The sequence below is a fragment of the Streptomyces sp. NEAU-174 genome, assembly GCF_052665095.1.
In genome coordinates, this window is record NZ_JBQTCE010000007.1 from 57,672 (window position 1) to 113,513 (window position 55,842).

General features: G+C 72.2%; 50 protein-coding genes and 5 pseudogenes (1 of these 55 cut by a window edge). 25 read left to right on the top strand and 30 right to left on the bottom strand.

The genetic code is table 11. From position 1 onward, the window contains the following. A protein-coding gene (locus ACT2CW_RS20920) for an ABC transporter permease (RefSeq protein WP_445517775.1) crosses the window boundary here: on the top strand, positions 1-1,118 show its 3' end. 1,348 nt of this gene lie to the left of the window's left edge; 1,118 of the gene's 2,466 nt are visible here — the last part of the coding sequence; its start codon lies off the left edge, out of view; the stop codon is at positions 1,116-1,118. 45 nt (positions 1,119-1,163) lie between these two features. Here the strand turns inward: ACT2CW_RS20920 and ACT2CW_RS20925 are convergent, their stop codons facing one another. Next, positions 1,164-1,583, bottom strand: coding sequence for a YjbQ family protein (locus ACT2CW_RS20925; protein WP_086883830.1), 420 nt, complete (start codon positions 1,581-1,583; stop codon positions 1,164-1,166). Positions 1,584-1,684: 101 nt separating this feature from the next. On the opposite strand from ACT2CW_RS20925, the gene ACT2CW_RS20930 reads away from it, so the two are divergent. From ACT2CW_RS20930 to ACT2CW_RS20950, 5 genes are all read left to right on the top strand, one after another. Further along, entirely contained in the window at positions 1,685-1,768 is an 84-nt protein-coding gene (locus ACT2CW_RS20930; protein ID WP_375792224.1) for a putative leader peptide, read from the top strand. 132 nt (positions 1,769-1,900) lie between these two features. Continuing rightward, the gene (locus ACT2CW_RS20935; RefSeq protein ID WP_164424206.1) at positions 1,901-2,710 is read left to right on the top strand and encodes an ABC transporter permease; all 810 of its coding nucleotides are present in this window, start codon (positions 1,901-1,903) and stop codon (positions 2,708-2,710) included. Continuing rightward, a complete protein-coding gene (locus tag ACT2CW_RS20940; RefSeq protein WP_445517776.1) occupies positions 2,683-3,462 on the top strand; it encodes an ABC transporter ATP-binding protein in 780 nt (259 codons plus the stop codon). The genes ACT2CW_RS20935 and ACT2CW_RS20940 overlap by 28 nt, the downstream gene beginning before the upstream one ends. A gap of 111 nt (positions 3,463-3,573) precedes the next feature. After that, positions 3,574-4,608 carry an ABC transporter substrate-binding protein gene (locus ACT2CW_RS20945; RefSeq protein WP_445517777.1) on the top strand — a complete coding sequence of 345 codons (1,035 nt, stop codon included), beginning with the start codon at positions 3,574-3,576 and terminating at the stop codon, positions 4,606-4,608. An 89-nt stretch (positions 4,609-4,697) separates the two neighbouring features. After that, positions 4,698-5,162, top strand: a complete 465-nt coding sequence (locus tag ACT2CW_RS20950; protein WP_445517778.1) for an ATP-binding protein — start codon at positions 4,698-4,700, stop codon at positions 5,160-5,162. 64 nt (positions 5,163-5,226) lie between these two features. Here the strand turns inward: ACT2CW_RS20950 and ACT2CW_RS20955 are convergent, their stop codons facing one another. After that, positions 5,227-6,009, bottom strand: a complete 783-nt coding sequence (locus ACT2CW_RS20955) for a TetR/AcrR family transcriptional regulator (protein ID WP_164424198.1) — start codon at positions 6,007-6,009, stop codon at positions 5,227-5,229. 172 nt (positions 6,010-6,181) lie between these two features. Between ACT2CW_RS20955 and ACT2CW_RS20960 the strand changes: the two genes are divergently transcribed. Continuing rightward, positions 6,182-7,405, top strand: coding sequence for a DUF418 domain-containing protein (locus ACT2CW_RS20960; RefSeq protein WP_445517779.1), 1,224 nt, complete (start codon positions 6,182-6,184; stop codon positions 7,403-7,405). Between the two features lie 129 nt (positions 7,406-7,534). On the opposite strand, the gene ACT2CW_RS20965 is transcribed toward ACT2CW_RS20960, so the two are convergent. Together ACT2CW_RS20965 and ACT2CW_RS20970 are read right to left on the bottom strand one after the other, a co-directional pair. Beyond that, on the bottom strand, positions 7,535-8,053 hold the full coding sequence (locus ACT2CW_RS20965) for a lytic polysaccharide monooxygenase auxiliary activity family 9 protein (RefSeq protein ID WP_164424194.1): 519 nt from the start codon (positions 8,051-8,053) through the stop codon (positions 7,535-7,537). A gap of 274 nt (positions 8,054-8,327) precedes the next feature. Beyond that, the gene (locus tag ACT2CW_RS20970; RefSeq protein WP_445517780.1) at positions 8,328-11,105 is read right to left on the bottom strand and encodes an FAD/NAD(P)-binding protein; all 2,778 of its coding nucleotides are present in this window, start codon (positions 11,103-11,105) and stop codon (positions 8,328-8,330) included. Positions 11,106-11,325: 220 nt separating this feature from the next. Here ACT2CW_RS20970 and ACT2CW_RS20975 point away from each other — a divergent pair, with 220 nt between their 5' ends. Then, positions 11,326-11,790 carry an RrF2 family transcriptional regulator gene (locus ACT2CW_RS20975; RefSeq protein WP_164424192.1) on the top strand — a complete coding sequence of 155 codons (465 nt, stop codon included), beginning with the start codon at positions 11,326-11,328 and terminating at the stop codon, positions 11,788-11,790. Positions 11,791-11,914: 124 nt separating this feature from the next. Next, a complete protein-coding gene (locus ACT2CW_RS20980) occupies positions 11,915-12,571 on the top strand; it encodes a maleylpyruvate isomerase N-terminal domain-containing protein (protein WP_445517781.1) in 657 nt (218 codons plus the stop codon). A gap of 32 nt (positions 12,572-12,603) precedes the next feature. Here ACT2CW_RS20980 and ACT2CW_RS20985 read toward each other — a convergent pair whose 3' ends face one another. Together ACT2CW_RS20985 and ACT2CW_RS20990 are read right to left on the bottom strand one after the other, a co-directional pair. After that, on the bottom strand, positions 12,604-16,305 hold the full coding sequence (locus ACT2CW_RS20985; protein WP_445517782.1) for a CHAT domain-containing protein: 3,702 nt from the start codon (positions 16,303-16,305) through the stop codon (positions 12,604-12,606). 95 nt (positions 16,306-16,400) lie between these two features. Continuing rightward, positions 16,401-16,842 (bottom strand): annotated as a pseudogene (locus tag ACT2CW_RS20990) (PPOX class F420-dependent oxidoreductase). A gap of 120 nt (positions 16,843-16,962) precedes the next feature. Between ACT2CW_RS20990 and ACT2CW_RS20995 the strand changes: the two are divergent. Together ACT2CW_RS20995 and ACT2CW_RS21000 are read left to right on the top strand one after the other, a co-directional pair. Beyond that, positions 16,963-17,940 (top strand): MsnO8 family LLM class oxidoreductase, encoded by a 978-nt coding sequence (locus tag ACT2CW_RS20995; protein WP_445517783.1) that lies wholly within the window; start codon positions 16,963-16,965, stop codon positions 17,938-17,940. 78 nt (positions 17,941-18,018) lie between these two features. Further along, positions 18,019-19,539: a sulfatase family protein gene (locus ACT2CW_RS21000; RefSeq protein WP_445517784.1), complete on the top strand. Its 1,521-nt coding sequence runs from the start codon at positions 18,019-18,021 to the stop codon at positions 19,537-19,539. 56 nt (positions 19,540-19,595) lie between these two features. Here the strand turns inward: ACT2CW_RS21000 and ACT2CW_RS21005 are convergent, their stop codons facing one another. Together ACT2CW_RS21005 and ACT2CW_RS21010 are read right to left on the bottom strand one after the other, a co-directional pair. Continuing rightward, positions 19,596-20,168, bottom strand: a complete 573-nt coding sequence (locus ACT2CW_RS21005; protein ID WP_445517785.1) for a YceI family protein — start codon at positions 20,166-20,168, stop codon at positions 19,596-19,598. A gap of 10 nt (positions 20,169-20,178) precedes the next feature. Further along, a complete protein-coding gene (locus ACT2CW_RS21010; RefSeq protein WP_445517786.1) occupies positions 20,179-22,158 on the bottom strand; it encodes an aconitate hydratase in 1,980 nt (659 codons plus the stop codon). A gap of 128 nt (positions 22,159-22,286) precedes the next feature. On the opposite strand from ACT2CW_RS21010, the gene ACT2CW_RS21015 reads away from it, so the two are divergent. Then, a complete protein-coding gene (locus ACT2CW_RS21015) occupies positions 22,287-23,615 on the top strand; it encodes a family 43 glycosylhydrolase (RefSeq protein ID WP_445517787.1) in 1,329 nt (442 codons plus the stop codon). 70 nt (positions 23,616-23,685) lie between these two features. Here the strand turns inward: ACT2CW_RS21015 and ACT2CW_RS21020 are convergent, their stop codons facing one another. From ACT2CW_RS21020 to ACT2CW_RS21030, 3 genes are all read right to left on the bottom strand, one after another. Next, positions 23,686-24,072 carry an ATP-binding cassette domain-containing protein gene (locus ACT2CW_RS21020; RefSeq protein ID WP_445518117.1) on the bottom strand — a complete coding sequence of 129 codons (387 nt, stop codon included), beginning with the start codon at positions 24,070-24,072 and terminating at the stop codon, positions 23,686-23,688. A gap of 132 nt (positions 24,073-24,204) precedes the next feature. Continuing rightward, positions 24,205-25,149 (bottom strand): polyphosphate kinase 2, encoded by a 945-nt coding sequence (gene ppk2, locus ACT2CW_RS21025; RefSeq protein ID WP_164424179.1) that lies wholly within the window; start codon positions 25,147-25,149, stop codon positions 24,205-24,207. A gap of 20 nt (positions 25,150-25,169) precedes the next feature. Beyond that, complete coding sequence (locus ACT2CW_RS21030; RefSeq protein WP_445517788.1) at positions 25,170-25,403, bottom strand: hypothetical protein; 234 nt, start codon at positions 25,401-25,403, stop codon at positions 25,170-25,172. Positions 25,404-25,636: 233 nt separating this feature from the next. Between ACT2CW_RS21030 and ACT2CW_RS21035 the strand changes: the two genes are divergently transcribed. Continuing rightward, positions 25,637-26,647, top strand: coding sequence for an alpha/beta fold hydrolase (locus tag ACT2CW_RS21035; RefSeq protein ID WP_445517789.1), 1,011 nt, complete (start codon positions 25,637-25,639; stop codon positions 26,645-26,647). A 176-nt stretch (positions 26,648-26,823) separates the two neighbouring features. Here the strand turns inward: ACT2CW_RS21035 and ACT2CW_RS21040 are convergent, their stop codons facing one another. From ACT2CW_RS21040 to ACT2CW_RS21060, 5 genes are all read right to left on the bottom strand, one after another. Next, on the bottom strand, positions 26,824-27,429 hold the full coding sequence (locus ACT2CW_RS21040) for a response regulator transcription factor (RefSeq protein WP_138912300.1): 606 nt from the start codon (positions 27,427-27,429) through the stop codon (positions 26,824-26,826). Continuing rightward, positions 27,426-28,646 (bottom strand): sensor histidine kinase, encoded by a 1,221-nt coding sequence (locus tag ACT2CW_RS21045; protein ID WP_445517790.1) that lies wholly within the window; start codon positions 28,644-28,646, stop codon positions 27,426-27,428. The genes ACT2CW_RS21040 and ACT2CW_RS21045 overlap by 4 nt, the downstream gene beginning before the upstream one ends. 46 nt (positions 28,647-28,692) lie before the next feature. Continuing rightward, a complete protein-coding gene (locus ACT2CW_RS21050) occupies positions 28,693-29,508 on the bottom strand; it encodes an ABC transporter permease (protein ID WP_445517791.1) in 816 nt (271 codons plus the stop codon). After that, on the bottom strand, positions 29,505-30,431 hold the full coding sequence (locus ACT2CW_RS21055; RefSeq protein ID WP_445517792.1) for an ABC transporter ATP-binding protein: 927 nt from the start codon (positions 30,429-30,431) through the stop codon (positions 29,505-29,507). The genes ACT2CW_RS21050 and ACT2CW_RS21055 overlap by 4 nt, the downstream gene beginning before the upstream one ends. 114 nt (positions 30,432-30,545) lie before the next feature. Continuing rightward, positions 30,546-31,859, bottom strand: a complete 1,314-nt coding sequence (locus ACT2CW_RS21060) for an aspartate aminotransferase family protein (RefSeq protein WP_445517793.1) — start codon at positions 31,857-31,859, stop codon at positions 30,546-30,548. Positions 31,860-31,957: 98 nt separating this feature from the next. Here ACT2CW_RS21060 and ACT2CW_RS21065 point away from each other — a divergent pair, with 98 nt between their 5' ends. Further along, positions 31,958-32,917: a LysR family transcriptional regulator gene (locus ACT2CW_RS21065; RefSeq protein WP_445517794.1), complete on the top strand. Its 960-nt coding sequence runs from the start codon at positions 31,958-31,960 to the stop codon at positions 32,915-32,917. A 174-nt stretch (positions 32,918-33,091) separates the two neighbouring features. After that, positions 33,092-33,823 (top strand): dienelactone hydrolase family protein, encoded by a 732-nt coding sequence (locus ACT2CW_RS21070; protein WP_445517795.1) that lies wholly within the window; start codon positions 33,092-33,094, stop codon positions 33,821-33,823. A 29-nt stretch (positions 33,824-33,852) separates the two neighbouring features. Here the strand turns inward: ACT2CW_RS21070 and ACT2CW_RS21075 are convergent, their stop codons facing one another. Next, on the bottom strand, positions 33,853-35,208 hold the full coding sequence (locus tag ACT2CW_RS21075) for a glutamine synthetase family protein (RefSeq protein WP_445517796.1): 1,356 nt from the start codon (positions 35,206-35,208) through the stop codon (positions 33,853-33,855). A gap of 236 nt (positions 35,209-35,444) precedes the next feature. Between ACT2CW_RS21075 and ACT2CW_RS21080 the strand changes: the two genes are divergently transcribed. The 6 genes from ACT2CW_RS21080 (at position 35,445) to ACT2CW_RS21105 (ending at position 41,702) form a co-directional block, all read left to right on the top strand. Further along, the gene (locus ACT2CW_RS21080) at positions 35,445-36,020 is read left to right on the top strand and encodes a MarR family winged helix-turn-helix transcriptional regulator (protein WP_020873377.1); all 576 of its coding nucleotides are present in this window, start codon (positions 35,445-35,447) and stop codon (positions 36,018-36,020) included. Between the two features lie 86 nt (positions 36,021-36,106). Then, positions 36,107-37,618, top strand: coding sequence for an aldehyde dehydrogenase (locus ACT2CW_RS21085; RefSeq protein WP_445517797.1), 1,512 nt, complete (start codon positions 36,107-36,109; stop codon positions 37,616-37,618). Then, positions 37,611-38,540 carry a 3,4-dihydroxyphenylacetate 2,3-dioxygenase gene (locus tag ACT2CW_RS21090; protein ID WP_445517798.1) on the top strand — a complete coding sequence of 310 codons (930 nt, stop codon included), beginning with the start codon at positions 37,611-37,613 and terminating at the stop codon, positions 38,538-38,540. Before ACT2CW_RS21085 ends, ACT2CW_RS21090 begins: the two co-directional genes overlap by 8 nt. An 11-nt stretch (positions 38,541-38,551) precedes the next feature. Next, on the top strand, positions 38,552-39,400 hold the full coding sequence (locus tag ACT2CW_RS21095; protein WP_445517799.1) for a fumarylacetoacetate hydrolase family protein: 849 nt from the start codon (positions 38,552-38,554) through the stop codon (positions 39,398-39,400). Positions 39,401-39,486: 86 nt separating this feature from the next. Next, positions 39,487-40,848, top strand: a complete 1,362-nt coding sequence (locus ACT2CW_RS21100) for a pyridoxal phosphate-dependent decarboxylase family protein (protein ID WP_445517800.1) — start codon at positions 39,487-39,489, stop codon at positions 40,846-40,848. Positions 40,849-40,895: 47 nt separating this feature from the next. Beyond that, the gene (locus tag ACT2CW_RS21105; RefSeq protein ID WP_432046633.1) at positions 40,896-41,702 is read left to right on the top strand and encodes an acetoacetate decarboxylase family protein; all 807 of its coding nucleotides are present in this window, start codon (positions 40,896-40,898) and stop codon (positions 41,700-41,702) included. Between the two features lie 208 nt (positions 41,703-41,910). Here ACT2CW_RS21105 and ACT2CW_RS21110 read toward each other — a convergent pair whose 3' ends face one another. The 6 genes and pseudogenes from ACT2CW_RS21110 to ACT2CW_RS21135 all read right to left on the bottom strand — a co-directional run. After that, the gene (locus ACT2CW_RS21110) at positions 41,911-44,298 is read right to left on the bottom strand and encodes a glycoside hydrolase family 95 protein (protein ID WP_445518118.1); all 2,388 of its coding nucleotides are present in this window, start codon (positions 44,296-44,298) and stop codon (positions 41,911-41,913) included. Between the two features lie 29 nt (positions 44,299-44,327). Then, positions 44,328-45,071 (bottom strand): annotated as a pseudogene (locus ACT2CW_RS21115) (ThuA domain-containing protein); the annotation flags it as partial. A 398-nt stretch (positions 45,072-45,469) separates the two neighbouring features. Beyond that, positions 45,470-46,621, bottom strand: coding sequence for a Gfo/Idh/MocA family protein (locus ACT2CW_RS21120; RefSeq protein WP_445517801.1), 1,152 nt, complete (start codon positions 46,619-46,621; stop codon positions 45,470-45,472). A 61-nt stretch (positions 46,622-46,682) separates the two neighbouring features. After that, complete coding sequence (locus ACT2CW_RS21125; protein ID WP_445517802.1) at positions 46,683-46,889, bottom strand: hypothetical protein; 207 nt, start codon at positions 46,887-46,889, stop codon at positions 46,683-46,685. Positions 46,890-47,010: 121 nt separating this feature from the next. Beyond that, complete coding sequence (locus tag ACT2CW_RS21130; RefSeq protein WP_445517803.1) at positions 47,011-47,262, bottom strand: IclR family transcriptional regulator domain-containing protein; 252 nt, start codon at positions 47,260-47,262, stop codon at positions 47,011-47,013. A 37-nt stretch (positions 47,263-47,299) separates the two neighbouring features. Next, positions 47,300-47,503, bottom strand: a pseudogene (locus tag ACT2CW_RS21135) (helix-turn-helix domain-containing protein); the annotation flags it as partial. A 262-nt stretch (positions 47,504-47,765) separates the two neighbouring features. Between ACT2CW_RS21135 and ACT2CW_RS21140 the strand changes: the two are divergent. The 3 genes and pseudogenes from ACT2CW_RS21140 to ACT2CW_RS21150 all read left to right on the top strand — a co-directional run. After that, positions 47,766-47,912: pseudogene (locus tag ACT2CW_RS21140) on the top strand (alpha-mannosidase); the annotation flags it as partial. 68 nt (positions 47,913-47,980) lie between these two features. Next, a complete protein-coding gene (locus ACT2CW_RS21145) occupies positions 47,981-48,406 on the top strand; it encodes a hypothetical protein (RefSeq protein ID WP_445518133.1) in 426 nt (141 codons plus the stop codon). A 41-nt stretch (positions 48,407-48,447) separates the two neighbouring features. Further along, complete coding sequence (locus ACT2CW_RS21150; RefSeq protein ID WP_445517804.1) at positions 48,448-49,299, top strand: putative RNA methyltransferase; 852 nt, start codon at positions 48,448-48,450, stop codon at positions 49,297-49,299. Positions 49,300-49,332: 33 nt separating this feature from the next. Here ACT2CW_RS21150 and ACT2CW_RS21155 read toward each other — a convergent pair. Further along, positions 49,333-49,569 (bottom strand): annotated as a pseudogene (locus tag ACT2CW_RS21155) (hypothetical protein); the annotation flags it as partial. Between the two features lie 3 nt (positions 49,570-49,572). Next, entirely contained in the window at positions 49,573-50,589 is a 1,017-nt protein-coding gene (locus ACT2CW_RS21160) for an SLAC1 family transporter (protein WP_445517805.1), read from the bottom strand. Positions 50,590-50,730: 141 nt separating this feature from the next. Here ACT2CW_RS21160 and ACT2CW_RS21165 point away from each other — a divergent pair, with 141 nt between their 5' ends. Further along, positions 50,731-51,297, top strand: a complete 567-nt coding sequence (locus ACT2CW_RS21165) for a CGNR zinc finger domain-containing protein (protein ID WP_445517806.1) — start codon at positions 50,731-50,733, stop codon at positions 51,295-51,297. Positions 51,298-51,381: 84 nt separating this feature from the next. Here ACT2CW_RS21165 and ACT2CW_RS21170 read toward each other — a convergent pair whose 3' ends face one another. From ACT2CW_RS21170 to ACT2CW_RS21190, 5 genes are all read right to left on the bottom strand, one after another. Next, positions 51,382-52,197, bottom strand: coding sequence for an alpha/beta fold hydrolase (locus tag ACT2CW_RS21170; protein ID WP_164424136.1), 816 nt, complete (start codon positions 52,195-52,197; stop codon positions 51,382-51,384). A 31-nt stretch (positions 52,198-52,228) separates the two neighbouring features. Continuing rightward, a complete protein-coding gene (locus ACT2CW_RS21175; RefSeq protein ID WP_445517807.1) occupies positions 52,229-53,566 on the bottom strand; it encodes an aldehyde dehydrogenase family protein in 1,338 nt (445 codons plus the stop codon). Positions 53,567-53,751: 185 nt separating this feature from the next. Then, positions 53,752-55,269, bottom strand: a complete 1,518-nt coding sequence (locus tag ACT2CW_RS21180; protein ID WP_445517808.1) for an AfsR/SARP family transcriptional regulator — start codon at positions 55,267-55,269, stop codon at positions 53,752-53,754. Continuing rightward, positions 55,200-55,598, bottom strand: a complete 399-nt coding sequence (locus ACT2CW_RS21185) for a response regulator transcription factor (RefSeq protein WP_445517809.1) — start codon at positions 55,596-55,598, stop codon at positions 55,200-55,202. Before ACT2CW_RS21185 ends, ACT2CW_RS21180 begins: the two co-directional genes overlap by 70 nt. Beyond that, positions 55,595-55,822: a hypothetical protein gene (locus ACT2CW_RS21190; RefSeq protein WP_445517810.1), complete on the bottom strand. Its 228-nt coding sequence runs from the start codon at positions 55,820-55,822 to the stop codon at positions 55,595-55,597. Before ACT2CW_RS21190 ends, ACT2CW_RS21185 begins: the two co-directional genes overlap by 4 nt. Between the last annotated feature and the right edge of the window lie 20 nt (positions 55,823-55,842).

Below are 55,842 nucleotides of genomic sequence, written 5' to 3' on the forward strand. Positions count from 1 at the left end.
TGCCCGGTGCCGGCGGCATGCTGGTGCGGGAGAACGCCGCCGCCGGTGTGCGCCGTACGGCCGCGATCGCGGCGCCCGTACTGGTCACGGTGGCCCTCGCCGGTTCGCTCCTGGGCGCCACCGCGACGCTGAACCGGGCGCGGGCCGCCGAGACCCGTCAGCGGACGGCCGCCGACTTCGTCATCACCCCGGCCGGGGGTACGGGCTTCGACACGGCGACGCTGCGCGGGCTGCGCGAGGTGCCCGGTGTCGAGGTGTCCACGACCTCGTCGAGCGCCGTCTACGTCCTGGAGGACGGCGGGTCGCTCCTCGAGTCCGAGGCCCGCGCCGCCGACCCCGGCCCGCTCGCCGCCACGTCCCGGTTGCCGGTCGAGGCCGGGGAGGTGAGCGATCTCGACGACGGCTCGATCATCGTCAATGGTGAGTGGCAACGCCACACCGTGGGCGAGCGGGTGCGGGTGTGGCTCGGCGACGGCACGGAGAGATCGCTGCGGATCGCGGCGGTGATGGCCACCGGCACCGGCGGCAACGGCGTCTACGTCACCCCGCGCAACGCCCCGGGCGCGACCGTGGACCGGGTGGACATCGCCCTCGCGCGCGGCGCCGACGCGGACGCCGCCGCCACCCGGCTGCGTGCGGCGGTGCGCACCACCGGCGGCCACGTGTTCACCAAGGACCAGTGGGTGAGGGCGAGTCGCCCCGGGACGAACCGCACGACCCGGCTCGGCTTCCTGCTGGTCCTCGGCATCGCCCTGCTCTACACGGGCATCTCGGTGGCCAACACCATGGTGATGGCCACCTCCGACCGCGTCCGGGAACTGGCCGTGCTGCGCCTGGCCGGAGCCACCACCTGGCAGGTGCTGCGGCTGGTGGGCGCCGAGGCGCTGACGGTGGTCGCGGTCGGCACGGCCCTGGGCCTCCTGGTCACCGTGCTCAACCTGGCGGGCATGTGGAGTGCCCTGGCCCTGCTGTCGGTGCGGACCACGATCGACGTCCCCTGGACGCCCATCGGCGCGGCCGTGGCCGCGTGCGCGGTACTCGCCGTGGTGTCGTCGGTCGCCCCCGCCGCGTTCGCCCTGCGCCGCCGGGCGGTGACACTGGCGGGCCTGCGGGAGTGACCACGCCAGCCCACGTCAACCTGCGCCAGTCCACGTCACACCACGTCAGCCCAGGAAGCTCAGCCGCACCTGGCGGTCGGGGTTGTCCCGGTTGGTGTCGACCAGGCATACCGACTGCCAGGTGCCCAAGGCCAGCCTGCCGCCGATGACCGGGATGGTGGCGTGCGGGGGTACGAAGGCGGGGAGGACGTGGTCGCGGCCGTGGCCGGGGCTGCCGTGGCGGTGGCGCCAGCGGTCGTCGGCGGGGAGGAGGTCGCGGAGGGCGGCGAGCAGATCGGTGTCGCTGCCGGCGCCCGTCTCCAGGATGGCGATCCCGGCCGTGGCGTGCGGGACGAAGACGTTGAGCAGGCCGTCGCCGCCGTCCGCCACCTCGCGCAGATACGCCTCGCAGTCCGCGGTGAGGTCGGCGACGGTCTCGGTGGATCCGGTGGTGACGCTGATGGTGTGGGTACGGAATGTGCTCATGGAACCATCCTGATACGCCGTCGCGTAAAACTCCCGCAACAAAGGTCCGAGGGGCAAGACACCGTTGACCGGTTCCGGACATCCTCGCTAGCTTCGAGGGCATGTTTACGTCAGCCCTGCTCACCACGCGCGGTCATATCGACCTGCTGCGGGTGGCGTCCGCCGCGTGTCCCGGCCTCCGCTGACCTTTTCTCCCTCCCCCTTCTCGCCTCCCCCTCGCCTCGGTCCCGTTCCGCCGTACCGTGCTGATCGTCGTGTCGTACGGCGGGTACGGGCCGGTACGGGGGCGTCGAGGCGTACCCCTTTGTGGAGCCCCCATGTCCCCGGTTCTCGAACCGGTCGTGCCGCTCTCCGCGCGCCGCCGCCCCGTGCCGCGATGGCTGCGCCGTACGACCGGACCCCTTCTGCTGCTGGTGCTCTGGCAGGTGTCCAGCGCCACCGGTGTGCTGCCCTCCGACACCCTGGCCTCCCCCGGCACCATCGCCGGAACCGCCTCCGACCTGCTCGAGGACGGCACCCTCCCGCACGCCATGCTGGTGTCCGTACAGCGGGTGCTGATCGGGCTGGCGCTCGGCGGTGTCATCGGCATCTCGCTCGCGCTGGTCTCCGGGCTCTCCCGGCTCGGCGAGGACCTCGTCGACGCGAGCGTGCAGATGCTGCGCAGCATCCCCTGGGTCGGCATGATCCCGCTGTTCATCATCTGGATGGGCATCGGCGAGGCCCCGAAGATCGCGCTCATCGCGCTGGGCGTCACCTTCCATCTCTATCTGAACGTCTACGCGGGCATCCGCGGCGTGGACGCCCAGCTCATCGAGGCCGGGAACTCGCTCGGGCTCGGCCGCTGGGGGCTGATCCGCCATGTGGTGCTGCCCGGGGCGCTCCCCGGCGCGATGACCGGGCTGCGCTACTCCCTCGCCACCGCCTGGCTGGCGCTGGTCTTCGGCGAGACCATCAACGCCGACGACGGGATCGGCTTTCTGCTCAACCGCGCACGGGAGTTCTTCCAGACCGATGTGATCGTGGTCTGCCTGATCGTCTACGCCGCCCTCGGCCTGCTCGCCGATTTCATCGTCCGCACTCTGGAGAGGCTGCTGCTGCAATGGCGACCGAACTTCACCGGCAAGTGAACTCCCTGGAGAAGGGGGACGAGAGCGGCGATGCCGCGGTGCGGGTGCGCTCGCTGACCCGCTCGTTCGACGGCCGCGCGGTCATCGACAACCTCGAACTGGACGTACCGGCGGGCGAGTTCGTGGCGCTGCTCGGCCGCAGCGGCTGCGGCAAGTCCACACTGCTGCGGGTGCTCGCCGGGCTGGACCGGGAGATCGAGGGCGAGGTGCTGGTACCGCGCCGCAAGGCCGTCGCCTTCCAGGCACCCCGGCTGATGCCCTGGAAGCGGGTGTGGCGCAATGTGCTGCTCGGGCTTCCCGGCCGCCCCGGGCGGGCCGTGGCCGAGCGGGCGCTGAACGAGGTCGGTCTCGGCCATCGCGTCGATGCCTGGCCCAAGACCCTCTCCGGCGGTGAGGCCCAGCGCGCCTCGCTCGCCCGTGCGCTGGTGCGCGAGCCCGATCTGCTGCTGCTGGACGAGCCGTTCGGTGCGCTGGACGCGCTCACCCGGATCACCGCCCAGCAGCTGGTGGCCGAGCTGTGGCAGCGGCGCGGCTGCGCGGTGCTGCTGGTCACGCATGACGTGGAGGAGGCGCTGCTGCTCGCCGACCGCGTCCTGGTGATGGACGGGGGCGTCATCGCGCATCAGATCCGGGTGGACCGGGACCGGCCGCGCGATATCGCCGATCCGCTCCTCGCCGAGCTGCGCACCGAGCTGCTGGACCGGCTGGGTGTGAAGGCGCCCGAACCGGCCGCCGTCCACAAGGTCGCCTGACGGCCGCCAGGTCCCTCCCGAACCGCCAGGTTCAGCCCGAACTCCTCCAGGTCTTCCCGTACTTCCCGTACCTCCCGTACTTCCCGCATCTCCCGAACGGACCCCGCTGACATGAGACGGCGTATCGTCCCCGCCCTGTCCCTCCCCCTCGCTCTGCTGCTGTCCGCCTGCGTCAGCTCGCACGCCCAGAACAACTCCGGCTCCTCCGGCAACACCGACGGCAAGGGCGATGTGACCCTCAACGTGGGTGACCAGAAGGGCAATGACGAGGCGGTGCTGCGCGCCGCCGGGCAGCTCAAGAACCTCCCGTACAAGATCAAGTGGTCGACGTTCACCTCCGGCCCGCCGATCCTGGAGGCCGTGAGCGCCAAGGCCGTGGACATCGGCGGGGTCGGCAACACCCCGCCGGTCTTCGCCGCGGCCGCCAAGTCCCACATCAAGGTCGTGGCCGCCAAGCACGGCACGGCCGACGGTGAGGCGATCCTGGTCAAGAAGGGGTCGCCGGTGAAGAAGACGGCCGACCTCAAGGGCAAGTCGGTGGCGGTCGCACAGGGCAGCTCGGCCCATTACCAACTGGTCGCCTCGCTCGCCAAGGCCGGGCTCTCGATCAAGGACGTCAAGGTCAGCTTCCTCCAGCCCGCCGACGCCCTGGCCGCCTTCAGCCGCGGCAAGGTGGACGCCTGGGCCGCCTGGGACCCGTACACCTCGCAGGCGCTGCGCCAGTCGGACGCACGGGTCCTCACCACGGGCCGGGGCGTGGTCAACGGCCTCAACTTCCAGGTGGCCAACCCCTCCTCCCTCGAGGACAAGAAGAAGGCCAAGGTCATCAAGGACTATCTCGGACGGCTGCGCCGGGCCCAGGACTGGGTGTACAAGCACCCCGAGGAGTGGGCCAAGGTGTGGGGCAAGGAGACCGGGCTGCCGTACCAGGTGGCGCTGGACTCGGTGAAGCGGACCAACGGCACCCGGGTGTACGTCGCCGTCGACAAGCCCGCCATCGCCTCCGAGCAGGAGATCGCGGACACCTTCGCGAAGCTGAAGCTCACCCCGCGCCGCTTCTCGTTCGCCGACTATGTCGACACCCGTTTCAACGGCGGTCTGCCGCCCTCCAGCTCCGCACCGCGCACCTACGGAAAGGGATCCTGAGGACAGCCCTTTTCGGGAGCGCCGCATCGGGTAAGCGCGTGGAAACCGCCGACCACGCGACACCTACCCGATGAAAAGAGGTGAGCGTCATGCACACCGCCACGGCCCAGCGGACGGCCGCCTCGCCGTCCGCGGTGCGGGAGACCCTGGAATGCCGCCCCGAAGCGGCCGCGCACGCACGGCATCTCACCAGCACCTTTCTGGAAGGACTGCGTCCGGCGCCCGATCAGGGCGCCGCCGACGCGGTGATGCTGGTCGTCTCGGAGCTGGTCACCAATGCCGTACGGCACTCGGGCGGCCGGTTCTGCTCACTGCGCGTGTCGGCCGACCCCGACGCCATCACCGTCGCCGTCGGCGATGCCAGCCGCGTACCGCCGCGCCGACGCACTCCGGATGTCCGCGGCGAGACCGGTGGTTTCGGCTGGCAGATGATCAGCGGCATGGCCACGGCCACGACCGTCAGCGAGGAGCCGAGGGGCAAGACCGTGGCCGCGGTCATCGCCCGAAGAGGACGGGGGCCGGGACGTGCCACAGCCGCCCCGACACCGAGGTGACCCGCTCCGTGCCCTCGCGTGACGTCACCGCCCCCTGTCCCGTCCCCTTCTAGCCCGTCCCGTACTAGCCCGTCCCCGCCCGCGCACGGTCCACCGCCACAGCGATCCCGTCGAGGACGCGTTCCAGCCCGAAGACGAAGTCATGGTCGGTCGCCGGATCGTCGTACGCCCCCTCGGGCGCCGACTCGAACAGGCCCGACGAGAACAACAGCGCCACCTGCGGAAATCGGTCCGGGGTGATGAGCCGGGCCAGGGTCCTGCCGTAGGCCCGCTCGGTCTCCTCCTGACTCAGTCCCGTTTCGCTCCTGCCCTGCGCGTGTTCCTGGGACAGCAAGGAGGCGTGGCGCACATAGCCGCTGAGCAGGGTCAGACTGCCCACCTTCGCGGCCCAGTCCAGCTCCGTGCCGCTCAGCGCGCCCAGGCCCGCCTCCATCCAGGCGATCTCATGAGGCCCCATCGGCGGCCCCGCGATGGGGAGGCGGGGGAGCCAGGGCCGGTCGTGGTGGACCAGCCGCTGGGCGACGGTCCACTGCCGTAGCCCCTCGCGCCACCGGTCCGGCGCGGTCTCGACCTCGGGCGGAGAGCCGAGCGCGAGGTCCCGCATGAGGACGAGGAGCTCGTCCTTGGATCCCACATGGCGGTAGAGGGACATCGGGGAGACGCCCAGCTCCTTCGCGATCTTCGGCAGGGTCGCGCCCGTCAGCCCGTCGCGGTCCGCCAGTTCCACCCCCGTCCGTACCACGCGCTCGGTGTCGAGCGCGGCGGGCCGGCCGAGGCCCGAGGCCGGGACCGGGAGCCGCCACAGGCGGGCCAGCTCGGCGGGCGCCTCCTCCTGCTCGGCCGACATCGCGCTTCTCCTTCTCGTGCCTCGGTTGTTCACCGGGTACATCATGGCCTACCGCTACTTAGTATCTGCCATATAGATTATTGCTTATACTAAGCCCGGGCGGCGAGGGCTCGAGGGCTCGCCCCTGCCCCTTGCCCGCCGGGCCCTCACGTCAGGACGGAGAGAGATCCAGGTGACAGCCATAACGCAGTCCCACGCCCCGGGCCCCGCACGGGGCCCTGTCCGCCGGACCGAACGGGCCCTGGCCCCCGATCTGGCGCGGGGCTCCATGCTGCTGTTCATCGCGCTCGCGAACGCCGCGGTGGCCGCCTTCGGCAACCAGCCGGGCGCCGAGGCGTCGCCACACGGCTGGGAGCGCCCGTTCAACCTCTTCATGTTCGTCTTCGTGCACGCCCGCGCCTATCCGATGTTCGCCGTGATGTTCGGCTACGGGCTGGTGCAGCTCACCCGCAGGCAGGACGCGGAGGGGTCCGGACCCGGCGCGGCCCGCTCGGTGCTGCTGAAGCGCAACGCGTGGCTCATCGCCTTCGGCCTCGTCCACGCCGCGCTGCTCAACTTCGGTGATTTCCTGGGGGCTTACGGCATCGTCGGCATCGTCTTCACCCTGCTGCTCCTGCGCCGCGGCGAACGTGTGCAGCGCGTCGTGCTGTGGCTGTGGGGGTGCACGGCGGTGTACGCCGCCGCCCTGGCGGCCGTGGCCGTGTACCGCGCCACCCACAGCGGGCCGGGATCCGCCGTCGTGCCGACGGACGATGTCGACTCACTCTCGGCACCCGACTACCTCACGTCGGTGGCCGACCGGCTCGGCGAGTGGCCGATCCACACGCTGACCGTGCTGCCGTTCATCGTGATCGTCTGGCTGGGCGCGTGGGCCGCGCGCCGTGGCGTCCTGGAGGACCCGGCCCGCCACCGGCGGCTGCTGGTCCGCACCGCGGTGGTCGCACTCGGTGTCGCCTTCGCGGGCGGGGTGCCGATCGGCCTGGTCAGCGGCGGATTCGTGCATGTCGACGATGCCACCGCGGACGCGTTCCTGAGCCTGTACGAAGTGAGCGGCCAGTTCGGCGGCCCGGGATATGTGGCGCTCTTCGGACTCCTCGCCCTGCGCCTGTCGAAGGCCCGCCCCGCCTCGCGGCGGAAGCTCCCCGTGGCGGCGCTGGCGGCTCTCGGCCAGCGGTCGCTGAGCGGCTATCTGTTCCAGTCCCTGGCATGGGTGGTGCTGCTCTCCCCGTTCGCCCTCGCGCTCGGGGAGCGGACCGGCAGCCCGACGCTCGCCGCGTTTCTGAGCGCCGTCCTGGTCTGGCTCGCCACGGTGGCCGGGGCCCATCTCCTCCAGCGCCGGTCGCTTCCGGGGCCCGCAGAAAAACTGCTGCGGAGGCTCACGTACGGCCCCCGATAGCCGGGCGCCACGCGCACCGCACACGCGGCGACGCCGAAGGCCGGCCGCCTCAGGGACGACCGGCCTTCGGTGTTCAACCGCCTTTGTTCAACCGCCTGCGTTCACCCGCTCGGGGTCACCCGCTCGGGGTCAGCCGCCGATGTTCACATCGATGCAGGCGTAGAAGGCATTGGCGGTGTCCGCGATGTTCCAGACCGCGAGAACCTTCTGCTTGCCCTTCAGGCTTCCGAAGTCCACCTGGTGGGTGACGGTCTCGCCCGGCTGCGCCCCGCCGTCGTCGACCTCGGCGACCTTCTGGCCGCCGACGAAGTACTGCCAGGTGTTGGTCGCGTGACGCGCGGTCAGTTTCCAGGTGAATTCGGCCTTGGACGGGATGTTCGTGACCGCCCAGCCCTTGCCGTCGTCGTCGAGTTCGGAGAACTTCGCGTTGCCACCGCTGCAACTGGTCAGCCCCTTGGGGCCTTCGACGCTCTGCGGCTCGTACTTGATGTCGCCGCAGGACACGGTCCCGGCCGCGCACTGGGCCTGGCGACTCGGCGGAGTGGAGATGTAGCCGTGCGCGCTCGCCTCGCTCGCGGGGAGGCTCAGGGCGATCATGGGGGCTATCCCCGCGCCGACGACAACCGCCAACTTTCGTTTCATGTTCATGCCAACTCCTTCACGGCGAGGCCCCACGCCAGACGGGAAGTCCTTGCCGAAGGTGAGGATGTGGGGGGATGTGGGGGGTGGCTGCACGGAGAGCTTCACGGGCCGCAAGGGGCGGCCGTGAATCAGCGCCGCACTAGGTCTAGACCATACCCGCTGTCCGTTCACGGTCAAGACATCGGACGGAAGTGGTCTGGTCCACTGTCATCCCCGCACATGTCACCGCCCCGGCCCGGGAATCCGGGCCGGGGCGCGCACCAACCGGTATAACGGGTGGTCAGGAGGAGAGGGCCGTCAGCCATCGCCGGTCATGGGGTGAGGAACGGCGGTCCAGCCGCTCCTCCAGGCGATCCCGGGCCGCCTCACACCGGCCCGCGGACACCAGCGCGTGCAGCAGGGCCTCCTCCACGATCTCGCGCTGCGCGGCGCTGCCGCCCACACCGGGGAGCCGGGGCAGGAGGCGCTCCAATCCATGCGCCGCGTCGGTCCAGCGCTCTTCCAGGATGTCCTCGAACGCCGCGCACAGCGGCGCGATGACACTTCGCTGCACCTCATCGGCGCGCAGGGCGTGGACCCGCAGCCGCCGCAGCCCCGGCAGGTCGTCCGCGGCGGTGAGGGCGATGGCGGCGTGCAGCGCGACGAACGCGGTGGCCGGACGCTCCAGGGCGTCGGTGGGCGCCGTGTCCAGGACGTCGCCGATCGGGAGCGGGCCCTGCCACGCACCCGCCAGCCGGGCGCGCCACAACAGGGAGCCGGAGTCGACCAGGGCGCGGACCCCGTACACCTTCCCGGGCGACAGCTGCTCCGCCCACCGGCGGCGCACCGCCGCCGTGTCCTCGAGGGCGAGTTCGTGCAGGGCGGCGTGCCAGGAGAAGTGGGCGCGGTGTGCTCCGCCGCGGCCCTGGTGGGCCAGCCATCGCTGAAGCCGCTCACGGCCCGTCCGGTGGTCGCCGGACTCGTAGTGCACATGGGCGAGGGCGTGCATGGCGTGGCCGGAGGCGGGTTCGGCGGCCAGGGCCCGCTCGGCCAGGGCTCCGGCCTCGTCGTAACGCCCCTGCTCCTGGCGCATGAAGGCGAGCAGGGAGGTGTGGAACCAGCCTTCCCCGTGTGCCGGGGCGGTGCGCTCGACCACGCGGAGCGCGGTGGTGCCGTCGAGGTCGCGCAGACCCGAGAAGGCGATGGTGGGCACGGCGACGGCGAGCGCCAGCGCGTCGCCCGGGTACTCCTCCAGGTGGCGCAGGAGGGCGGCGTCGCCGTCCGCGGGGGTGCGCAGGACGCGGCGGGAGACGACGTCCACGAGGGAGCGTTCGTACTCGTCGGCGCGCTCGCGCACCGCGCGCCGGGCGTCGGCCAGGGCGCGCGGGACGTCCACGTCGGCCCCGCACTCATGGCCGATGAGCGCGAGCGCGGCGTGGCCGAGGGCGAATCCGGGGTCGAGCGCCACGGAGCGGCGGAGCGCCTGCGCGGCCCCGGTACGGACCTTCAGCAGCCGGTCCACGCCGAGGCGGTAGGCGGTGGCGGCGGCAGCGTGGGTGCTGAGGGGGAAACCCGAGGTGTCCGTGGGCCGACGCGTCCTGCGCCGGGCCGGGCCGCCGGTGGCGGGGAGCGCGGGTGCCGTCCAGGGGTCGAGGACGGCCTCGGCGATGGTGGCGGCCTGTGCCCGGATCTCCGGGATGGCGGTGGTTTCCCACAACTCGCCACGGCGGGGCGCGCCGAGGGTCCACAGGGGGCGTGTGGTGCCGCCGTCGGCGCCACGCAGCCGTCCGTGGTCGGTGGCGACGCCCATGCTGAGCGGGCCGGGCATCGCGGCGCCCTGGTCGAGCAGGCTCCGCCACAGCGGGTCGGCCGTGTCGGAGAGCCGCAGGCCCGGCCCCGTACAGTCCACCACCCAGCCCACCGGCAGCGTGCGCGGGCCGTCGGCCGTGGTGAGGGACACGGTCAGGGAGCCGTCGGGCCGGGCCGAGGCGGAGTCGAGCCGCCCCTGGTACGTCCGCATCCGCCGGGTGCGGCGCATGCGCCCGACCGCCTCGGCGGTGGCCGGGGGCATGCGGTGGCGGTGGGTGTTCCACAACGAGCCGTCCTGCTCCACGAACTCGGCTCGTTCCGCGGTGGACATCGATGCCCAGATCTCGGCCGTGACCGGGCGCAGTCCGTCCACCGCGGGCCGCCAGTCGCCGTGGGTGCGCATGACGCGGCCGATGTGCTGACGTACCGCGGCCCGCAGCGCCGCCAGGGACAGACCGTGCAGGGGCGTCGCACACGTGGCGGCGGGCAGCGGGTCCACCGCATGCGCCTGCGGCAGCCGTCCGCCACGGGACACGCCGTGCACCGTGCGGCCGGGGCGGTCGAGCGTCATGGCGATGTCCACCGCGGTCAGCCCGGTGCCGACGAGGAGCACATCCTCCTTCCGCCCGTCCTGGAGGGCGGCGTCGAGTGCGCCCGGCGCCCAGGGGTCGGCGATGAAGCGGTCACTGCCACGCAGCTCCTCGGGGGCCCAGGCGGCGGTGGCGCGGGACGGCCCGGTGGCCAGCACCACGCGGTGCGCCTCGACGGTACGGCCGTCGGCGAGCTCCAGCCGGGCCCGCGGGTCCTCGCCGGGGAGCGTGGTCCAGTGGCAGCCGGTGGCCCGGGTGCGCAGCCGGCGGACGGTGACCACGCCCTGCGCCGCCATGATGGCCCGGCCGAGGGTGTCGGCGAGGTAGGCGCCGTAGCGGTAGCGCTCCGCGAAGTCGCCGCTCCGCACGCCCGGTTCGCCGTGGTGGCAGAGCCACCGCACGAAGTGTCCGGGATCGTCGGGGTAGCAGCTCATCCTGCCCGCCACCACATTGAGGCGGTGGCGCCGGTCGAGGGTGGAGTAGGCGATGCCACGGCCGGCCTCCGGGGCCGGGTCGATCAGCAGGAGTTCGAACGGGACACGGCGGCGTGCCGCGGTCTCGCAGAGCTGGATCGCCACCAGCGCGCCGGCGGCCCCCGCCCCCACGACGGCGACGGTCCTCGTACACGGCTCTGGTGTGTTCCACGGCTCTGATGTGCTCCACGGCTCTGGCGATGCCATGTGATACCTCCTGCTTCCCCGGAACCGGCGGCGGAGCAGGAAAGGATCAATGCCCCGCTCACGCAACCGGTACCGTAGCCATCTAAGTTCACCAATTCAATGAACTTGGTGAACTCATGGCGGAACAACGCGGCGACCTTGACCGCCACCAGGGTGGATGCCCAAGCCGGTGGTATGGGGACCGACCCCATGAAACGGACGTGCGTGATAACTTTCCCTGGTGCGGATCACAGCCAAGTCGGACTATGCCGTCCGGGCGATGGCCGAACTGGCGGCCGCGGAGGGCTCACCCCTGACCGCCGAGCAGGTGGCGACCCGGCAGGACATCCCCCTGCGTTTCCTCTTCGGCATCCTGCGCGAGCTGCGCCTGGCCCATCTGGTGCGCAGCGTGCGGGGCCCGGAAGGCGGATATCTGCTGGCGCGCCCGGCGCGGGAGATCACCCTCGCCGACGCGATCCGCGCCATCGACGGCCCGCTGGCCAACGTACGGGACGTCGGCCTCAGCGGTCTGGAGTACCCCGGAGCGGCGGCGGTGCTGCCGGATGTGTGGCGCGCGGTGCGGGCGAGTCTGCGGCAGGTGCTGGAGAAGACCACCTTCGCGGATCTGGCCGCCGGGAAGCTGCCCCCGCTGGTCCAGGAGCGGGCGCGCGAATACCTCGACGACGTACGCCACTACGACACATGACGGGCCGGGGCCGATCGCCTCGGCTTTCCACCAATTCTCCGCTCTCCGGCCCGAGTTGGGCGTTCGCACGGGCGTGGGAAGAAATCGGTCGCGGGCGCGGGCGGCGCGCTGCTAGCTTGCGGCCGTGGATCTCTTCTCACGCTCGTGGACGGCGTTGCGCACGGCGGTCGCCGAGCTCCCGGACGAGGACTTCGCACGGCCCTCCGGCTGTGCCGGCTGGCTCGTCCGGGATCTGGTGTGCCATCTGGTCATCGACGCCCAGGACGTCCTGATCACCCTGGCGACCCCCACCGACGCGGAGCCCACGCGCGACGCGGTGACCTACTGGGAAGTGGCCGACACGCCGCCGACCGGCGACGACCCGCTCGACGCGCTGATCGTCCGGCTGGCCGCCGCGTACGAGGACCCGTTCCTGCTGAAGTTCCACCTCGACGACGTGGGCTCCGCCGCCGGGCGCGCGGCCGGGCTCGCCGACCCGGCCCTCCGGGTCGGCACCCGCGATGTGGTGCTCACCGCGGGCGACTACCTCTCCGCGTACGTCATGGAGTGGACCCTGCACCATCTCGACCTGATCGCCCACCTCCCGGGCGCGGCGGACCCGCCCGCCGAGAGCCTCGCCGGGGCGCGCGGGATGCTGGAGAGCATCGCCGGGGCGGCGTTCCCCGCGTCGTGGTCCGACAAGGACACGCTGCTGGTCGGCACCGGGCGACGGGCCCCGACCGCAGAGGAGCGGGCCGACCTGGGCGACCTGGCCGCGAAGCTCCCGCTCGTCCTCGGCTAGCGCCCGGACGGCGCGGGGGCGCGGAGCCGGGATCAGTGTGCGTGCCGGGCCGCCGGGTTGCCCTGGTGGGTGAAGGCGGCCCAGAAGTGGATGTGGTCGAGGTCGGTGCGGGTGGCCTCGCCGCGGAGTTCACCGCGGAGGGTGGGCGGGGGCTCGCGGCGCGGGTCGAGCATCCAGAGCTGGGCCGCGCGCAGGGCGTCCACCGGGGCCAGGCCGTGCGTGGTGACGAAGTCGTGGAAGACGGCCATCATCAGGGCCGTCGGGGCGTCGTTCACGGCCCAGCGCGAGCCGATGACATCGGCCGCGCCCCGGGCGACCAGGGCGGTGGACAGGGTCAGGGCCTCGTCGTGGTCGCGGGTGCTCAGGTCCGTCTCGCAGGCGCTGAGCACCACCAACGGGCCTGCGGCGCGCGGCTGTCCGGTGGCGGCGCCGTCCAGGATGCGGGCCACGGTCAGGCGTCCGGCGTCCTCGGGTCCGGTGGGCGGGGCGGCGAGCCAGAGCGCCGAGCGCGTGGGGTCAGGACCGGCCAGGGCATGGCAGCAGATGTGCAGAACGGCCACCGGTGAGCCGCCACCGGGCAGCGCGGCGAGGATGTCCTCGGGCGTCCCCGGCGCGTCGCTGACGTCGGCCGTGGGGAACTCGCCGTAGCGGAGGCCGTCCGGATAGCAGGCCGTGTGCAGCGCCTCCGCCTCGATCTCGGCCCATACGAGGCTGAGTTCGGGGTCGGCGACCAGGACCTGCCCGGCGGTGGTGGGCAGCCGGTCCCGGGGCGCGGCCCGCAGGAACTCGGCGCCGGAGGGGGCGTAGCTGAGCACCGCCTCCTCGCAGGCGTACCGGTACTCGCGCCCGCCGGTCCCGTACGGGGTGCGGGCCGCGTGCCAGGCGACCGCGCCGAGTGGCCCGCACGGCACCAGCACGATCCTGGGCGGCTGGTGGAGCGGGCCCACGGCGGCCAGGACGGGGCCCATCGCGGCGGGCCAGGCCCAGTCGCACAGGTCGCGCAGCGCCGCTTCCCAACTCCCGTCCCACTCCGTCCGACGGCCCGGATCGGCCGTGGCATCGGCGGCTGCCCCGGTACGCCGGGCGGTGACGTCGAGGTAGCGCTCCAGCGGCGGGCTGCCGGGGGTCAGCAATGGCAGCTTCAGGACGGCGTCGCCGGTGCCGGAGCGCAGGATCAGGGCGAAGCCGGGCATGCCGGGGTGTTGCCCGGGGACGAGATAGACGAGCGCGTCGGTGCCGGAGGCGGTGAGCCCGGCCCTCAGCGTCGGCACGTCCGGGGTGTCGAGCAGCTTCCCGGCGTCCGCGCCGCTGCCCGCGCCCAGCGCGTCGAGTGCCCTGGCTCGCAGGGTGCCCGGGATCGGTTGCCCGGCGGCCTGGTCCGGCGGCCCGGCAGCGGTGTCGGGCTGGGGCACGTCCGCGGTGACCTCGGCGCGCCACTGCCGAGCCAGGTCCGGGTGTCCCCGGGCTTCGAGGAGTTCGGGAATGTCGCGGGACGCGGCGGCGGCCCGCAGCACCAGGGCCCGGCCCAGTTCCAGCGCGTCCACCGCCTTGGCCGGGCGGTCGCACACCGTAGTCCAGTAGGCCAGCCACAGCGCCTGTGCCGACCCGAAGCGGGCCACGGACAGACCGTGTTCGGAGCCGAGTTGGAGGAGAACGTCGGCGGACAGCCTGACCAGCGCCTCGCTTCTGGTGGCCAGGGCGGCCTCCCGGTCCTCGCCGACGCTCGGACCGCCGCGTTGACGGCGCAGCCAGTGGGCATCGGACAGTTGGGTCAGGGCGTCGGCGGAGTGCGGCAAGCCGTGTCCCCGGGCGATCTTCTCGCGGACCTGGGACAGCTCGGTGATGCACACGTCGAGCAGGTCCGGGTCATCGAGGTGACGGGCCGCGTGCAGCAGGGCCCGGCCGAGCTGATACCGCAGCCGGAGTTCCTCGCGGGGGGTGGGCTGCGGTCCGTCGAGGATCCGGTGGACCTCCGCGATGGCCTCATCGGCGGCGTCCCGACTGGGCTCGATCGTGATCAGTCGGATCAGCGAGGAGGCGCGCAGGGCAGGGAAGTACGGTCTGAGCATGGGGGCGATCCGCCGGGAGTCGGTCTCCACGACCTCCCTCAGGTACCAGGCCGCGGCGCGGAGTTCCTCCGGATCCTTGGTGCGGGCGGCCTGTTCCTGATGCACCTCGGCCAGGGTGCTGGCGAGGCCGAAGCGGTTCTCCTGGTCGGGCGGCAGGGTGGCGTACAGGCCGGTCAGCTCCTCGACCAGGCGCGGCAGCACGGTGGGATCCCCGCTGCGGCGGGCCAGAGCCAGCTCGTTCTGGGCGGCGAACACCACCAAGGTGAGCTTGTTCGTCAGTCTCAGTGAGCCATCGCCCTCGTAAGCGGAGCGCAGTTCCCTGCCCATCGTCCGGGCGGCGTCGGCGGCCCGAAGGCTGCCCCCGAGTGTCGCCGCCTCGTGGAGGAGCCCGGCCAGGCCGGTGGCCAGGGTACGACGGGTGGCCGTGGCCCTCTCACCGTCCCCTGGCGAGGTGTCCATCATCTCCCGAATCCGGGCGGCGCTGGTCTCCAGGTGTGCCAGATCCCCGGTCTGGGAGACCCGTACGCCATCGACCAGAGTGGCCAGCTGCTGCTCCAGGCCGAAATACCCCGGTCCGCTGGGACGGTCGTCAGGATCCGGCCCGGGCTCCGACAGGGCCTCGTCCACCTCGTCGAAGTCCATCGTGCCGGGCACCAGGAGGTTGGCCCACACCAGCAGGGCGGCGTGCAGCCTGGCGATGCGGGCCCGTTCAGGCGTGTGCGCCGACAGCTCCCGCAGCGCCCGCCGGGCGACGTCCGCGCCGCGCCGGACCTCCTGGGCCAGCTCCCGGGGGTCGCCCCCGCCCGACCCGAGCCCGGTCAGCAGCTCGCGCAGCGGCGCGAAGGCCGGTCGGTCCAGGCCAAGGGCCGCCACTTCCGCGTCGGCCGCCTCGGGGGAGGTCGCGGGGTTGTTCACGACCCTGCACAGCCACACCAGGAGCCCTGTGAACCGCGGTATGTCGTCCGTGGCCCAGCGCAGCACGCCCTGGACGGCGTCGGCCAGCGGGTCCTCGGCACGTTTCCCGGTCTCCGGTTCCCCGATCTCCGACGCGAGGAATCCGAGGATCCCACTCATGTCCGGATCCTCCGGACCGGCGGCGAGGCGCTTCAGAACCTCCCTGGCCTCCGTCAGGTCCTCCCGCGGGGACGCGGTCGTCGGCCGCGGACCCGAAGACCGGAGCGGACCCGAGGCCCGGAGTGGCGGCTTCCGGCGGGGGCCGTGGCGCCACGCGCGCATGGCCCGTGCGCAGTGCTCCGGGACGAGCAGCTGGAGCAGGGCGCTCCGGGCCTTCACCGCGAACGGGTCGGTGAGCGGCCTGGTGCGGTCGGCCCAGCGCAGATGGCGCAGGGCGTGCTCCCGTTCGAGCCGGGCGTCCTCGGACGTGTCGTCCGCCCCACGGCCGACGAACCGCATGCACACCATGACGCCCAGCAAGGGCACGAAGCGGTCCCGGAGCGGATCGTCCGCGGGCAACAGCCGCTCGATGGCGGCAAGATGCTCGATCGCCCGGGACAGCGCGACGGGCCGCGCCGGGTCGTCCGCCGCGCGACGCAACACGTCCTGAGCCTGGCGGGCCGCTACGGTGGCCCACACGCGCAGCGCCCGCGCACCGTCGTCGCCGTCGGCACCGTCCTCGCCGTCGTCGCGGCGCCGCTCCTCGTCCACTCCGCACTCCCCCGATGTCCGGATACGTCCCCTGTCGACCAGCATCCCACGGAGAGGAAGCGAGGGTCCCCGCTCGAACGGCCGCCGGGACGTTCTCAGGCGTCCGGCAGCACCCCCGGCCGGAACTTCTCGACACCCACGACGCGGTGGACATGGTGCGGCTCGATGTAGACCGCCACCCGCACCTCGCCGGGGGCCAGCCAGGGGAACGTCTCCGTGCCCAGGTTACTTCCGCGCGAGACGGTCCATCACCCGTACGGCCGGATCGCCCTCGACGAAGCGGACGGCGCTGCCCCGGATCTCCACCCGGTGATACGGGTCCTCGGTGTCCATGCAGCACAGCGACACGCGGGGATCACGCCGGAGGTTCTCCTCCTTGACCCGGCCCGCCGAGGTGTTGATCACCACCAGGCCGTCCTCCAGATCGGCCCACATCGGCGTCAGCTGCGGCGAACCGTCCGGGTTCAACGTGGCCACCTGCCAGAACCGGGGTTCCCGGAGCCAGGTGCGGGTGATGTCGTCCAGCGTGGCAGCCATGCGGTCTCGCTCCTCTTTCGTAGGCCAAACCGTCAACGCATACCCTGACCACCGGGGTTCCGCACACCCGGGGTCGGGGAACCGCTGCCGCACACCGCCGGCACTCCGTATGCTCACAGCATGATCGATGTGCCGCTCTCCGCGCTGGAAGTCGCCATGGTCCAAGCTGGTACCCGAGCCGTGGACACGCTGCGTGACACCACCGCCTTCGCCCAGCGTCTCGACGCCCTCGGCTACCGCCGACTCTGGTACGCCGAGCACCACCACTCCCCCGCCATCGGCGCCTTCCCGCCCGTGGTCCTGACCGCCCACGCGGCCGCGTCGACCTCGGCCATCCGGCTGGGTTCCGGAGGTGTACTGGCCCCCAACCACGCCCCCATCATGCTGGCGGAGCAGTTCGGCACCCTCGCCGCGCTGCACCCCGACCGGATCGACCTGGGCATCGGCCGCGGCCCCGGCACCTTCGACGAGGCCACGGCCCGGGCGCTGCGGCGTGGCGCCGGTGCGACGACGGACGACGAGTACCGGGACGATGTGGCGGCGACGCTGCGGTTCCTGGTCGAGGAGGTCGCCCTCGGCACGCTCCCGGAGCCGTGGCTGCTGGCCTCCAGCGAGGCCGGTGCGGCGCTCGCCGCGCGGCTCGGCCTGCCCATGGCCTTCGCCCATCACATCCGCCCCGACAACACCCTCGCCGCGCTCGACCACTACCGTGCCCACTTCGCCCCCTCCCCGTGGTGCGAGAGCCCCCGGGTGCTGGTGTGCGTGGAGACCGTGTGCGCCGAGACCGAGGACGAGGCCAGGTGGCTCGCGGGCCCGATGAACGTCGTCAAGGCCGGGCTCCTCAAGGGCCACAGCGAGACCCCGTTCCCCTCGCCCGAAGAGGCGTCGGCGCACCCCTTCACCGCGGAGGAGCGGGCGGGGGTCGCGGCGTTCGGGGCCCATCAGGCGTACGGCACGCCCGAGACGGTCCTGCGGCGGCTGGCGGAGGTGGCGAAGGCGACCGGCGCGGAGGAGCTGATGCTGGTCACACCGGTCTACGCGCTGGACGCCCGGCTCCGCAGTTACGAACTCGTCAAACAGCACGCCGCCACGCCGTAGGCGACTCACAAGAATCACACAAGACCGCCTCCTACGGTTCCCGGCGACGAAGACGCACAACTCGTAGGAGGTTGCGCCATGTTCGGCAGTCGCCGTCCACGTGTCCTCGCCGCCCTGTGTGCGGCCCTGGCCGTCGCGATGTTGGCCTCGTGCAACAACAGAATGGGGAACACGGCCGAAGGTGCTACCTCTGACACCGACGCCTCGGCTTCCGGCAAGAAGCCCAACATCGTGTACGTCCTCACCGACGACCTGTCATGGAATCTTGTGAAGTACATGCCGCATGTACAGGAGATGCAGAAGAAGGGGATGACATTCAGTAACTTCTTCGCCACCGACTCGCTGTGCTGCCCGTCGCGTACCTCCATTCTCACCGGTCAATTCCCGCACAACACCGGTGTCTTCACCAACAGCGGCGACGACGGAGGCTACCGCGCCTTTCTGAAGAACGGCAACGAAAAGAAGACCTTCGGGCCCGCGATGCAACGCGCCGGCTATCGCACCGGATTCATGGGCAAGTACCTCAACGGATACCAGCCGGGCGACAAGAACGGCACCGACAAGCCCTATGTCCCCTCCGGCTGGGACGAGTGGGACGTCGCCGGGGACGGCTACAAGGAGTACAACTACGAGCTGAACGAGAACGGCAAGGTCGTGCCCTATGGCAAGGACCCTCAGGACTATCTGACGGACGTCCTGTCGAAGAAGGCGACCTCGTTCATCGGCTCCTCGGCGGAAGAGAAGAAGCCGTTCATGCTGGAGGTGGCCACGTTCGCACCGCACGGCCCCTACACACCCGCGCCGCGCCACAAGGGCAAGTTCCCGGGGCTCAAGAATCCGCAGACCGATTCCTATGACAAGGCGACCGTTAACGCGCCGGAATGGCAGCGCTCATTGTCACCGCTGACGTCGAAGGAAAAGCAAAGGATGGACCAGAGTTTCGCCAAGCGAGCGCGCTCGGTCCAGGCGGTCGACGAAATGATCGGTCAGCTGGAGAAGACACTCGAGGACAAGGGCCTGGCGGACAACACCTATATCGTGTTCGGGTCGGACAACGGCTTCCACATGGGCGAACACCGGCTCCGCACCGGAAAGCAGACCGCCTACGACACCGATATCAACGTGCCGCTGATGGTCACCGGACCCGATGTTCCGGCGGGTAAGAAGGTGTCCCAGCTCGCCGAGAACGTGGACCTCAACCCGACCTTCCAGGACCTCGCGGGCGTGGATTCGCCGTCGGGCGTGGACGGGCGCAGCCTGGGCGACCTGATGCACGGCCGGACCGAGGACGAGTGGCGCGATGCCGTCCTGGTCGAGCACCATAAGGCGGCGTCCAAGAAGGGCGATCCCGACGCGGCGCCCAAGAACGCGGGCGATCCGCCGACCTACGCGGCGATGCGCACCGATGACTCCCTCTACGTCGAATACGCCGACGGGGAGCGGGAGTTCTACGCGCTGGACTCCGACCCCGAGCAGCTGAACAACCGGGCGGCGTCCCTGTCGGCCGAGCAACGGGCCGCCCTGCACCGCACCCTCACCGCGCTCCAGCGGTGCAAGGGCGCGGAGAGCTGCCAGGACGCGTCCCGAACCGACGGCTAGCGGCATTCCCCGGGCGAACCCCCGGCGTGGGGGGGGGTCAACCACCCCCCCCCCCCTCACCCCTCGCCCCCCCCCCCCCCCACGCCGGGGCATATGAACTCCACCCGGACCTCGTCGGCCAGCTTCAACGCGCCCAGGAACGCGGTGTACGGCTTGATGCCCCACGTGGACTGGGTGAAGGACGCCGAGCCGCGCAGCGTCCCGTCCGGATCGGCGCTCCCGCGCACCGTCACCGGGTGGGTCCGGCCCTTGATGGTGAGGTCACCCGTGATCTCGAAGGACTGCGGCGTACCGGTGACGCGGGTGGAGCGGAAGGTGATCGTGGGGTGCTCCGCGGTGTGCAGTTGCCCCTTGCCCTCCAGCGTCCGCTTGATGTCGGCCCGGTCGCCGTCGGTGAGTGGCTTCAGACCGCCGGTCCCCTCCCGTACGTCCAGCGAGTCCGTCTCGACCGTCACGCTCACCGACGACCGCTCGGGGGCGTCGGTGGCAACCGCCACCTCCCCGGACCAGCGGGTGGCCTCGAGCGTCAGATCGTGGCCCGCCCGCCGGCCGAGCCCGGTACGGCTGGTCCTGATCAGCAGCCGGGCGTCCGGCGGGCCTATCCGATACGTTCCGTCGCTCAGTGTCATAGCACTCACCTCAGGGTGCGAGAGCCGGGATGATACCGCCCGCGAGCACCGCTTCCCGCTGCCGGGGCGAGAGGCGGTGGCGGACGGTGTACTCCTCGTCCCGGGTCGCGTTGCGGACGCGGAGGGCCGGTTCGCCGCCCGGGGCGAGGGCCTCGTGCAGACCGGACACATGCAGCCGGTCGTCGGGGCCGATGCGGTCGTAGTCGGCGGGATCCTCGAATTCGAGCGGCAGCACACCGAAGTTGACCAGGTTCTGCCAGTGGATGCGGGCGTAGGACTTGGCGATGACGGCCCGCAGGCCGAGGTAGCGCGGGGCGATGGCGGCGTGTTCGCGGGACGAGCCCTGGCCGTAGTTCGCACCGGCGACGATGAGATGCCCGGTGTCCTCCCGGACCGCCTCGGCGCGCCGCGGATAGTCGGGGTCCAGCCGGACGAGGGTGAATTCCGCCAGCTTGGGGATGTTGGAGCGGTAGGGCAGGGCGGCCGCCCCGGCCGGGGAGATCTCGTCGGTCGAGACATCGTCACCGGCCTTGAGGAGCACCGGGCCGTGAATGCTGTCCGGCAGCGGATCCAGCTCCGGCAGTGCGGAGATGTTGGGGCCGCGTACCAGCCGGACGCTGGCCGCCTCCGCCGGTGGCAGCGGTGGTTCCAGCATGGCGTCGTTGTTCGCGGGCGGGTCGGGGGCGTCCGGCCTGGGCGGGGCCGCCACCGAGACGCGGTCGGCCCAGTCGCGCGGATCCACGATGGCGCCGGTCAGCGCGGAGGCCGTGGCGGTCTCCGGTGAGCACAGCCACACCGCGTCGTCCGCGGTACCGGAGCGACCGGGGAAGTTGCGCGGGAAGGTGCGCAGGGAGTTGCTTCCCGAGGCCGGGGCCTGCCCCATGCCGATGCAGCCCAGACAGCCCGACTGGTGGATGCGGGCGCCGGCGGCGATCAGGTCGAACGTCGCACCGCAGCGCGTCAGGTCCTGGAGGATCTCGCGGGATGTCGGGTTGATGTCGAGGCTCACCCCGGCCGGGACCTGGCGCCCGGCCACCATGGCGGCCGGGACGGCGAAGTCGCGGAATCCGGGGTTGGCGGAGGAGCCGATGACGGCCTGGGCGATGGGCTCCCCGGCGGCCTCCCTGACCGGTACGACGTTGCCCGGGGAGGTGGGCCGTGCGATGAGCGGCTCCAGTGACGACAGGTCGATCTCCTCGTCGAGGTCGTACGACGCGTCCTCCGCCGCGGTGATCTCGACGAAGTCATCGCCGCGCCCCACCCCGTCGAGGAAGCCGCGCACCGCCCCGTCCGAGGGGAAGACGGTGGTGGTGGCGCCGAGTTCCGCCCCCATGTTGGCGATGACGTGGCGGTCCATCGCGGTGAGGGAGGCCAGCCCGGGGCCGTGGTACTCCAGGACACGGTGGACGCCTCCCTGCACCCCGTGCCGCCGCAGCAGCTCCAGGATCACGTCCTTGGCGCTGACCCACGGGGGCAGCTCCCCGGTCAGCCGGATGCCCCAGACCTTCGGCATGGTGAGGTGGAGCGGCCGTCCGGCCATGGCGAGCGCCACTTCCAGGCCGCCGGTGCCGATCGCCAGCATGCCCAGGGAACCGGCGGCGCAGGTGTGCGAGTCGGAACCGGCCAGGGTTTTGCCGGGGGCGCCGAAGTGGTGCATATGGGTGGGGTGGGAGACGCCGTTGCCGGGTTTGGAGAACCACAGGCCGAAGCGGCGGGCGGCCGAGCGCAGGAAGAGGTGGTCCTCGGCGTTGCGCTCGTCGGCCTGGAGGATGTTGTGGTCGACGTACTGGACGCTGACCTCGGTGCGGACCCGGTCCAGGGCCAGCGCCTCCAGCTCCTGCATCACCAGCGTGCCGGTGGCGTCCTGCGTCAGCGTCTGGTCCACCCGCAGCGCGATCTCCTCCCCCGGCGCCATCCGGCCGGACAACAGATGATCATCAATGAGCCGCTGGGTCACGGTGCCGTGCGCACGGGCACGGGGCGGATTCATGTGCCACCGCCTTTCGGGGCGGAGCGTCCGGACCCTCCGGGCGCCCCCCATCGGGTACCCGATCCGCGCCGCGTCATCTTTTTTCCTGGCTCTTGACGAAAATCAGCGGGCGTCCGCATGCTGTGCCCATGCCAACCAGCTCCGAGAACAGGTCGCCCATCCACAGACGCACATTGTTGGCCGGAGTCGCGGGTTCCCTGGGCGTGGCGGCGGGACTGCCCGGCGCCGCCCAGGCATCACCCCGGGAGGCCGCCGCGCTGCGGCGCTACCCGTCGAACTGGCCCGAGCTCACCCCCTACGGTCTCGCGGACACCCGCCCGGACCTGTGGCCGCGCAAGGACAACTCCTTCGTCCTCCCGCTCGAACCGCGCCCCCGCGACCGGGAGCGCGGCATGGTCTGGATGCGGGACACCTACGTCAACTGCTTCGTCGTGGACGGCCGTCCGGTCTACGTGGCCACGGGCACCACCCGCGTGCCGGGGCTCACCGCCGCCGGCCCGTGGAACGACGGCGTCTTCGTATGGGTGGCCCCGTCCCTGCGGGGCCCCTGGAAGCTGGTCGACACGACCGGCATCCGGCCCGGCGCCGAGCGGGGCAAGGTGTGGTCGCCCGAGTTCACCGGCGAGAACCGGCCCGGACGCACCGTCGTCGCCCCGTGGCAGGAGTACTGGTACGACGAGTGGTTCGGCAAGCGCGGCGAGGTCTGGGCCCCGGAGCTGCACTACTTCCGCGGCACCTGGTACATCGTCGCGTGCATGGGCGACCACTCCCGGAAGGTCGGCTCGTTCCTGCTGGTGAGCGAGGGCGGCATCGAGGGCCCGTACCGGCTCGTCGAGGGCAATCACGACAAGCCCTTCGGCGACCCGTTCATCGGGGGGCCGGATTTCATCGAGCCCGGCGCGTACCACCACATCGACGGCAGCCTCTTCACCGAGGGCGACGACGCGTGGCTCGTGCTGCACAACAACCTGTACGCGAGATTCCGGGACGACATGGAGGACATCGTCCCGACGACCGGCCTCCCGGCGTTCCGGCAGCGGCCCTACTCCCCCGAGCCGTATCTCGAGGGTGCTTATGTGTTCAAGCACGGGGGCGCGTACTACCTCCTCCAGGCCGCGTGGAACCGGACGTCGGCCAATCCCGACGGCACCACCCGCTACGCCTACGACCCGCCTGGTCCAGGCCGGGTCCAGTACCACTACGACGCCGTCATCGCCGTCTCGGACCGCTTCGAGGGGCCGTACTCCAAGCGGTGGACCGCGGGTGTCGGCGCCGGCCACAACAACGTCTTCGCGGACCACGGCGGCCGCCTGTGGGCCACGTTCTTCCGCAATCCGAACTTCGGCTACTGGTCCGATCCGTCGCGCATCGCCGACGCCGCCGTGCCCGGTGTCGTACGGATGGAGTGGACCGGCCCGGAGGGCCGTCGGCTGTACGTCCAGCGCCGCCGGCGGTGACCGGCGGGCCCGTCGCCCGGGTGGAGGGGCGGGGCGACGGGCCGGGCGGTCGGGGGTGGCGGCCGAGCGGTCAGGGGGTGGCAGCCGGGCCGTCCAGTTCGACGATGATCCGGATGCTGTCCGGGCGGGACCAGCTGAAGCTGCACATCACCGCACGGCCGGAGGCCGCGTCCCGGCTCAGGTCTCCACCAGCCACACCGGCCGGTTGTGCGCGGTCTCCAGCCCCTCCGTGCAGCTCCGGCAGCATGTCGACCGGGATCCACTCCTGGGCCACGCGCGCCAGCAGCCGCATGACCTGGGCCGAGGACTCGGGGTCGAGGGAGGCCACCGGCTCGTCGGCCAGCAGCAGGCCGGGTTCCCGCATCAGGGCGCGGGCCACCACGACGCGCCGCTGCTGGCCGCCGGACAGGGTCAGGTGTGCACACCCCGCGCCGTCGGTTACGGCTGGCTGAACGATGCGGGAGACAACGGGCGGCTTGACCGGACAACCCGGGGCGGTCCGACGCGCCGCCGGACGCCGGGGCCGGGCCCGGGTGTGCGGGCCCGGCCCCGGCGTCCGGCGTCCGTGTGCTCGTCCTCGGTGTGCCCGTCAGCGCCTGTCGGCGTCGTCGGTTTCGCTCGTGGTGCCGTCGGCAGCGTCGTCGGTGTCGTCCTCGCCCTCCTCCAGCAGGCCCGCCGCCGCGCCCACGATGCGCGGGTCGGGGGTGCCGACGACCTCCTCGTCCTTGTCGGAGTAGTCGAAGCGGGCGAGCACGCTGCGCATGGCCTCCACCCGCGCCCGCTTCTTGTCGTTGCTCTTGACCACCGTCCAGGGCGCGTACTCCGTGTCCGTCTCATGGAACATCGCGACCTTCGCGGCGGTGTAGTCGTCCCAGCGGGCCAGCGAGGCGAGGTCCATCGGGCTGAGCTTCCACTGCCGTACCGGGTCCACCTGGCGGATCGTGAAGCGGGTGCGCTGTTCGCTCTGGGACACCGAGAACCAGAACTTCACCAGGTCCACGCCGTCGTCCACGAGCATCCGCTCGAAGAGCGGCGCCTGGCGCATGAAGCGCCGGTACTCGTCCTGCGAGCAGAAGCCCATGACCCGCTCGACACCGGCCCGGTTGTACCAGGACCGGTCGAAGAGCACGATCTCCCCCGCGGTCGGCAGATGCTCCACATACCGCTGGAAGTACCACTGGCCGCGTTCGCGCTCGGTCGGCTTCTCCAGCGCCACGACCCGCGCGCCACGCGGGTTGAGGTGCTCGGTGAAGCGCTTGATGGTGCCGCCCTTGCCGGCCGCGTCCCTACCCTCGAAGACGATGACGAGCCGGCGTCCGGTCTCCTTGATCCAGCTCTGGAGCTTCAGCAGTTCTATCTGCTGGAGCCGCTTGTGCCACTCGTACTCCTTGCGCTCCATGCGCTGCGCGTAGGGATAGTTCTCCCGCCAGGTGTCGACCGGGCTGCCGTCCGGCCGGATGAGCACGGGGTCGTCGTGGTCGCTGTAGTCGACCGTCAGGTCGGCCAGCTCGGACAGCAAGGGCGGCCTTGTCATGCGGACCTTCCTTTCCGTTCTCAGTGGAACTGCGGCACGATCAGGTAGATCCCGTAGGCCACCACCGCCGCGCACGCCACGAAGCACAGTCCGGCCTGGGTGAGGCCCAGGGTCGAGCCGGTGCCGTTCTCCTCACGGGCCGCCTCCACGCGGGCGACGCCCAGGACGTCGAGGGCGAAGACGGTGACCACGGCAATGGTGACGCCGATGCTCACCGCGGTGACCTGGCCGAGTGCGGTCCAGTCGAGATGCATCGTTTTAACTCTCCGAAAATCGAGGACTTATGCGGCCGTGCCGACGACCGCCGCACCGAGAAGGTGATGTGGTCCATTCCTGTAGGCAAACAAGCTCAGGCCAATGCTCGGCGAACTCGAGGCAAAGGCAGTACTTCACCCGGTCGGACCCCGCCGTGCGGCCACGCGCCGCGGGTCCGGTCAACGTTGAGGAGCGACAACTCCAGCGACATCCCAAGGAAAACGAGGACACCATGGCGGCGTCTCCGGCTCTCGGCCCCGGACGGACCCGGGCACGCGGACGGACCCGGGCACGCGTCGCGGCGGCCGGATGCGCCGTGGCGGTGTGCGCGGCGCTGGCGGCCCCGGCCACCGCGGAGGACGACGCGGCGGGCCGTAAACCCACGGTGGTCCTGATCCACGGCGCGTTCGCGGACGGCTCCAGCTGGAACGGTGTCATCCAACGGCTGGAGCGCCGCGGTTACCCCGTCATCGCCCCCGCCAACCCGCTGCGCGGCCTCACCACCGACTCCGCCTACATCGCCTCCGTCCTGCACAGCGTCAAGGGCCCGATCGTGCTGGTGGGCCACTCCTACGGCGGCGCGGTCATCAGCGTGGCCGCGGCGGGGAACTCCCGGGTGAAGTCGCTGGTGTACGTGTCCGCCCAGGCGCTCGACAAGGGGGAGAGCGGGCAGTCGCTGGCCGCCCGGTACCCCAGCGAGCTCGCCACCGCCATCAAGGCGGTCCCGTACCGGGCCGGTGGCGGGGTGCGGGGCACGGATCTGTACCTCAAGCGGGACAAGCTCCACCGGGTCTTCGCCGCCGACCTGCCCGCCGGTACGGCGAAGTTGCTGGCGGCGACCCAACGGCCCGCCAGTACGGCCGCGTTCTCGGAGAAGGCCAAGGTGGCGGCGTGGCGGCAGATCCCGTCGTGGTTCCTCGTCGCCCGGCAGGACAAGACCATCAACCCCCGGCAGGAGCGCTTCGAGGCCAAGCGCGCCCACGCGCACACCGTGGAGATCAACTCCTCCCACGTGGCCATGATCGCCCACCCCCAGGCGGTCACCGACCTCATCGTCAAGGCCGCCACGGCCAAAGGTTCGGCCCGGCCGTCGCCCGCGGCCAGCCCCTCCGACTCCCGCGCGCGAGCGGAGTCCCGGCCCGCCGACACGGCCGCCGCGTGGGTGACCGCGGGCGCGGCGGCGCTGCTCCTGGGCGGTGGCGCCCTCCTCATCGGCCGCCGCCGACGCCGGCGCCCGCGCTGACGGCCACGGGCAGACCCCCACCCGCCTAAGCGCTCCGCTGGAAGTGTCGCGATGCGTCGTCGGCCGACTGCGGCGCCATCGTGGCTGGTCGCGCCCGCGCGGCGGAGCCGCACATCGACACAGCCCCGCGCCCCTTCGGGGCGCAACCGAACCGCACCGGGCTTCAGCGAGGCCGCTTAGAGCCATCCGCGCTCGCGGGCGATCCGCGCCGCCACATGGCGGTTCTCCGCGCCGAGTTTGGCCGCGGCGGCGGACAGGTAGTTGCGCACCGTCCCGGGCGACAGCGCGGCGCGGGACGCGATCTCCGCCACCGGTGCCCCGTCCGCGGCCAGGGACAGCATTTCCGCCTCGCGGGGAGTGAGGGGCGACTCGCCCGCGGCGATCGCGTCCGCCGCCAGTTCGTGGTCCACGTAGCGGCCGTCCGTGTGCACCGTACGGATGATCTCGGCCAGCCGCCGCGCGGACACCGTCTTGGGCACGAAACCGCGCACACCCGCTGCCAGCGCCTGCTTCAGCGCCCCGGCCCCGGCGTGGCTGGTGACGATCATCGAGGCGCACTCCGGCAGCTCCTCGCGCAGCCGCGCCGCCACCGACACCCCGTCGCGGCCGGGCATCCGCATGTCCAGGACGGCCACGTCGGGGCGGTGTGCCCGGGCCATGGCCAGCGCCTCGTCGCCCGATCCGGCCTCCGCCACCACGGTGATGTCGTCCTCCAGCGCGAGGAGGGAGGCGAGCGCGCCCCGGATGAGGTGTTCGTCGTCCGCCAGCAGAACCCTGATCATTCCCCCGCCTCCCACGGAATCCTCGCGGTCAGGCGGAAGATCCCGTCCGGGCGCCGTTCGGTGGCGAGCGTGCCGTCCACCTCGGCCAGGCGCTCGCACAGCCCCGGCAGACCGCTGCCGGTGCCCGGTCGGGGGTCCGCGTCCGCCCCGTCGTTCTCCATCAGCAGTGCCACCGAGCCCGCGACCGTGGCGCGCACCGAGACCTCGCAGCGGGACGCGCCCTGCGCGTGGCGGAGCACATTCGTCGTTCCCTCGCGGACCACCCAGCCGAGCGCCACCTGCGTCCGCGCGGGCAGCCGCGCCGCCGGGCCGTTCTCGATCCGGCAGTCGATCCCGGCCGCTTCGAGTACGGACCGGGCCCCGGCCAGTTCGGCGTGCAGATCGGCGGTGCGGTAGCCGCGTACCACCGCGCGGATCTCCCGCTGTGACTCCTGCGCGATCCGCTGCACCTCTTCCATCTGGGCCACCGCCTCCTCCCGGCCCCGCCGGGCCAGCTCCGCCGCGAGCTCGCTCTTCAGCGCCACCACCGCGAGGTTGCGGCCCAGCACATCGTGCAGATCGCGGCCGAAGCGCAGCCGCTCCTCCGCCACGGCCAGCCGTGCCTGCGTGGCCCGTGCCCTGGCCAGCTCCTCGATCAGCCGCACGCTCCACCCGGAGACCCGTATCGCGGCGGCCATGAACGGAACCATGAGCAGGCTGGCGCCGATCGCGAGGGCCAGCGGCTCGCCCGACAGCCCGCTCGCCGCCGCCGCACCGAGCGCCACCGCCGGCACCGCCGCGACCAGCGCTGCCCCGGCGCGCCGCGGCAGCGCCAGCATCGGCGGGCCGGCGTAGTACATCAGCAGCCAGACCAGATACGCCGCCAGGTTCCCTCCGTGGATGTCTCCGGCGGCCAGCAGCGCACACCCCAGGGCGGCCATGGCCACGGTGACGGCGGCGTACAGCGCGACCAGCCAGACCGGGCGCGGTCCGGCGCCGAGGTAGTGGAGCAGGGCGGCGCGGGAGAGCAGCCCCTGGACGCCGACGTGCACCGTGCCCACCGCCGCCACCAGGGCCAAGCCGAGCGTGCCGGCCTCCGAGGTGGCGATCCAGAACACCCACAGCCCCGCCTCGGTGACGGCGAGGAAGGCGACGGTGGCGAGAGTGTAGCGGCGGTAGCGCTCGGGCCCGTCCGGGCCCCCGAACCGCTCCACCCAGTGCTCCACGCTCAAGCTCATCGTCCCGCCCATGCTCCTCATCCCATCACCTCGGGCTCCGCCGTCCTCAACCCCGCGGTCCCCAGCGGAACCACCGACGCACACCGAGCACCGCCAGGCCCGTCCAGGCCACTGCGAGGAGCGCCGTCCGGAGCTGGTCCACACCGCCGAGGTCGCCCGTCCAGCCGCCCCTCAGCAGGTCCATCACCGGCGAGAACGGCAGCCAGGCGGCGATGTCGGCCATCGTGTCCGGCATCACCTCACGCGGCGCGTAGACGCCGGAGGCGGCCATGGTCACCAGCAGGAAGGGCAGGAACGTCAGCTGTGCGCTCTCCGCGGTCCGGGTGAACGCCGCCGTCAGCGCTCCCGCGGCCACCAGCATCGCCACCCCGACGAGCAGGCCGAACACCGCCAGCTGCGGGGCGGCCGGCGCGTCCGCGTCCAGGAACGCGGTCATCCCGATCGCCAGCAGCACGGACTGGACGACCGCCAGCAGGAACGCCGGGAGGGCGTTGCCGACGAGGATCTCCCAGTCGCGCACCTCGCCGGTGCGCAGCCGCTTCAGTACGAGGGTCTCGCGGCGCAGCACATACACGCCGACGAGGTTCGTGTAGACGGAGAAGAACATCGCCATCGCCAGCGCGGCGGGCAGCATGACGGTGGCCACCGACAGGCCGGTGCCGCCCAGGTCCAGCTCCTTGACCACACCGCGCATCGCGAAGGCCATGACGCTCGGCAGGATCACCGCGGTGACCAGGGACGCCTTGCTGCGCACCAGCAGCGTCAGCTCGGCGCGGCCGAGGGCGGCCAGGCGGTCGATGGCGGTGACCCGGGTGGGCGCGGCCGCGTGCGTCGCTCCCGTACGGGCTGCTGACGTGGTCATCGTGCCCCCTCGCTCTCCAGGCCCTTCGCGATCTCCATGAACGCCTCCTCCAGCGTGGCCGACCGGGCGTCGAACCCGCGCAGTGCCACGTCCTTGTCCCGGGCCCACAGCAGCAGCGCCGTCGCCGTGCGCTGGAGGTCGGCGGTCTCCAGCCTGACCGTCCGCCCGGCGTTCTCCTGCCTGGTCACCCCCAGCGGTGCCAGCGGTGGCAGATCGCCGAGGAAGTAGTCCGGGGGCAGCTCGAAGCTCATCCGCGAGGGCCGCTCGGCCACCACGTCGGCCACCCGCCCCGAGGTGGCGATCCGCCCGGCGTGCATGATCGCCAGCCGGTCGGCCAGCTGCTCCGCCTCCTCCAGGTAGTGGGTGGTGAGCAGCACGGTCGTGCCCTGCTCCTTGAGCTCGCGGATCAGCTCCCAGGTCTCGTGGCGGGACTGCGCGTCCAGGCCGGTCGTCGGCTCGTCCAGGAAGAGCACCTCCGGCCGCCCCAGCAGGGCCAGGGCGAGATCGAGGCGGCGGCGCTCACCGCCGGAGAGCTGTTTGACCCGCACCGCCCGCCGCTGGGTCAGCCGGGTCAGCTCCAGGGCCTCGGCCACGGGGCGGGCGCCGCTGGTGCACCCCGCCCACATGCGCGCGGTCTCCGTGACGGTGAGCTCGGTCGGGAAGCCGCCCTCCTGGAGCATCACCCCGATCCGGGGGCGTACGGCGGCGCGGTCGCGGTACGGGTCGCCGCCCAGCACTCGAACCGTCCCGGAAGTGGGCGTGGCCTGCCCCTCCAGGACCTCGAGGGTGGAGGTCTTACCGGCGCCGTTGGTCCCCAGGAGCGCGAAGAGCTCACCACGGGCGACCGTGAGATCGACGCCGCGCACGGCCTCGAAGCCCTTGTAGTGCCGCCGCAGATCGGCAGTTTCGATGACGGTGTCCATGCCTTCCAGGTTTCCGGCACGGCGGGGCCGGGAGCAGTGCGGTGTGTCATGAGTCCGCATGACAGATGTCATGCGGACTCATGACACGGCGTCGGGTGGGCTCATGGCAGGGCGTCAGAGGCCGCGGACGGCGTCGGTGAGCGCCTGGTCGAGGATGGATACGCCGCGGGCGATCTCGTCGTCGCTCGCGGTCAGTGGCGGCGCGATCCGGAAGGTGCCGCCCATACCGGGCAGCTGGACGATGTTCATGTGCAGCCCGAGCTCGAAGCAGCGGCGGGTGACGGCCGCGCCGAGCCGGTCGGCGCCACCGGCGCCCAGCACCTGGTCACCGACCAGCTCCATGCCCAGCAGCAGCCCGCGGCCGCGGACGTCCCCGACGACGTCATGGCGGGTGGTGAGTTCGTCGAGCTGCCCGCGCAGTGCCGTGCCGAGGTCGCGGGCGCGCTTGTCGAGGTGGTCGCGGACCAGCACGTCGAGGACGGTGTTGCCGACGGCGGCCGGGAGCGGGTCGCTGGCATGGGTGGTGAAGAACAGGAACCCGCGGTCGTACGCCCGCTGCTCGATCTCCGGGCTGGTCAGCACGGCGGCCAGCGGCAGCCCCGCGCCGAGCGTCTTGGAGAGTGTGAGGATGTCCGGGACGACGCCCTCGTGTCCGAAGGCGTACCAGTCCCCGGTGCGGCACAGCCCGGTCTGGGCCTCGTCGAGGATCAGCAGCATGTCCCGCTCCCGGCACTTCTGGGCCAGGGCGGCGAGATAGCCCGGCGGGAGCTCGATGACGCCGCCGGAGCTGAGGATCGGCTCGACCAGGCAGGCGGCGAGGCTGCCGACCGACTGGGCGTCGATGAGGTCGAAGCCCAGGTCGAGCTGGCGGCGCCAGTCGAGCACGCCCTCGGCGTCGACGATGTCGGGGTGGAAGCGGTCCGGTACGGGCAGCGCGAAGTTGCCCGGCGCGGCGGGTCCGTAGCCCTTGCGCCCGGCGCTGTAGGTGGCGTTCGCGGCGGCCTGCGTCATGCCGTGCCAGGACCGGGCGAACGAGACGATCTCATGGCGGCCGGTGACGAGTTTCGCCATCCGCACCGCGGCCTCGTTCGCCTCCGCCCCGGTGGTCAGGAGCAGCGCCTTCTCGAGGGGGTCGGGCAGGGTCTCGGCGAGCCGCCGGGTGAGGTCGATGACCGGGCGGCTGAGCATTCCGCTGTGCAGATGATCGAGGTGGGCGACCTGCTCGCGCACCGTGGCGACGATCTCCGGATGGGAGTGGCCGAGAATCGCGCTCATCTGGCCGGAGGTGAAGTCGAGCAGCTCGCGGCCGCTCTCGGTGAACACCGAGGTGCCCGCGGCGCGGGTGATCACCTCGGGGGTGAACGCGGCTCGGCCGGAATAGCGGATGAGGTGGCGCTCCACGGCGCCACCGGCTGTCTCGGGATCCATACCAACGACGTTAGGGATGCGCCACTGCGCGCGTCCATCGCACAGATCCGACCGTTCTGTTCGGCAGAACCGGACAGCGCGCCCGTAGAATCGCGTCCATGCTCAACTCGGGTCGGCTACGGCTGCTCAGCCTGCTGGAAACCCTGGGCACCGTGCGCGCGGTCGCCGAGACGCTGCATCTGAGCGCGTCGACGGTGTCCCAGCAACTGGCGGTCCTGGAGACCGAAACCCGGTGCCGGCTGATCGAGCGGACCGGGCGGAAGGTGCGGCTGACCCCGGCCGGGCTGCTGCTGGCCCGCCGGGGCCGGGAGATCCTGGACCAGATGGCGGAGGCCGAGGCCGAGCTGCACGCCCTGAACGACGAGCCCATCGGCACCGTACGGCTCGGGGCGTTCCAGAGCGCGATCTACACCCTCGCGGTCCCGGCGGCGACCCGCCTGGCCACCACCCACCCACGGCTGCACCTGGAACTGCTCGAGCTGGAGCCTCACGAGGGTGGACCGGCCCTCCGCTCGGGCGAGGCGGACGTCATCGTCACCACCACCGACTACGTCGGCCTCTCGTGGGGCGCGGACCTCGAGATCATCCCGCTGGGAACCGACCCGATCGTGCTGGTGCTGCCGCGCGACCACCCGCTCACCAGCCGTACGACGGTGAACCTCGCGGCGTGCGCGGAGGAGACCTGGGCGTGTGACCGACCGCAGTCGTACATGGCGGATCTGACCGTACGGCTGTGCCGGGAGTCGGGGTTCGAACCCCGGGTGGCCTGCCGGTTCAGCAACTATCTGATGCTGCTGCGCCATGTCGAGTCGGGCCGGTCGATCACCCTGCTGCCCGCCCTCGCCATCACCCCGGAACACGACGTCGCCACCCGCGAGCTCAGCACACCGGTGCACCGCAACATCACCATCGCGGTGCGGCGCGGCACGACGCAGCGCGCCGCGGTGAACGCGGTCGTGGCGGCCCTGCGCGACCACCCCGAGATCCCGGCCCTGTCCGCCCCGGACCACCCGCCCGCCCCGGACCAGCGGAACCAGCACCCCGCCCGGGACCGCTGACGGCGGGGGGCGGGGCGCCGTGGCGCTACTGGCCTTCGTGGTACTTTCAGGGCCGCCGTGCGCTGCCGCGAACCGAGGAGGTGAGACCGATCAACGCTGTGACAGATCGGGCCTCCTTCTCCCGCATGGCCTAGGGAGTGCCCGTGGAAGGCATCCCGAAAGGCTTGCGACGCAATGCGCTTCATCTCTGAAACGTCGTCCGACGGTGTCCGCGAACAGCTCTTCACCCTCGGTGAGATTCCCGGCGTGCTCTGGACGCCGGAGGGCGCCACCAGTGCCCGTCCCCTGATTCTGCTGGGGCACGGCGGTGGTCAGCACAAGAAGGCCCCGGACATCCTGGCCCGTGCACACCGCTTCGTGGCCGAGTGCGGTTTCGCGGCGGTGGCGGTCGATGTGCCCGGACACGGCGACCGGCCACCGCACGAGGAGTACGGCCGGATCGCCACCGAGAACCAGGCGCGTGTGGAGGCCGGAGCGGAACTGGCCCCACTCATCGCCGAGTTCCAGGCGCTCGTGGCCCGCCAGACCGTCCCGGAATGGCGGGCGGTCCTGGACGCGGTGCGGCAACTCGACCACGTCGGCAACGGTCCGGTGGGCTACTGGGGGATCTCGCTGGGCTGCGGCCTCGGCGTTCCGTTCGTCGCCGCCGAACCCCGGGTCCGCGCGGCGGTGCTGGGCCTGGGCGGGGCCTCGGCCTCGGCCGAGGAAGCCGCCCGGATCACCGTCCCGGTGGAGTTCCTGGTGCAGTGGGACGATGAGCGGGTGCCGCGCGACCAGAGCCTGGCGCTGTTCGACGCCCTGGCCTCGGCCGAGAAGACGCTGAACGCCAGCCCCGGCGCACATGCGGAGATCCCGGCCTTCGAGCTGGACAGCACGCTGAGTTTCTTCGCCCGGCATCTCGCCTGAGACCTCCGGCGCCTTGGGGAGGGCCGGCCTCAGATGAGCCGGGCGTACTCGCGGAACTCCCAGTCGGTGACGTACCGCTGGAACCGGGCGAGCTCATCGCGCTTGAAGGTGAGGTAGGCGTCGACGAAGGGCTTGCCGAGCGCGTCGGTGAGCTCGTCGTCGCCCTCCAGGGCGTCGAGGGCCCGGCCGAGGTCGGTCGGCAGCAGGGTGGCGGTGCCCCTGTCGCGGCCCTCGCCGGTCATCGGCGCCGGGGGCTCCTCGGCGGCGGCGATGCCCAGCTGGGCCGCGGCGAGCAGACCGGCGATGGCGAGGTAGGGATTGGCGGTGGCGTCGCCGAGGCGTGCCTCCAGCCGGGTGGCGCCGCCGCGCTCGGGCGGGACGCGCACCAGGGCGTTGCGGTTGTCCAGGCCCCAGTTGACCAGCCAGGGGGCCGTGGTGTCCGGGCCGAAGCGCTTGTACGAGTTGACGGTGGGGTTGAGCAGCGCGGAGAGCGCGGGGGCGTGGGCGAGCACGCCCGCCAGGGCGTGGCGCGCCGGGGCGGACAGCCCGTACGGCTCCCGGGGCGCGTCGAAGACGTTGCGGCCGTCCGCGTCCACGAGGGACAGATGGACATGGAACCCCGAGCCGCCTCCGTCGTTGAACGGCTTGGCCATGAACGTGGCCAGCCTGCCCTCCCCATGGGCGAGTTCCTTGACCGCGGCCTTGAAGCGAAAGGCCCGGTCCGCGGCGTCCAGCGCCTCGGAGTGGCTGAGGTTGATCTCGAACTGACCGCTGTCGAACTCCCGGTTGCCGCCGCTGACGTCGAGCCCGAGCGCGTGCAGCGCCCGGAGGGTGCGCAGGAGGTGTCCGTCCGGGTCGCCCTTGCGGCCGGTCGTGTAGACATGGCCCGGGGCGGGGGCGTAGCGCCGCCAGCCGACGGGCGAGTCCGGGTCGGGGTCGAGCAGGACGTACTCCAGCTCCGGCCCCACGACCGCGGTCAGATCCGCGTCGAGCAGCCGGCCGATGATCTGACGCAGCAGGTCACGGGGCGATTCGGGCACGGGCAGCCCGGTGTCCGGGTCCCGGACGTCGCCGATGCACCAGGCCACGCCCGGTTCCCACGGCACGGCGACGAGCGTGGTCAGGTCGGGGCGGACGAGGAAGTCCGGCATACCGGCTTCGAGGCCGCCGGGGATGGAGGAGTGATCGCCCAGCGCCGCGGTGTGGTAGACGGCCCGGCTGAAGGCGAGCCCGTGGCCGACCGCATGGGGCAGATGGTGCAGCAGGATGTCCCGGCTCCGGTCGGAGCCCATCATGTCGGGATAGGCGACCCGTACGACGTCGATGCCCTCGGCCGCGAGCGCCTCGGTCCTCCGGTGGACCCGGTCGGCTGTCTCGGCGCTCAATGGTCACTCCCTGGAAGCGGGCCGGAGGGGTGTGCTCCGTTCCGGCCCCGTGCTCTGTTCCGGCCCCGGGGGTACCGGAATTATTTGATGCCAAACGAGGGAGGCCACACGATACGAGGCGGCCGGGCCGTCCACAAGGGCTGCCGTCGCCCGGCATCTGGCGCGCCCGGGGCTACATTTGAGCGCGAACGCATCACCCGGCGGCGCAGGCCGCCCGAAGCCGAGGAGGATCCACCGTGCCCGGGCGCCGCCGATCCATCGCCGAGACCGAACAGGCCGTCCAGGAACGACTCGGCGGTTTCGAGTTGCAGCGGGAACAGATGGCCGCCGTCGCGAACATCCACCGCGCCGCCGCGGCCGTCCGCCAGCACCTGGAGAACTCCGCGCTGCGCCCGCACGATCTGACCTGGACCGGCTTCGTGGTGCTGTGGGTGCTGTGGATCTGGGGCGAGGCGGAGACCTGGTCGGTCGCGGAAGAGGCGGGCATCTCCAAGGGGACGCTGACCGGGATCGCGCGCACCCTGGAGTCGCGCCACCTGGTGGCCCGCGCGTCCCACCCCGAGGACGGGCGGCGCGTGCTGCTCTCGCTCACCCCCGAGGGCGAGGAGCTCATGGAGCGCCTCTTCCCCGCGTTCAACGCCGAAGAGGCGTTCGTCGCCACGCCGCTGAGCGCCGAGGAGTGCCTGCGGCTGGCCAACGGACTGCGTGCCATCGTGGCGCAGTTGGAGGAGCACGGCGAGGAGCGCCGGCGGCAGCTGCTCGACGGAAGGGATCTCGCGCCGCGACGTTCGGGCCGCCGCTCGCGCCAGTGACCGCGCCCCGGGCACCGGGGCGACCTTGACCCGGCTCCGTGGCACGTTTAGCTTGTTTGGGGTCAAACAAAATGGAGGACCGGGACATGCCCCAACGGCCGGACACAGCTGCGAGCGAGGCTCTGATCGCCGGTGTCGCCGTCGACACCCGGCACTGGATCGACGGCCGGCGCGTGGCGTCCGCCGACACCTTCCCCGATCTCTCACCCATCGACGGCAGCACTCTCGCCCGGATCGCCCGCGGCGGCTCCGACGAGGCCGAGGCCGCCGTGGCCGCCGCCAAGGCCGCCTTCCCCGGCTGGGCCGCCACTCCCCCGGCCGAGCGCGCCCGCGTCCTGCACGCCATCGCCGACGGCGTGGAGGAGCGCCTGGAGGAGCTGGCGATCGTCGAGACCACCGACAACGGCGCGCTGCTGCGCTCGCACCGCCGGGGTGTCATACCGCGCGCCGCCCGCAACTTCCGCTTCTTCGCGGACTGGCTGCTCACCCTGGGCCACGAGGACTTCACGACGCACACCGGCGGTCCCACCGGCCCCGGCCACAGCAATCACATCAGCTGGGACCCGGCGGGTCCCTGTGTGCTGATCACGCCGTGGAACGCCCCGCTGATGCTGGCCACCTGGAAGGTCGCCCCGGCCCTGGCCGCCGGGAACACGGTCGTGCTCAAGCCCGCGGAGTGGTCCCCGCTGACCGCCTCGCTGCTCGCGGACATCGCCGCCGAGGCGGGGCTGCCGCCCGGTGTCCTCAACGTGGTCCAGGGCCATGGCTCCGAGATCGGCGACGACCTCACCTCCCACCCGGACGTCCGCCGGATCAGTTTCACCGGCTCGGTCCCGACCGCCCGGCGCATCGCCGCCTCGGCCGCCCGGAACCTCACCCCGCTCAGCCTCGAACTCGGCGGCAAGTCACCGCTGTTGGTCTTCGCGGACGCGGATCTGGAGCTGGCCGCCGACCTGGCCGTGGAGCAGTTCGACAACGCCGGGCAGGTGTGTCTGGCCGCCACCCGCCTCCTCGTCGAAGAGGCGGTCGCGGACGAGTTCACCGACCGCCTCCTGCGCAAGGCCGCCCGGCTGACACAGGGCGATCCGCGCGAGGAGGCCACCGACATCGGGCCCACCATCCACCCCCGCCAGCTCGAGAAGGTCGACGGCTTCGTACGGCGGGCGATCGCGGCCGGGGCCCGCGTGGTCTTCGGCGGCGGCTCCCACACCCGGCTCGGCGGTCTGTACTACCGGCCCACCCTCCTCACCGACGTCGCCCAGGACTCGGAGATCGTGCAGGAGGAGGTCTTCGGCCCGGTGCTGACGCTACAGACCTTCGCGGACGAGGCGGAGGCGATCCACCTCGCCAACGACACCCGCTACGGGCTGGCCGCCACCGTGGCCACCGGCGACCACCGGCGCGCCGACCGCGTCACCGCCCAACTGGTGGCGGGCACGGTCTGGGTCAACTGCTTCTTCGTACGCGATCTGCGGGCACCCTTCGGCGGCTCCCGGCTCTCCGGCGTCGGCCGCGAGGGCGGCACCTGGAGCTTCGAATTCTACTGCGATCTGAAGAACCGCGTGACCGCCGGAGAGGGATTCAGCGACCATGGGTGAGATCGTCGGGGCGGGTCTGCTCGCCCACGTCCCCACCATCGTGCTCCCCGCGGAAACCCGGCGCGAGCTCAACGAGGGCAAGGAGATCACCCTGGTCACCGGCCTCCGGCAGCTCCGCGAGGACGTCTTCGGACGCGATGACTACGACACCGTGGTGGTCCTGGACTCCCACTGGGCCACCACGGTCGAGTTCGTCGTGACGGCCCACTCGCGGCGCGCGGGGCTGTTCACCTCCGACGAGCTGCCGCGGGGCATGTGCCGGATGCCGTACGACTTCCCGGGCGACCCCGAACTCGCCCACGCCGTCGCCCGGTTCGCCGAGCCACACGGCACCTTCATCACCCCGATCGACGACCCCTTCCTGCCGATCCACTACGCCACCGTCAACCTCTGGAAGTTCCTGGGCGAGGGGCTGCCCGGCAAGCGGTGGATGTCGATCGGGGTGTGCCAGACCGGCGACATGGAGGACCACTTCCGGCTGGGCCGGGCGCTGGCCGACGGCATCGCCGCAACCCCCGGCCGCCGTGTGCTCCTGATCGCCTCCGGCGCCCTCTCGCACACCTTCTGGCCCCTGCGCGAGATCCGGGACCACGAGGCCGGCGACCCGCGCCATGTCTTCACCCCCCAGGCGAGGGCGGCCGACGAGGAGCGCATCGCCTGGCTCAAGGAGGGCCGCCACGCCAAGGTCCTCGACACCATGGACGAATTCTGGACGTACCAGCCCGAGGCGAGGTTCTTCCACTATCTGATGATGGCCGGCGCCCTGGGCGAGCGGGGGTGCGTGGCCCCGGCCCGCCAGTACGGCGCGTACGAGAACTCCGTCGGCACAGGCCAGGCCCACCTCTGGTTCGACCGCCCGGCCGACGGCTGGACCGGCACCGGCCCGGCCACGTCCGCCACCACCCCGTCCAGCCCCGCCTGAGGAGAGCCGACATGCCCGAGTACCGCCGCATCCTCCTCGACGGCGCGGTCGTGGAGACCGTCCGCGAGGGCGATGAACTCCGCACCGGCGACGGCCGCCGCGTCGCGATCCACGAGGCACACCACCTGCCTCCCGTGGTCCCCTCCAAGGTGATCGCGGTCCACCTCAACCACCGCAGCCGCGTCGCCGAGTTCCAGGTCCGGCTCCCCGCCGCCCCCACCTACTTCCACAAGCCGACCTCGGCCCTCAACTCCCACCGGGGCGCCGTCGTCCGCCCCGAGGGCTGCAAGTGGCTCAACTACGAGGGCGAGGTGGCCATCGTCATCGGGAAGACCACGCGGAACATCGCGCCCCAGCAGGCGGCGGAACACATCGCCGGGTACACCATCGCCAACGACTACGGGCTGCATGACTTCCGGGACACCGATGCCGGTTCGATGCTCCGGGTGAAGGGGTCCGACACCCTGTGCCCGCTGGGGCCGGGGCTGGTCACCGACTGGGACTTCCGCGGCAAGTACCTGCGCACCTACGTCAACGGCCGCCTGGCGCAGGACGGGTCCACCGACGAGATGGAGTGGGACATGCACTATCTCGTCGCCGACATCGCCCGCACCATCACCCTCCACCCCGGTGACGTCCTGCTCTCCGGCACCCCGGCCAACTCCCGCCCCGTACACCCCGGCGATGTGGTCGAGGTGGAGGTGGAGGGCCTGGGGCGGCTCACCAACCACATCGTCACCGGCCCGATCCCGATCCGCGGCGATGTCGGAGCGCAGCCCACCGAGTCGGAGGAGGTCCTGTCCACCGCCCTCGGCGGAGACTGGGAGTTCCGCGGCATCCGCCCGCCCGAGCGGCCCTGAGCACACCAGTTGCCCTGAGCGCACGAGCGGCCCTGAACAGAACCTCCGGCCCGACCGCCCGACCGCCCGACCAAGGAGTGGACCACATGGATCTGAATGCCTGGCTCGCCACGGCCGTGGCGTCGAACGCCGACTGGGCGAAGGGCTTCGGCCCCTTCCAGGCCCATCCGGCGCTGGCGGTCGACGACGACCGGTTCGCCGCCGCGTTCGAGGTCTTCACCGAGCGGCTCAAGGACAACTACCCCTTCTTCCACCCCCGTTACGCGGGTCAGATGCTCAAGCCACCGCATCCTGCGGCCGTCGTGGGCTACCTCACGGCGATGCTGATCAATCCCAACAACCACGCCCTGGACGGCGGCCCGGCCACCGCCGAGATGGAACGGGAGGCCGTCCAGCAGCTCGCCACGATGTTCGGCTACGACACCCACCTCGGCCACCTGACCACCAGCGGCACCATCGCCAACCTCGAGGCGCTCTTCGTGGCCCGCGAACTGCACCCCGGCAAGGGCGTCGCCTACAGCACCGAGGCCCACTACACCCACGGCCGGATGTGCGGTGTCCTCGGGGTGGAGGGCCATCCGGTCCCGGTGGACGACCTCGGCCGGATCGATCTCGACGCGCTGGAGCGGGTCCTGCGGACCGGGCGCGTCGGCACCGTCGTGCTCACCGCGGGCACCACCGGGCTCGGCGCCGTCGAGCCGATCCACGAGGCGCTGGCGCTGCGCGAGCGCTACGGCGTGCGCATCCACGTCGACGCCGCCTACGGCGGCTTCTTCACCCTGCTGGCCGGGGCGCCGGGCCCGGAGGGCCTGCCCGAGGAGCCGTGGCGGGCCATCGCCGAGGCGGATTCCATCGTCGTGGACCCGCACAAGCACGGCCTCCAGCCGTACGGCTGCGGCGCCGTGCTGTTCCGCGACCCCTCGGTGGGCCGGTTCTATCTGCACGACTCGCCGTACACGTACTTCACCTCAGAGGAGCTGCACCTCGGCGAGATCAGCCTGGAGTGTTCCCGCGCGGGCGCGGCGGCCGCCGCGCTGTGGCTCACCTTCCAGCTGATACCGCCCACGCGGGAGGGGCTGGGGCAGTCGCTCGAGGCGGGCCGGCGGGCGGCGCTGCGCTGGGCCGAACTGATCGAGAGTTCGGCGCACCTGGAGCTGTACCAGGCCCCGGAGCTGGACATCGTCAGCTACTTCCCGGTGACCGAGGCCGCCACGCTGTCGCAGATCGACGCGGCCAGCAGCCGCGTCCTCCAGGAGGGGATGACGGACGGCGATCCCGTCTTCGTGAGCACGCTCCGCGTCGGCGCCGATCGGCTCACGGCCCTGCATCCGAAGCTCGTCCGGGACGCCGACGGGGCCCGCGTCCTGCGGAGTGTGCTGATGAAGCCGGAGTCCGAGGGCTATGTCGACCAGCTCCACGAGCGTCTGGAGCGGCTCGCGCGCACGTGATGCCCCCATTGAACCCCTCAGCCCATCCGCGTCAGGAGCGTGACGGCATGACCAGCGTCCGAGGCTACTTCCCGCCCATGACCGCCACCGGCGCCGCGTCCCTCATCCCCGCCCCGCCGTGGCACTACTCCGGCGATCTGCTCACCATCGAGTACCGCACCGACCCCGCGCGGGTGCGTGAACTCCTGCCGGATCCGCTGGAGCCCGCCGAGGAGGACCCGGGGGCGGTCGCGCTGATCTGGGCCGACTGGCAGTCCTGCGCGGCCGGTGGACGGGAGCTGCTGGATCCGGTGCTCTCCCAGTACAAGGAGACCTTCGCGGTCGTCCGCTGTACGTACCGGGGCCGGACGTACTCCCGCTGCGTCTACATCTGGGTCGACAAGGACTTCGCGATCGCCCGTGGCCTGCACCAGGGCTATCCGAAGAAGCTCGGCTCCATCCACCAGACCCGCCCCCATCCGTACGGGCCCGCCCCGCGCGTCGAGCCCGGCGCCCGGTTCGGCGCGACCCTCGCCGCGGCCGACCGGCGCCTCGCCCAGGCCGTGGTGACCCTGCGCGAGCCCTCCGGGACCGGTGGCTTCGTCAACGGCCACCCGATGGCCCACCACCGCCGGCTGCCGTCGATCGAGAACGGCAAGGGCCTCGCCCTCGACGAGCTGATCGAGTCCGGCGCCGCCTCCTTCGAGGGCGGGCAGCCGTGGGTCGGCGACGCCGAGCTGGAGCTGTTCGACTCCCCCACCGAGGAGCTGGCCCGGCTGGAGGTCCGCGAGCCGATCGCCGCGTACTACCGCCAGGTCGGTGTGGTCTGGAACGGCGGCCGGCTGCTGGAGTCCGGCGCCCCGGGGGCCCGGTAGCGGCACCGGGCGGAACGGGGCCGACGGCGGCCACCGCCCGTGGCCCGCGCCCCGGTCTGCGACGATCTCCGCGTGGACTACCCGAACGACCAGGCCCGAGCGGTTCGAGGTCGCGCCGCCGAGACCGGTTGCGATGCTCACCCAGGACGCCATCCTGGACGCGCTCGGCCGGCGCGGTCCGGTGCCGCTCACTGCTGCGGGGAGGCGGTCAGGCGGGACGGACCACATAGGCGGCGCCCGCGTCCGCGGTGAAGGCCGTGACCCCCGGCTCCGGCCGGGTGGTGGCGACGGGTGCGTCCCCGGAGGTCACCCGCACCGCCTTCGCCGTGCGCAGCCGCGTCGGGCCTCCGGCCCCGGCCCTCAGCCGCGCCTCGCTCAGCGCGCCGCCCCGCCAGCTGACGTCCACGTCGAAACCGCCCCGCGCCAGCAGGCCCCGCACACTCCCGTCCGGCAGGTTCGGCGGGAGGGCGGGCAGCAGGTGCAGTTCGTCGTGCTGGCTCTGCAACAACCATTCGGTCACTCCGGCGCAGGCGCCGAAGTTGCCGTCGATCTGGAACGGCGGATGCAGATCGAAGAGGTTGGGGGCGGTGCGCTCGGGGGTGAGCAGATCGGCGAGCAGCTTGTAGGAGCGGTCCCCCTCCTGGAGCCGCGCCCAGAAGTTGATCTTCCAGGCGAGCGACCACCCGGTCCCCGCGTCACCGCGCTGTACGAGGGTGGTGCGGGCGGCGGCGAACAGCTCCGGGGTGCGCGTCCGGCTGATCTGGTTGCTCGGATGCAGCCCGTACAGATGGGAGACATGGCGGTGCTGCTGCTCGGGGGCGCCCGCGTCCCAGTCCTGCTGCCACTCCTGGAGCTGGCCCCGCGCGCCAACCTTCATCGGGGCGAGCCGTCCGCGCGCGGCGAGCACCTGGTCCCGGAAGGCGGCGTCGGTGCCGAGGAGGTCGGCGGCCGAGGCCACCGCGCCGAACAGGTCGCGCAGCAGCTGCATGTCCATCGTCGGCCCGGCGCACAGCGAGCCGCCGCCCCCGCCGTGGTGGGCGTTCTCCGGGGAGACGGAGGGGCAGGTGACCAGCGCGCCCGTGGTCGGGTCGGTCACCAGCGCGTCGAGGAAGAACTGGGCGGCGCCCTTGAGGACGGGGTAGCGCGCCCGCAGCTTCGCCGTGTCGCGGGTGTAGCGATAGTGCTCCCAGATGGCCATGGACAGCCAGGCGCCGCCCATCGGCCACATGCCCCAGAACGCGCCGTCCACGGGCGCCGTGCCGCGCCAGGCGTCGGTGTTGTGGTGGGTGACCCAGCCGTTCGCGCCGTACTGGGTGCGCGCCGTCGACTGCCCGGCCACGGCGAGCTCGTCGAGCAGCGCGAAGACCGGCTCCCAGCACTCCAGGAGGTTGGCGGGGGCAGCCGGCCAGTAGTTCATCTCCGTATTGATGTTGATGGTGTACTTCGAGCCCCAGGGCGGGCTCGTCAGGTCGTTCCAGATGCCCTGGAGATTGGCCGGCTGGGTGCCGGGGCGGGACGCGGCGATGAGCAGATAGCGGCCGTACTGGAAGTGCAGCTCGATCAGTTGCGGGTCGCCGCCGGAGGCGAAGCGGGCGACGCGCTCGTCGGTGGGCAGGGCCGCCGCGTCGCTGGTGCCCACGTCCAGCGAGGTACGGCGGAACAGCGCGCGGTGGTCCTCGACATGGCGGCCGCGCAGCTGTCCGTACGGGCGGTTCGCCGCCGGGTTGAGGTCCGCCGCCGCCCGGCCCACCGCGTCGCCATGGGCGTTCTCCCAGTTCACATAGGTGGTGCCGATGGCCACCAGAACGGTGGCCGCGTCGGCGCCCCGGACGGTGACGGTCCCGCCCGCGCTGGTGGTGGTGCCGCCCTCGGCGAGCACCCGCACCAGCGCGCGGAACCCCACCGCGCCGTCCACGCCGCCCGTGGCGTCGCCGGTCCCGTCGAGCGCGGCGGTGAGCGGGTCGGGCGAGGACAGGGAGGTGTGCAGCGGGCTGTCGAACGTGGCGCCGAAGGACAGGGCGCCCTTCTTCGACGCGGACAGCCGGACGACGATGACGCGGTCGGGAGCGCTGGCGAACGCCTCGCGGGTGTAGGTCACACCGTCGCGGGTGTACGTGGTGGTGGCGATCGCCGAGTCCAGGTCCAGCTCCCGCCGGTAGCCGGACACCGTGCCGCCCGTCGGCAGCGTCAGGAGCAGATTGCCGACGGTCTGGTACTGGGCCTGGCCGCCGGGCACACCGAGGAAGTCGGAGTTGATCAGCGTCTCGGCCTCGGGCCACTTGCCGTCGAAGACGAGCTGCCGGATGCGGGGCAGGGCGGCAAGTCCCTTGTGGTTGTCGTAATTCCGCGGCCCGCCCGCCCAGACGGTGTCCGCGTTGAGCTGGAGCCGCTCGGTCTCGGTGCCCCCGAACACCATCGCGCCGAGCCGTCCGTTGCCCAGCGGCAGTGCGCTCAGCCAGTCGGCGGCGGGCGCGCGGTACCACAGCGCGAGCGGCCGGTCCGCCGCCTGGTGGCCGCCGTGCCGAGCGGCGTGGGCGGACCCGGCGGCCAGGCCAGTGGCGGCGAGGCCCGTGGTGGTCGTGGCGGCGAGGGCCATGAACCGCCGGCGCGGGACGTCGGGGGTCACTTGGCCACGCCCATGGCGTAGGTGATGCCACCGAGGAGGTGCTGCCGGAAGGCGGGCTCGGCGTAGGACTCCTTGGTGTGCCCGAGGCCGGTGTAGAAGGCCCGGCCGCCCTTGTACGCCTGGTACCAGCTGATGGGGTGGTCGCCGTTCATGGTGCCGCCGCTGTACGAGGACTCGTCCAGCGCCGCGAGCACGTGCACGGTGGCCGTACCGCGCGGATTGGTGCGGTAGTTGTACCACTCGTCGGTGCGCACCCAGGTGTTTCCGAGGTGGGCCGTCGCCGGGTGGGCGTGGTCCTCGACTTTCACCGTGGCCTGCTGGATCGCCGGGTGGGACTGGAACCAGGCACCGCACAGGCCGCCGTAGAACGGCCAGTCGTACTCGGTGTCGGCGGCGGCGTGCACCCCCGCGTAGCCACCGCCCGCCGCGATATAGCCCTCGAAGGCCGTCTGCCGAGCCGCGTCGAGGACGTCGCCGGTCGTGGACAGGAAGACCACGGCGGCGTAGCGGGCAAGGTTGCCGGGGGTGAAGGCGGCGGCGTCCTCGGTGGCGTCGACGGCGAACCCGGCCTGGGTGCCCAGTTGCCGGATGGCGGCGATGCCGTCGGGGATGGAGTCGTGCCGGAAGCCCGCCGTCTTGGAGAACACCAGCACCCGGCCCGCCTTCGGGCGCCTGCGGACGGGCGCGGCCCACGCGGGCGCGTTCGCCGCGGTGATCAGGACGGCACCGGCCGCGGCCTTCATCACGGAGCGGCGCGGGGCGGGGCCGGGGACGGGCGGGTCGGGACGTTTCCTGTGCACGGGGAACCTCCGGGGAGAAGTGTGATTCTCAAAGGGGGTTGGGCACAGCGCGCGCCGTCGCGCCTGGGGCGCCGCACGGATGCGAGCCTCGGTGAGGGGGGATGGACCGCGTCCGTTGAGCGTAAGGGGACCGTACCGAGTCGGCCCCACTTTGCAAAGCCCGTTGACAAAATCCTGTGCCCAGTCATCATCGCTCCCCTGCCGATGGCTGCGGCGACATGGCGCACGGCCTTCTCGGCCACCTGGTCACCGCGTGAAGGTGCAGTCGTCCAGATCGAAGAGGTTGCCCTGGCCGGGGGAAGCACCGATATGCGGCTCCGCCGCGTGGCCCGCCGCGGGCGTCACGATCTGTCGGACACCCCCTGGCCATGGCCCGCCGACATGAAAAGCTCGTCGGCGAAGGGCACGGGCTCGGGACGGGAACATGTGGTGCCGACCGGCAGCGAGACCCGCTCCCGGACGGCGTCGAGCAGGGTGAGCATCACGTCCAGGACATGCCGGGCGAGCTCGGCGGAGGTCCGGTGCGGACGGCCCTCCGCCAGCGCCCGGGCCATGTCGGCGAGGCCGTAGCCCCGGGCGGAGCCCAGGTATCCGGCCGACGGCGCCAGCGGCTCCCAGGTGCCACCGCGCCAGAGCTCCACCGGGCCGTCGAAGGTGTTGGGGTCGGGCACCGACAGCGAGCCCTCACTGCCGTGGACTTCGATGCGCGGCAGCCGGGCCGCGTGCACATCGAAGCTCATCAGCAGTGTGGTGAGCGCGCCGCCTCGATGCTCCAGAACCCCCGTGACATGGGTGTCCACCTCCACCGCGAAGCGTCCGCCCGCGCGCGGCCCGCTGCCGATACTCCGCTGCGCGCGCGGCCGGGAGGCCGCCCCGGTGACCCGGACCACCGGGCCCAGCAGGTGTACCAGGGCGGACAGATAGTACGGGCCCATATCCAGCAGCGGCCCGCCGCCGGGCCGGTAGTAGAACTCCGGGTCCGGATGCCACACCTCGGGTCCGGCGGTGGCCATGAAGGCGGTGGCCGCGACCGGTGTGCCGATGAGCCCGTCGTCCACGGCCCTGCGCGCGGTCTGGGTGCCCGGGCCGAGCACGGTGTCCGGCGCGCAGCCGACCCGTAGCCCCGCTCGCCCGGCCGCGCCCAGGATGGCGTCGGCCTCCTCGCGGGTGCCGGACAGCGGCTTCTCGCCGTACACATGCCGGCCCGCGGCGAGCGCGGCCAGCGCCACCTCGGCGTGCGCCGCCGGGATGGTCAGGTTGAGTACGGCGTCGACGTCCTCGCGTGCCATCAGCTCGCCGGCCGACGCGGCGACGGCCACGCCCTTCGCGGTCTCGGAGGACGCCTCGGCGGTTTTGGCCGCGGCTTCGGCGCGGGCCCGGTTGAGGTCGGTCACGGCGGTCAGGCGCAGTCCCGGCAGCCGCGCCAACGTGTCCAGATAGGCCCCGCTGATCTTCCCCGCCCCGACCAGCCCTATCCTCAGCGGCTCGCCCACAGTGGTCCCCTCCCGGTCAGCCCCCGTGCCTGCGGCGCCCATCTGCTCGTCTCGTTCGTCGTCACGGCCTCTGCACGCTCCCGGTTGAGGGGGCCAGACGGTGCAGGTCCTCGATGTCGCCGGGGTCGCGGCCGCGCAGCAGCGGGGCGAGGCAGCCCTGAGACGCCGTCAGGAAGGTGCGTACGGTAGTGATGCGGAGCTGGTCGCCGCGCTCCTCCGCCCGGGGGGCCTGGGCCAGTGGGAGGTGCGGCTCGCGAGGTGCGGACATACGCTCCCATTCCCATAGCCGAATGGCGATCGTCCATTTGAACGTAAGGAGGGTTCAGGGGCGGTGTCAATGACCGTACCGGGATCCGGCCGGACCCGGGCGCCCGGCGGTGTGCGGAGGCTCAGTGCTCCCCGAGGCGCTTCAGCAGCGTCCGCAACGAGTGGGCCGCCTCGGTGACATGGGCGGCGATCTCGCTCAGCCGGGCGTCGTCCATGCGGCTGCGCGGCGCCGAGCAGCTGATCGCGTCGCCGCCGCCGCACCCGGTGCCGAGCGGGACCGCCACACAGCGGATGTCCACCGAGCTCTCGCCCTCGTCCGCCGCCCAGCCGCGCTTGCGGGCATCGGCGAGCGCGCTTGGCCAGGTAGACAACATCCGTGTGGTCCAGCCGCCCGAGGTGGACGGCCTCGCCCGTCTCCTCGGCCAGCAGGTCGAGCACGGGCCCGGCGATCCCGGCCAGGTCGTCGCTCTCCAGATAGGCGGTGCCGGTCAGCAGCGCCTTGAGGCCGAGGCTGTAACGCGTTCCGGACGGGTCGGTCTCCACCCAGCGGCGGGACTCCATGGTGCGCAGCACCGCGTGCAGGCTGCTCTTGGGCACGGACAGGGTGCTCGCCATGTCGGCGAGCGAGAGCCGGGCGCCCTCGGTCACGGCAAGCCTATGTTCCGTTACTCCAACGCCATTCGGCCTTCTGAACGCTTCGCATCGGGCGGGGGCTCCCCACGGAAGGAACGTGAGATGGCGCAGAGCCCCGGCACCTCGCGCCGGACCTTTCTGACCCGCACGGCCGCGTGCGTCGCCCTGGGCGCCGGGGCCCTCGCCTCGGCGTCAGGCCGGGCGGCCTCACCCGCCCGACCGGATCGGCTCCGACTTCTACCCGGTGGCCGGTGCGTACGACTCCGGCGACCGCGCCGTGGTCGACCGCCACATGGGGTGGCTGGCCCAGGCCCGTACCGGTGTGCTCGTCACCAGCTGGTGGGGACGGGGCGGCTACGAGGACCAGCGGGTGCCGCTGCTCCTGGACGCGGCGGCCGCACACGGGCTCGAGGTGGCCTGGCACCTCGAGCCGTACGCCGGACGCACCAGACCACGGACGTGTCAAAGGTGGCGCACTTCGGCGGCATGTACACCTACGACGCCATCGCCGCGGGCGACAATCCGCAGTGGGCCGGTCCGGCCGCGTACTGCCGCGACCGCGGCATGGTCTGGGCGCCGTCCATCGGCCCCGGCTACATCGACGACCGCGCGGTGCCCGGCAACACCACGCCCACCCTGGAGCGCGCGGACGGCGCCGGCGCTGAGCTACCGGACCTACGACGGGGCGTACGGGCGGACGGGCCGCGCGGCCGAGACGGCCTATCTCGACCGCACCGCGTACTGGGTGGGCCGCTTCGAGTCCGCCGCCCGCCGCCGCTGAGGCCGCCGGGCGGACGCGCCGGGCGGACTGGCCGCGAAGGAACGAGCGCGCCCGCCGGCCGAGGCACGGGGCGGGTGTGCGGCACCCCCGGATCATCCGCATAGGCTGGGACCCTGTCAGGACAACAGCGGCAACGGGGGACACGATGCGGAAAGAGGCGGTTCGGTACCTCCACTGCCCGTACTGCTCCGGCGCCATGACGATGACCGACGGCACGCTGCGGTGCTCGCAGGGGCACAGCTTCGACGTGGCGAAGCAGGGGTACGTCAATCTGCTGCGTGGCGCCGCCAAGTTCAGCGCGGACACCGCCGCCATGGTGGCGGCCCGCGCGGAGTTCCTGGCCGCCGGTCACTACGCGCCGATCGCCGGGGCGCTGGCCGCGCTGGCGCGCGAGACGGCACCGGAGGCCACGGGCGGGGACCCCGGCTGTGTCGTGGACATCGGCGGCGGCACGGGCTATCACCTCGCCCGGGTGATGTCGGAGTTCCCGGACTCCGAGGGGATCCTGCTCGACATCTCCAAGTTCGCCGCCCGCCGGGCCGCGCGGGCGCACCCCCGGATCAGCGCGGTGGTGGCCGACGCCTGGGACGGGCTGCCGCTCGCCGACGGGGCCGCGTCGGTGGTCCTCAATGTCTTCGCACCGCGCAATCCGGCCGAGCTGCGGCGGATTCTGCGCCCTGAGGGTGTGCTGCTGGTGGTGACGCCCCGGCCGGATCATCTACGGGAGCTGGTGGCGGCGCTGGGGCTGCTGCGGGTGGGCGAGCAGAAGGACGAGCGGCTGGCGGACCGGCTCTCGGCGCATTTCACCGAGGTGGCCCGCGAGCGGTCGCGGAGCACCATGACCCTGGACCACAAGGCCCTGCCGCAGCTGGTGGGGATGGGCCCCAACGCCTGGCATCAGCAGAGCGAGCGGCTGGAGGAGCGCATCGCGCGGCTGCCCGAGCCCTGCGATGTGACGCTGTCCGTCACGCTCACGGCGTACCGCCCGCTGAGCTGACGCCCGGTCGCCACCGGACTCCACAAGGGGCCCTCACGTCCAGACGGTGTATCCGCCGTCCACGCGGATCGCCTCGATACCGCTGATGTACCGGGCGCCGCAGCGGTCCTGGGGCAGGACGAGCTGGGGCCCGCGCGGTCGAGCGGAGTGTCGTCGATGGTGACCGCGAGCAGGACCGGGGCACGGCCGAAGTCCGGGTCGATCGGCCCAGGACAGCAGCGCACGGTGGCCGTCCGCCCCGTGTACGGCGATCAGGAGGCGCAGCCGGTCCGCTCATCGAGGGCTCGGTTGACGACCGGACCGCAGGCGCCAGAGCCGACCGCCATGGACGAGCGTCGCGGCACCCAGGAGGAGGAACGCGCCGCTCGCCACCGCCAGCAGCGCCCAGACCACGGCCTCCCGGTGCGGTACGTCCGCCGCGTACGACCAGCGCACCAGGAAGTTCGTGGTGGCGGCCACCGGAAAGATGTAGACCCACAGCCCGGTGTGGAAGGACCGCTCGCGGAGGGTCGGCAGCAGGAACGCGACCAGGGCGAGGGTGAAGAAGAGGATGCCGGAGAACCCGTAGCCGACCCCGTCCAGGCGGCCCCCGTGCGCGGCGAGCCAGGCGCTGCCGCCGACGGCGGGCGGGATGATCAGGACGGTGAGGGTGGGCCGGGCCGGTGGCGGCAGCGGACTGCTGGTGACCAGACTGCCGAGGATGACCGTCCCGAAGGCCAGCCAGTACAGAACCCCCACGGCGAAGGCCGCCGCCGCCACCTCGGGAAGGCGCAGCGCCGACGCGGTGATGCTCGCGATGAACGGCCCGGAGGAGACCGGCAGCAGATAGCCGGGGTGCAGGACGGTCTCGCTGAGGGTGCCGGTGAGCCAGTGGGCGAGCAGACGGGCGGCCACCAGCGCGGCCGCCACGAGGAAGACGGCGTAGGCCCAGCGGGCCCCGTCCTGGCCGAAGCGCGAGAAGTGGCCGGTGATGAGCATGCCGATGATGGGGACGTACGCGAGGGCGAACCCCTGGCCCGGGTGGCGCAGATCCTCGCGCAGATTCCGCCACCGGGCCCCGCCGTGGCGTACGTACGCGGCCAGCAGCACGACCCAGATCAGCCCGCTGACCGCGTACAGCGCATCGCTGATCTGGATCCACGCCGACACCGCGGAGGCCGCCGCCTGCCAGGCCCCGCCGAGGCCCGCCGAGCCCAGCGAGATCGCCAGCAGACTGATGCTCGCGCTTCGCGGATCACGGGAGGCGGGGGGTGTGCGGGGCGGGGATTCGATCGAAGTGGCGGAGGCCATGAGTGGTCCCAGGAGTTGACGGAGTCACGGAGTTGATGGCGTGACGTAATGGTCTAAATTTTTAGACGCTTACGTTATAGCATGCACAGCCACCGAGGTGTAAGTCTCATTCACCAATAGACCATGTGCTACGATGGCTGGGTGGCCAGAGAAGAATCGGACTCCGGGCGGCGCGTCCCCGCGACCGCCGAGGCGATCGTGGACCTGCTCAACTCCCGGCCGCACGGCCCCGCGTTCCCGGAGACGCTCCAGGACCCCGAGACGGCGAGCGCCGTCCTGCGGCCGTTCGGCCAGCCCGCCGCGGAGAGACCATCACCGCAGCGCATGGCCAGGATCCGCGGTCTGCGCACGACCCTCATGGACATCATCACCGCGCCTGACGACGCGGAGGCGGCACCCGGCTGGGCACAGCTGGCCGAGCGCGCGTCTCCCGTCACGCTGCGGCAGGACTTCTCCGAGCCCGGGAAGGTGCGGCTGCGACAGGTGGGTGGCGATCCCGTGCTCGGTGGCATCACCCTCGCGGTGGCGGAGCTCATCTCCGACGGCACCTGGCCACGCATCCGCATCTGCGCCAATGACCGCTGCGACCACGCGTTCTACGACACCACGCGCAGCCGCACCCAGCGCTGGCACGCGTACGACACCTGTGGCAACAAGAGCAACGTGGCCGCGTACCGGGCCCGGAAGAAGGCCCGGCCCGGCGGCTGACGGCGAAACCGCGTTGCGGCTGACCGCGAAACCGCCCGGCGGCCGTCCCGAGAGCCGCCGGGCGGAGCAGACCGCGGGGAAGGGTCAGTTCGCCTGCCACCAGCCGGTGACGGCCTTGGCGTAGTCGTCCGCGCCTTCCTCCCAGACGAAGTGACCCACATCGATGATGTCGAGCCTGCTGTTCGGCAGGCGTTCGTGCAGATACTCGGCGTTCGCGAGCGGCACCACCGGGTCGTGGCGGCCCGCGATCACCTGGACCGGCGTCTCGATGCCGGGCAGCAGCCCGCTCAGCACCGGCAGTTCGTCGGGGTACGCGCGGACGTACGGCATCTGGTCGACGAACCGCTGGCCCGTATAGGCCGCGAGGTAGTCCTCGCGCACCACCTCCGGCAGCTCATAGCCCTCGATGTTGGCAATCGCGGCCGTCATGATGTCCTTGGGGCCCAGGGCCCGGTACGGGGCCAGGTCCTCGGCGTGCACCCACTCGTCCAGCACCCCGCCCAGTTGCAGCGGGACCGCCGCGCCACCGGTGCCCACGACCGCGCTGCGGAACCGGTCCGGGTGCTGGGCCGCGGCGAACAGCACCGCGCTGGTGCCGATGTCCGGGCCCACGACATGCGGTTTCGCCAGCCCGAACGCATCGGCCAGCCGCACGATGAACTCGCCCATCGCCTTCGGCGACAGCAGGTCCTCGCGGAGTTCGGAGTGCCCGAACCCCGGCAGGTCCACCGCGATCAAGTGGGCGTGTTCGGCCAGCCGCGACCAGCCGGCGTCGTAGGCGTACAGGCTCTCCGGCCAGGGGCTCAGCAGCAGCGCCTCGTGCTCATGGGGCTTGTCGCTCTCGGCGTACCGGATGGACAGTCCGTCGACCGTCCGGAACCGGGTCTTGATCTCGCTCATGTCCTTGTCCTTTCGTGATCCATGGGGTGTTTCAGCTGAGCGGGACGTCCAGGACCGCCTTGCGGTGGCTGAACGTCTCCAGTGAGTAGCGGCCGTGGTAGCTGCCCATGCCGCTCTCCCCGACACCGCCGAACGGCAGGGTCGGCAGGGTCAGATGGAAGACCGGGAAGCCGAAGTTGACGGCGCCCGAGGAGGTTTCGGCGATCAGCCGGGCCCGGGTGGTGTCGTTCTCGGTGAAGGCGTAGAGCGCGAGCGGCTTGTCGCGGTCGTTGATGAAGGCGATGGCCTCGGAGAGGTCGGCGACGGTCAGGATGGGCAGGATGGGGCCGAAGATCTCCTCCTGCATCACCGGCTCGTCCGGCTTGACGTCCAGCAGCACGGTCGGGGCGATGTACTTCTCGGCGCGGTCGCTCTGCCCGCCGACCACGGTGCGGCCGGAGCCGAGCAGCGCGGTCAGCCGGTCGAAGTGGCGCTCGTTGACGATGCGTCCGAAGTTCCCGGCGGCCCGCGGATCGGCCCCGTACAGCCGCTCGATCGCCTGGGCCAGGGCGGGCACCAGCGCCTGGGCCGTGTCCGGGTCGGTGAGGACGTAGTCGGGGGCGACACAGATCTGCCCGGCGTTGGAGAACTTGGTGGCCGCGATGCGTTCGGCGACCGTGGCGAGGTCGGCGTCGCGGTCGACGAAGACCGGGGACTTGCCGCCGAGTTCCAGGGTGACGGGGGTCAGATGCTCGGCCGCCGCGCGCATCACGATCCGGCCCACGGTGCCGTTGCCGGTGTAGAAGACGTGGTCGAAGCGCTGGGCCAGCAGCGATGTCGTCTGTGCGACACCGCCCTCGACCACGGCGGTGGCCTCGGTGTCGAGATGGGCCGGAAGGAGCCGGGCCAGCAGTGCGGAGGTCCGCTCGGCGAGTTCGGAGGGCTTGATGACCACCGCGTTGCCGGCCGCCAGCGCGGCGGCGACGGGGGTCAGCAGCAGATAGATCGGATAGTTCCAGGCCGAGAGGACCAGGGCGACGCCGAGGGGGTCGAACTCGGTGCGGGCCGTGGTCCCCTCCGGCAGATGGGAGACGGTGACCTCCGCGGGCTGCGGGGCGAGCCACTCCTCCAGGTGCTCGAGGTAGTCGTCGATCTCGCGAACCGTGATGTCGATCTCCGACTGGTCGACCTCGGCGCGGTTCTTGCGCAGATCGGCCCAGAGGGCGTCGGCGATGGCGTCGCGGTTCTCGGTCAGCAGCGCGCGCAGCCGGGTGAGCTGCTCGCGGCGCCAGGCGAGGGGTTTGGTGCGGCCACCGCGGTGGGTCTCGCGCAGCCGCGCCACGAGCGCGGCGGCGTCGGCCTCGGTGAAGGCGGGGTGGGTGAGGGTCATGGGGCGTCCGTTCTCCGGCGCCCGGCCACGGCGGGCGCGGGTGCTCGACGTAAGCGTCTTTCTGATTTAGACGCTTACGTTGTAGCACACGCAACCGCGGGCTTGTAATCCTCTTCAGTTGATAGACCATGTTCCGAGGCGCTCGCCGACCAGGCGGCGCCCCGGCGCTCACCGCACCCCGGCCGTCACAGCGCGGCGTGGGCGGGGACCTGACGGACCTCCGTGCCGTGTCCTTGCCTGCGGACCCGGACGGCCTCCCAGCCATCGGGGGGCTCCGGGCCGACGCGGTACGCGATGACCGGCTCACTGGCGCGCCGGGTCACCTCGCACACCCGCACCTGCCCCCGCGGGGCGAGCGCCAGCAACCGGAAACATCGGTCGGCCGCCTCCCCCATCACCCTCGGGGCGGCATCGGTCTCCCCCGGCCGGAACAGCAGATAGGCGTCTCCCGTGACCACGGCGACATGGAGACACGCGGGGCCGGGACCCCTGAGCGCGGGACCGGCGGGACCCATGCCGCGGCCCGCGAAGCGGTCGCGCATCGCGAACGCCGCCCGTACCGCCCGGGCCGCGTCGTCCTCGCTCGTCTCGGGGTGGCCGAACAGCGCAGAGAAGACCGGCCCGGCCGCATGGGCCATGGTCCCGCCGAACCGTGCGACCTCCTCGCGGACCACCCGCTCGGCCTCCCGCAGCGCGTCCTGGACGCTCGACGGATCGTGGCCCTGGCCCTCCAGCGCGTGCCGCACCCACACCAGGCTGATCCGCTTGTGCTCCACGGTGAACTCGCTCAGCCGCCGTGGCCGGGTGGTACGCCCGCCCACTGCGGCGAGACCCGCCCTGCCCTGGGCCGGGGCGGCCGGGGCCTCGCGCGCCGCATCGGGCCTGGGCAGGGGCGTCACATCGCCCAGCCCGGCGCCGTCGACCGGCGCGGGAGGGGACGGAGGGTCGAGCTCCGGGTCATGGGCGAGGATCGCCCGCTCCAGCTTCTGCATCTCGCGGGTGGGTTCGAGGCCGTACCGCTCGACCAGTTCCACGCGGCGGTGGCGGTAGGCGGCGAGCGCCTCGGTCTGCCGTCCGCAGCGGTACAGCGCCAGCATGAGCTGACAGCTCAGGCGCTCCCGCGTCGGCTCGGCGGCGGCCACCGCCTGGAGCTCCCCCAGGACCGCGTGGTGACGGCCGCACGCCAGCTCGGCCTCGAAGAGGTCCTCCTGGGCGTTGAGCCGGCTGTTCTCCCACGCGGTCAACTCGGGCCAGACGAGGCCGTCCTCGACGAGGTCCGCGAGCGCGGGCCCCCGCCACAGCCCCAGGGCCTCCCGCAGCACCCGCGCGGCCGACTCATAGGAGCCGGCGGCCACCTCGGCCCGGCCGCGCTCCACCGCGCGCCGGAAGCGGAGCAGATCGACGGCGTCGGGGTCCACCCGCAGCCGGTACCCCGGGGCGTCGGTCACCAGCGTGGCCCGCCCCTCGGAGCCGGGTTCGCAGGACAGGGTCCGGCGCAGGTCACGGACCGCGTTCTGGAGCATCTTCCGGGCGGTGAGCGGGGTGTCGCCGGGCCACAGGGCGGCCAGTAACCTGCTCGTGGCCACCACGCTGTTGGCGTGGATGAGCAGATGGGCGAGCGCCCCACGCTTGATCACTCCGCCCAGCGGCACCGGCACTCCGTCATCGAGCACCTCGAGGGGGCCGAGCAAGTGGAAGTCCACGGAACCTCACCTTCTGTCTGGATGCGCGTGTCCCCGTGTGTCCCCCGTGTGCTTTGCGTTCCCCGCGTTTCTCGCGCCCCCGCGTTCCCTGTGGCCCCCGAGCCCGTCTCCAGGGCGTCGGCCATCGCGAGCCGCAGCAGTTGCAGGCGATGGGTGGCCCCCGTCTTCGCACGGATGCGTCGCATATACGTGTCGACGGTGTGCGGGCTGAGGCCCAGAGCGCGCGCCACGGAGGGGTAGGTGTGCCCCTCCAGAACGCGGTCCAGCACCTCGCGTTCGCGGTCGCTGAGTAAGTCCAGCGGTTGACGGGCGGGCCGTCCGGCCCTCATCGGCCCGACGGCAGAGCCTTGCCGTGCAGGCCCCAGCCGGTGTCGTCCTCGCCGGGCGACTTGGCGCCGGCCGCCGCCAGGGGCGCGGCGTCCATGGCGACGGCGAGCGGGCGAGGGCCACGGGTGCCGGTGCCGGCTCGGTCGTGTGCGGCCGTACTCAGGAAGAGCGAGAGGGCCGGTGCGGCGATCGCGGTCATGACGGCGGTGAGGAGCAACGTACGCATTCTGGCCTCCGGTGGAAGAG

Coding starts and splice junctions, on each gene's coding strand:
- ACT2CW_RS20925 (WP_086883830.1), bottom strand. CDS start 1,583: ATGAGCACATTCCGTACCCACACCATCAGCGTCACCACCGGATCCACC.
- ACT2CW_RS20930 (WP_375792224.1), top strand. CDS start 1,685: ATGTTTACGTCAGCCCTGCTCACCACGCGCGGTCATATCGACCTGCTG.
- ACT2CW_RS20935 (WP_164424206.1), top strand. CDS start 1,901: ATGTCCCCGGTTCTCGAACCGGTCGTGCCGCTCTCCGCGCGCCGCCGC.
- ACT2CW_RS20940 (WP_445517776.1), top strand. CDS start 2,683: ATGGCGACCGAACTTCACCGGCAAGTGAACTCCCTGGAGAAGGGGGAC.
- ACT2CW_RS20945 (WP_445517777.1), top strand. CDS start 3,574: ATGAGACGGCGTATCGTCCCCGCCCTGTCCCTCCCCCTCGCTCTGCTG.
- ACT2CW_RS20950 (WP_445517778.1), top strand. CDS start 4,698: ATGCACACCGCCACGGCCCAGCGGACGGCCGCCTCGCCGTCCGCGGTG.
- ACT2CW_RS20955 (WP_164424198.1), bottom strand. CDS start 6,009: ATGTCGGCCGAGCAGGAGGAGGCGCCCGCCGAGCTGGCCCGCCTGTGG.
- ACT2CW_RS20965 (WP_164424194.1), bottom strand. CDS start 8,053: ATGAACATGAAACGAAAGTTGGCGGTTGTCGTCGGCGCGGGGATAGCC.
- ACT2CW_RS20970 (WP_445517780.1), bottom strand. CDS start 11,105: ATGGCATCGCCAGAGCCGTGGAGCACATCAGAGCCGTGGAACACACCA.
- ACT2CW_RS20995 (WP_445517783.1), top strand. CDS start 16,963: ATGATCGATGTGCCGCTCTCCGCGCTGGAAGTCGCCATGGTCCAAGCT.
- ACT2CW_RS21000 (WP_445517784.1), top strand. CDS start 18,019: ATGTTCGGCAGTCGCCGTCCACGTGTCCTCGCCGCCCTGTGTGCGGCC.
- ACT2CW_RS21005 (WP_445517785.1), bottom strand. CDS start 20,168: ATGACACTGAGCGACGGAACGTATCGGATAGGCCCGCCGGACGCCCGG.
- ACT2CW_RS21010 (WP_445517786.1), bottom strand. CDS start 22,158: ATGAATCCGCCCCGTGCCCGTGCGCACGGCACCGTGACCCAGCGGCTC.
- ACT2CW_RS21015 (WP_445517787.1), top strand. CDS start 22,287: ATGCCAACCAGCTCCGAGAACAGGTCGCCCATCCACAGACGCACATTG.
- ppk2 (WP_164424179.1), bottom strand. CDS start 25,149: ATGACAAGGCCGCCCTTGCTGTCCGAGCTGGCCGACCTGACGGTCGAC.
- ACT2CW_RS21030 (WP_445517788.1), bottom strand. CDS start 25,403: ATGCATCTCGACTGGACCGCACTCGGCCAGGTCACCGCGGTGAGCATC.
- ACT2CW_RS21035 (WP_445517789.1), top strand. CDS start 25,637: ATGGCGGCGTCTCCGGCTCTCGGCCCCGGACGGACCCGGGCACGCGGA.
- ACT2CW_RS21040 (WP_138912300.1), bottom strand. CDS start 27,429: ATGATCAGGGTTCTGCTGGCGGACGACGAACACCTCATCCGGGGCGCG.
- ACT2CW_RS21045 (WP_445517790.1), bottom strand. CDS start 28,646: ATGAGCTTGAGCGTGGAGCACTGGGTGGAGCGGTTCGGGGGCCCGGAC.
- ACT2CW_RS21050 (WP_445517791.1), bottom strand. CDS start 29,508: ATGACCACGTCAGCAGCCCGTACGGGAGCGACGCACGCGGCCGCGCCC.
- ACT2CW_RS21055 (WP_445517792.1), bottom strand. CDS start 30,431: ATGGACACCGTCATCGAAACTGCCGATCTGCGGCGGCACTACAAGGGC.
- ACT2CW_RS21060 (WP_445517793.1), bottom strand. CDS start 31,859: ATGGATCCCGAGACAGCCGGTGGCGCCGTGGAGCGCCACCTCATCCGC.
- ACT2CW_RS21065 (WP_445517794.1), top strand. CDS start 31,958: ATGCTCAACTCGGGTCGGCTACGGCTGCTCAGCCTGCTGGAAACCCTG.
- ACT2CW_RS21070 (WP_445517795.1), top strand. CDS start 33,092: ATGCGCTTCATCTCTGAAACGTCGTCCGACGGTGTCCGCGAACAGCTC.
- ACT2CW_RS21085 (WP_445517797.1), top strand. CDS start 36,107: ATGCCCCAACGGCCGGACACAGCTGCGAGCGAGGCTCTGATCGCCGGT.
- ACT2CW_RS21090 (WP_445517798.1), top strand. CDS start 37,611: ATGGGTGAGATCGTCGGGGCGGGTCTGCTCGCCCACGTCCCCACCATC.
- ACT2CW_RS21095 (WP_445517799.1), top strand. CDS start 38,552: ATGCCCGAGTACCGCCGCATCCTCCTCGACGGCGCGGTCGTGGAGACC.
- ACT2CW_RS21100 (WP_445517800.1), top strand. CDS start 39,487: ATGGATCTGAATGCCTGGCTCGCCACGGCCGTGGCGTCGAACGCCGAC.
- ACT2CW_RS21105 (WP_432046633.1), top strand. CDS start 40,896: ATGACCAGCGTCCGAGGCTACTTCCCGCCCATGACCGCCACCGGCGCC.
- ACT2CW_RS21110 (WP_445518118.1), bottom strand. CDS start 44,298: ATGGCCCTCGCCGCCACGACCACCACGGGCCTCGCCGCCACTGGCCTG.
- ACT2CW_RS21125 (WP_445517802.1), bottom strand. CDS start 46,889: ATGTCCGCACCTCGCGAGCCGCACCTCCCACTGGCCCAGGCCCCCCGG.
- ACT2CW_RS21130 (WP_445517803.1), bottom strand. CDS start 47,262: ATGTTGTCTACCTGGCCAAGCGCGCTCGCCGATGCCCGCAAGCGCGGC.
- ACT2CW_RS21150 (WP_445517804.1), top strand. CDS start 48,448: ATGCGGAAAGAGGCGGTTCGGTACCTCCACTGCCCGTACTGCTCCGGC.
- ACT2CW_RS21160 (WP_445517805.1), bottom strand. CDS start 50,589: ATGGCCTCCGCCACTTCGATCGAATCCCCGCCCCGCACACCCCCCGCC.
- ACT2CW_RS21170 (WP_164424136.1), bottom strand. CDS start 52,197: ATGAGCGAGATCAAGACCCGGTTCCGGACGGTCGACGGACTGTCCATC.
- ACT2CW_RS21175 (WP_445517807.1), bottom strand. CDS start 53,566: ATGACCCTCACCCACCCCGCCTTCACCGAGGCCGACGCCGCCGCGCTC.
- ACT2CW_RS21185 (WP_445517809.1), bottom strand. CDS start 55,598: ATGAGGGCCGGACGGCCCGCCCGTCAACCGCTGGACTTACTCAGCGAC.
- ACT2CW_RS21190 (WP_445517810.1), bottom strand. CDS start 55,822: ATGCGTACGTTGCTCCTCACCGCCGTCATGACCGCGATCGCCGCACCG.